Genomic DNA, 57671 nt, shown 5'->3' with positions numbered 1-57671 from the left:
TCTCTTGCACGTCTCACATCCTACCCAGTGGCCGCGGAAGTTGGTGCACCGGCTTCCCCACCGTGTCAGTCGCGGTCAGCGGTCCCGGCGGAATCGGAGACCTCGGCCGTCGGGCCGGACACGGAATCGGACGCCGCCTCCCCGGCACCGTCCCTCCTGGACTTCCAGAGGCTGGCGAGCACCGTGAACGCGAGCACACCGACGATGACGACCAGCGAGACCACGGTCTCGACCTCCGGCGCGTCATGCACCGGCTGACCGCCGTTGATGAAGGGCAGGCCGTTCTCGTGCAGGGCGTGCAGGACAAGCTTGACGCCGATGAACGCCAGGATGACCCCGAGACCGTAGGGCAGGTACACCAGCCGGTCGAGCAGGCCGTCGAGCAGGAAGTACATCTGCCGCAGACCCAGCAGCGCGAAGGCGTTGGTGGTGAAGACGATGTACGGCTCCTGGGTGATGCCGTAGATCGCGGGGATGGAGTCCAGGGCGAAGAGCAGGTCCGTCATGCCGATCGCGACGAGGCAGACCAGCAGGGGCGTGACCGTCAGCTTGCCGAGACGGCGCACCAGCAGCTTGTCGCCGCTGTAGTCGTCGGAGACCGGCACAGCCTTGTTCAGCACCTTGATCAGTTTCATGTCACTGGGGTCGCGCGCCGGCTCGTCGGACAGCTCGTCGCGGACCACGGTGTACGCCGTCCACAGCAGCCAGATGCCGAAGATGTAGAAGACATCGGACCATGCCTCGATGGCCGCGGCACCGAAGGCGATGAAGACACCACGGAAAACCAGGGCCAGCGCGATACCGATCAGCAGCACCTTCTGCTGGTACTCACGCGGCACCTTGAACGAGCCCATGATCAGGGCGAAGATGAACAGGTTGTCCACGCTCAGGGCCTTCTCGGTCACGTAGCCGGTGAAGAACTCCACCCCGTGACCGTGCGGGTCCCCCGGCTCACCCCAGGTGAACCACAGGAAGACACCGAAGGCACAGGCCAGGGCAACGTAGAAAAGGCTCCACCATGCCGACTCCTTGATGGAGGGGGCGTGGGGCGTACGCACGTGGGCGTAGAAATCGAAGATGAAGAATCCGGCGATCACCGCGACGGTGATGATCCAGGTGAGTGCGTTGACTTCCATGACGGGTCGAAACCTCCGGTCGGCTGGGTGGACCGGAGGTCTCCCCCACCACCGGGATCAGCTCCTGGTGGCCGGCACGACCGGGGACCGAAGGCGGTCGCCGTGTTGACGATCAGTGCCGCGGGCGGGGTACTCCCCTCCTGACATGTCAGGACTCTACCAGAATCCGGCTAGAATGCACCCGACGTCCGGGACGGGTCTGCGTGGACGATCCGCGGCTGCCCCTCGTCGACCCGCGGGATCTCCCCTGTCGACTCGCTGTCCTGGCCCGCGTAGCCGGCCGTGTCGGCGGGCGCCGGGGCGTCGTAGCCCGTGTCGTGGCCCGTGTCGTGGCCTTCGTCGTAGCCGGTGCCGTAGCCCCCGTCCTGCTCCGGCACCCCGGAGTCTCCCTGCAGCTCCTTGGGGGCCTCGGCGGGGTCCGCCCCCTTGAGCATCCAGAGGATGGTGTCCAGCTCCTCAGGCTTCACCAGCACGTCGCGGGCCTTCGATCCCTCGGACGGGCCGACGACGCCGTGTGTCTCCATGAGGTCCATCAACCGCCCCGCCTTGGCGAAGCCGATGCGCAGCTTACGCTGCAGCATCGATGTGGAGCCGAACTGGCTGGTCACCACGAGTTCCACAGCCTGCAGCAGGTCCTCGAGATCGTTTCCGATGTCCGGGTCGATGTCCTTCTTCGCCTCGGCTGCCTTGTCCTCGGTGACGCCGTCGGTGTAGTCGGGCTCGGCCTGGTCCTTGGCGGCGTCGACCACTGCCTGGACCTCTTCGTCGGTGACGAACGCACCCTGCATACGCAGCGGCTTACCGGCACCCTGCGGGATGAACAGGCCGTCGCCCATGCCGATCAGCTTCTCGGCACCACCCTGGTCGAGGATCACGCGCGAGTCGGTCAGCGAGGAGGTGGCGAACGCCAGGCGGGACGGGACGTTGGTCTTGATCAGGCCGGTGACCACGTCCACCGACGGGCGCTGGGTGGCCAGCACCAGATGGATACCCGCGGCCCGGGCCTTCTGGGTGATCCGCACGATCGCGTCCTCGATCTCCTTGGGCGCGGTCATCATCAGGTCGGCGAGCTCGTCGACCACGCACACGATGTACGGGTACGGACGGTACTCGCGCTCTGAACCTGCCGGTGTGGTGATCTCGCCGGACTTCACCTTGCGGTTGAAGTCCTTGATGTGGCGCACGCGGGTGGACTTCATGTCCATGTACCGCTGCTCCATCTCCTCGACCAGCCACGTCAGCGCCGCAGCGGCCTTCTTCGGCTGGGTGATGATCGGTGTGACCAGGTGCGGGATCCCCTCGTAGGGGGTCAGCTCGACCATCTTCGGGTCGATGAGGATCAGTCGCACGTCCTCCGGGGTGGCTCGGGTGAGCAGGGACACCAGGAGGGAGTTGACGAACGCGGACTTACCCGAGCCTGTGGAACCTGCCACCAGGAGGTGCGGCATCTTCTGGATCGAGTGTGCGACGAACGTGCCCTCGATGTCCTTGCCCAGACCGATGAGCATCGGGTCCGGGTCACCGTGGACGTTGGGCGCGTTGAGCACGTCACCCAGTCGCACCATCTCACGGTCGCTGTTGGGCACCTCGATACCCACTGCGGACTTGCCGGGGATCGGGGTGAGCAGGCGGACGTTGTCCGTCGCCGCGGCGTAGGCCAGGTTCGACTGGAGGTTGGTGATCTTCGAGACCTTCACGCCCGGGCCCAGCTCAATCTCGTAGCGGGTCACTGTCGGCCCGCGGGAGAAGCCGGTGACCTGTGCGTCGATCTTGAACTCCGCGAAGACGTCGGTGATCGCCTCGATCATGCGGTCGTTGGCCGCGCTGTGGGTCTTCGCGACCTCACCGGGGATGAGCAGCTCCGTGGACGGCAGGAGGTACTCGGCGGAGGTCACCGCGGCGTCCAGCTGCTCGGCCTGGCCGTCACCTTCCTGAAGGTCGTCCTGCCGGTCGGCCTCGCCGCTGGTCCGGGTTCCGCCCGCGACCGCCGCCGCGGTGTCTGCTCCGGACCGGGCGAGGATACGACGTCGCATCTCCTCACGCTCGTCTGCGGCGGTCCTGGCGGCAGGCTCCTCCGGCGCAGGGGCCGCTGCAGGGGCCGGCTCAGAGCGGATCGTGCGGGTCTCCTGCGCTGCCGGAGCAGCCGGAACAGCCGGGGCCGCCAGCAGGTCGTCGTCCAGGCCGGGGGTCTGCTCGTCCGAGTGACGGGACTTCCGCGTAGGGCGGGGGGCCGCAGCCGCCTGCGGCGCTACTGCGGCACCGTCGTCCACGGACGGGGCGTCAAGGTCGTCCTCGACAGGCGCGCCGGCGCCTCCGCCACGGAACACGAGTGTCGCCTGGTCGTCTGCCCCCGGGTCGACCGGGTAGTTGTCCATGGGACTGGTCGCACGTGACGGACGGGCAGCTCCCGCAGTCGGCCTGGACCTGACGCCCTGGGGTCCCCGGGTGTCTGCGGCGGAGCCGCGTCGGGCCCGCGTGGTCGGCCGGGGCGCACGGTCGTGGCGCACGGCGTCCTCGAGCTCGCGGTCCACTGAGGCGTACTCGTCCTCGTCATCGGCGTAGTCGTCGTAGCCGGCGTAGTCGTCGTAATCGTCGTGGATCCCGTCGCGGTGGCTGCGCGCGCGGTACCCCAGCCAGCCGGCCAGTGCGCCGACGAGCTGCTTGACCGTCATCCCGGTCAGTTGCAGGGCACCGTAGACGACGACCATCAGCAGCAGCGGAACAGCGACGTACTCACTGAAGCCCACGGCCATGGGGGTGCCTACGAACTGGCCGGCGATGCCGCCGGCCGAGGCACGTCCCTCGACGTCGGCGGGCTGCCCCGCCAGGATGTGCACGATGCCCAGCACGGCGAGGACGATGATCCCCACCCCGAGCCCGAGCCGTACCCGGGAGCGTTGGGTGGTCTCCACGCCGACCATCAGCACCCAGGCGGAGCCGGCCAGCAGCACCGGTACGAGCAGCGCGGCTGCCCCGATCAGATAGGTCAGCAGGAAGTCGATGCCCCCGCCCACTGTGCCGCCGACACCGAACCAGGAGGTTCCGGCGATGATCAGCGCGAGCGCGAGCGCGCCCAGGGCGGCACCGTCGGAATGGCCTCCCACACGTACCCTTCCCGCCTGTCCTGCATCGTCGAGATCCGCCGTCGAGTCGGCGTCCTCGGGCGTGGTCGGTTGATCCACGTCTGTGTCTGCTCCTTTCGAACGGCCGCGGGTCTTCTTCTTCGAGGCGCTGGCACGGTCCAGTACCGTGGTCGGCAGTTCGTCGGGGTCACCGTAGCCTGTCGCCGCCTCGGCGGGCGTGTCGGGGGCGTCGGGCACCTTCACCGACAGCTTGCGCACCAGTCCGCCGAGTCCGCGTGACATCCCGCCGACCATGGAGCCCACCGAGGAGCCGACGGCGCCGAATGCACCACCGGTGCGCTCGAAGTCCGTGGTGTCGTACGAGGGGGTCCTCCGGGTACGTGCCGTGGGCGCGGACGATTTCGCCGACGAACCCGCCGACGGACGGGAGGATCGCCCAGTGGAGCGCCGGGAGGAGTTCCCGGGAGAGGTACGCGTGCGACTGGTCGTTGACATGCGCGCCAGTTTAGCCCGAGAGCACCACCTTTAACAGTCGCAACACGCGTCACACCAGTGACACGTACAACACGTGCCGTCAGAGGCTGACCCGGCGGACGTCCTCCTCGTCACCTTCGACGGTCACGTCACAGTCCTTGATTCTTCCGTAGATCCACAGTAGAAGCTCCCCGGCCTCGCCGGTGACGGTCACGCCCGGGGTACTGTCGCCCACGGTCACCGACTCGCCCCGGCCGTCGGTCCGCACCAGGGTCACCGCGACGCCGGAACTGCGTATCAGGCCCCGGGAGATTTGCCGCACCGCGGCCCACAGGGTGTCCCTGGTGGGTTGCGGCAGGTCGCGTGGCGACCACTCCCCTCCCCCACGACGCGCGTCCTCGTGGTGCACGAAGTTCTCCCCCAGATTGATGAACCGGTCTCCGAGCCGCATCGGGTTCCACACCGGCGGACCGGCACGGTAGAGCTCCACCAGGTCCTTGTAGTCCTTCTCCCGGTACCGCCGGCTCAGGGTCTCGAGGTGCCCGCCCAGCAGAGGCAGGAACATTCCCGCCATCGCGTCCGGGCGGTACTCCCGCAGGACGAGGTGCACGGCCAGGTCGCGGGTCGTCCACCCTTCGCACAGGGTGGGCCGGTCAGGGCCCAGGGACAACAGAAGGTCCGCCAGTGCCAGGCGTTCATCGTGGGAGACTGTCATGTCTCCCGATGCTACGCGGGCAGCCGGCGGACCGTCACGGATCTCCCGGTGTCACCTACAGGGACGGCACGTGGTCCTCGGGGTCGAGTTCCTCGACGATCTCGCTCGTCATCGGGACCACGGTCGGAACGATGAACGGCTCGCGCTTCCACTTGTCCTTGACGAACTTGGCGACCTTGCGGCGCAGGGTCTGCGCCATCCGGTACGGGTCGTTCTCGCCCTGACCCGAGAGGTCGAGCATGACGTTGTCGACGAGCTCGGCGACCTGTCGCATCATGTCCTTCGAGGCGTCCGAGAAGCCTCGTGCCTGAACCTGCGGATCCTCGAGCGGCCGACCGGTGCGGTTGTCGATGACCACCGTCACGGAGATGAGACCGCCCTCGGACATCGCGGTGCGGTCCTCCAGCTCCTCGGCTCCCACATCACCCATGGTGACGCCGTCGACGTAGAGGTTGCCCACCGGGATCTGCCCGACCACGGACGCCTGGCCGTTGACGAGGTCGACGACCACGCCGTTCTGCGCCAGCACCGTGTGGTCGCGTGCCACACCGGTGGAGATGGCCAGTTCACGGTTGGCGCGCAGGTGGCGCCACTCTCCGTGCACGGGCATGGCGTTGCGCGGACGGGCCGCGTTGTAGAGGAACAGCAGCTCACCGGAGTAGCCGTGACCGGAGGTGTGCACCATGGCGTCCTTGCCGGTGATGACCTCGGCGCCGATCTGGGACAGCATGTTGATGACACCGAAGACGGCCTCCTCGTTGCCGGGCACCAGCGACGACGACAGGACGATCAGGTCGCCCGGGCGCACGGTGATCTGGCGGTGCTCGCGCCGGGCCATCCGTGACAGGGCGGCCATCGGCTCACCCTGCGTGCCGGTGGTGATCAGCACGACCTTGTGCGGTGCCATACGGCTGGCCTCGTCCATGGAGACGATGGTGCCGCGCGGGGCGGTCAGCAGACCGAGACGCTCGGCGATCTCCATGTTGCGGATCATCGACCGCCCGTTGAAGGCGACCTTGCGCCCCGCCGCCACGGCCGCGTCAACGGCCATCTGCACACGGGCGACGTTGGAGGCGAAGGAGGCGATGATCACGCGCTGCTTGGCTTCGGTGACGATACGGCGCAGGTTCGGGCCGATCGCCGCCTCAGAGGGCGAGACCCCCGGGGTGGTGGCGTTCGTGGAGTCGCAGAGGAACAGGTCGATGCCCTCGTCACCGAAGCGGGACAGTGCCGGCAGGTCGGTCGGGCGACCGTCCGCGGGTGTCTGGTCCAGCTTGACGTCACCGGTGTGCACGACCATGCCGGCGCCGGTCTTCAGCGCGACACCGAGGCACTCGGGGATGGAGTGGCCCACGTTGAAGAAGCGGATGTCGAAGGGGCCGCGGCTCTCGTGGGAGGTGTCGTCGACCTCGATGAGCTTCGGGCGCAGACGGTGCTCCTGGCACTTAGCGGCGATGAGCGCGCAGGTGAACCGGGAACCGATGATGGGGATGTCGGCCCGCTGCTTCAGCAGCCACGGGATGGCACCGATGTGGTCCTCGTGCCCGTGGGTGACCACCAGCGCCTCGACGCGGTCCCACTTGTCGTCGAGGTAGGAGAAGTCCGGCAGGATCAGGTCGACGCCCGGCTCACCCGACGAGGGGAAGAGCACGCCGCAGTCGATGATGATGATGCGGTTGTGGTACTCGAAGACGGTCATGTTGCGGCCGATCTCGGAGATACCGCCCAGGGCGATGACCCGCAGGCCGTCCTTCGGGGCCTTCGGCGGCTTCGGCAGCCGCTGGGTCAGGTCGGCACCCTGCATCGTCTGCACGGCGTTGCGACGGCGGTCGCCGCCGCCCTGGTTGTTGCCCTTGCCGCGGTTGCGGTTGCCGCCACCCTGGTTGCCCTGGTTGTTCTGGCCACCCTGGTTGCGGCCACCGCGGTTACGGCTGTTGCCGGAGTTACCGGAGTTACTGTTGTTGGTGGTGTTGCCGCCACCGTTGCCGCCGTTGCCCCGACCGCGGGAGCGGCGTGAGCGGGAACGGCTGTTTCCGGCACCGTTGCCGGAGTTCCTGTCGGAGGTGGACGACGCTGCGTCGTCGCCGGACGCTCCGCCGTCGACGGAGGTCTGCTGCGCTTCCACGGCGGAGGCGTTGACCTGGCCGCCGTCGTTGAAGGTGGCGGTCACGTCCGCGGCGCTGGTCTCAGCGCTCGGCGGAGCGGCCTTCCGGGTCACCTTGCGTGCCCGGGAACGGTTCTCAGTCATAGTGTCCTTATACCCCTGCGTCTCGCAGGTCTTCTGCCAGTCGGTCAATCTCTGCCGACGTGGGCTCGATGATGGGCAGGCGCGGTGCGCCCACCTCGATTCCTTGAAGTGTGAGTGCCGCCTTGGCGAATGCCACCCCTCCGAGCCGGGCCTGGGCACGGGTCAGCGGGGTCAGGCGGTTGGCGATCGACCGGGCGCCGGTGATGTCACCGACGTCGACGGCGTCGCGGAGTGCACGCAGCTGCGAGGCGGCGACATGTCCGATGACGGAGATCATGCCGGTCGCACCGACGGCGAGCCACGGCACGTTCAGTGGGTCGTCCCCGGAATACCACGCCAGTTCCGTCTCCTCCAGCAGCTGCATCGCTGCGGGGAGGTCGCCCTTGGCGTCCTTGACCGCCCGGATGTTCGGGTGGTCGGCGAGACGACGGATCGTGTCGCTCTCGATCGGGACCACGGACCTCGACGGAATGTCGTAGAGGCAGATCGGGGTGTCTACGGCGTCCGCCACAGCGGTGAAGTGCCGGTAGAGCCCTTCCTGACTCGGTCGCGAGTAGTACGGGGTGACCACGAGCAGGCCGTCCGCACCGGCGGCAGCCGATGCCTTCGACAGCTCCACGGAGTCCGCGGTGCTGTAGGTTCCGCTGCCGGCGACAAGTTTCACCCTGTCCCCGAGTTCAGCGCGGACCGCCTTGAGCAGGTCGATCTTTTCCGAGGGGCGCACCGTGGGTGACTCACCCGTGGTGCCGCTCAGAACAAGAGCGTCGCAACCCTGGTCCACCAGGTGTCCCGCCAGGGACACGCCGGCGTCCAGGTCGATGCTGCCGTCCTTCGCGAAGGGCGTCACCATCGCCACAGAGACCGTGCCGAAGAACTCGGCTCCTCTTGTCGCTGTCATACCTGTGCTCATGTCAGCATAGGTTACCGCCCGCGGGCCCCGATGTGTACCAGGACCCCCCGCCGACGCGCCGGTGACGTCAGATGTCCGCCACGTAAGGGCTGGTCGCCATCAGCGAGCCGTCCCGCAGTTCGGTGACCGTGAAGTCGTCGAAGATCTCCGGGCTGACCTCCCGCAGCAGCCCCAGACAGGTCACCGCCACGCGCCTGATCTCCGGGTCCGCGTGCTCGGCGGCACGCATGCCGATGAAGTGACGCCAGGAACGCATGTTCCCGGTCATGACGAACCGTGTCTCCGTCGCGTTCGGCAGGACCGCACGCGCCGCCTGGCGGGCCTGCTTCGCGCGCAGCACGGAGTTGGACTCGCCGGTGGAGCGGGCCTCGAGCGCCTCCAGGAGTTCCTCGTAGGCGTCCCGGGCGACGTCGGTGGCGTGAAGCAGCAGCTCGGCGATCTCCGGGTCGGCGGCCACGGCGTCCGGCACCACCACCTCGGACTGCTCAGGGGGTACGTAACGCTGGGACAGCTGGCTGAAGGAGAAGTGCCGGTGGCGCATGATCTCGTGCGCGCACGACCGCGACACCCCGCGCAGGTACACCCCTGCCGAGGCGTGTTCCAGGAGGCTGAGGTGGCCGACGTCGAGGATGTGCCGGACGTACGCGTCGTTCTGCGCGGTGTGCGGGTTCGGACGGTCCCACGTCTCGTAGCAGGCACGGCCGGCGAACTCCACGAGGTTCGAGGCGTCACCGCCCGCCGGTGACGGCTCCCAGGGGACGTCCTCGGGAGGGGTGAACGTCGTCTGGGAGATCAGCCGGGCGGAGAATTCGGAGGTGGTGGGCATCGCGTCGAACTACTCGGCGGGTACGCCGAGGGTGTCCAGCCCGAGGAACTTCTCCAGGCCCACGGTCAGCCCCGGGTTCGCGGCGATCTTCTCGACACCCAGCAGGACGCCGGGCACGAAGGACTCCCGGTCGTAGGAGTCCTGCTTGATGGTCAGTGTCTGACCAGCGGCACCGAGGATGACCTGCTCGTGTGCGACCATACCTGTCATCCGGACCGCGTGGACGGGCACGCCGTCGACGTCGGCGCCACGGGCGCCGTCCAACGACTGGTCGGTGGCGTCCGGCTGCTCCCCCAGCCCGGCCGCCCGACGTGCCCGTGCCACGCCTTCGGCGGTGTGCACGGCCGTGCCGGACGGCGCGTCCTTCTTGTTCGGGTGGTGCAGCTCGATGACCTCGGCGGAATCGAAGTACGGCGCGGCGATCTCCGCCAGCTTCATGGTGAGCACCGCGGAGATGGCGAAGTTCGGGGCCACCAGCACCCCGGTCGACGGCGACTCCTCCAGCCAACCGCGCACGGTGTCGTAACGCTCCGGGGTCCACCCGGTGGTGCCCACGACGGCGTGGATGCCGTTGGCCACGCAGAACTCCAGGTTGCCCATGACGGCGTCCGGGACGGTGAAGTCGACGACCACCTCGGTACCGCTGTCGACCAGGGCCGCGAGGTCGTCCCCGTGGTCCAGGGCCGCAGACAGTTCCAGACCGTCCGTCTTCTCCACCGCGGCGACGACGGCGGTGCCGACCCTGCCGTGTGCTCCGAGAACTCCGACCTTCGTCATGTGCATCTGCTCCTGAATCTTTCCTGTGGTGGGTGTGGCTGGTGGGCGGAGCCCCGCCGGGGCGGTCAGCTCGCGTCGACGAGGACCAGGGAGATCTTGCCCCGGTTGTCGATGTCGGCGATCTCGACCTCGAGCGCCTGGCCGACGGACACCTCGTCCTCGACCTTCTCGACCCGGCGGTCGCCGCCCAGGTTCGAGATGTGGATGAGACCGTCGCGGCCCGGCAGCAGGGAGATGAAGGCACCGAAGGCGGTGGTCTTCACCACCGTTCCCAGGTAGCGGTCGCCGACCTTCGGCAGCTGCGGGTTGGCGATCGAGTTGACCCGGTCCAGCGCCGCCTCGGAGGCCTTGCCGTCCGCGGCGGAGATGAAGACGGTGCCGTCGTCCTCGATGGAGATGTTCGCGCCGGTCTCCTCGGTGATCTGGTTGATCGTCTTGCCCTTCGGGCCGATGAGCTCACCGATCTTGTTCTGGGGGACGCTGACGGTGGTGATGCGCGGGGCGAACTCGCTCATCTCCTCCGGCCCGGAGACCGCCTCACCCATGGTGGACAGGATCTCCAGGCGGGCGCTGCGTGCCTGTGCCAGGGCAGAGACCAGGACATCGGTGGGGATGCCGTCGACCTTGGTGTCCAGCTGCAGGGCGGTGACGAAGTCGGCGGTGCCGGCGACCTTGAAGTCCATGTCTCCGAAGGCGTCCTCGGCACCGAGGATGTCGGTCAGGGTGACGTAGCTCTCCGAGCCGTCGACCTCACCGGTGACCAGGCCCATGGCGATACCCGCCACCGGTGCCTTCAGCGGCACACCGGCGTTGTACAGCGACAGGGTGGACGCACACACCGACCCCATCGACGTCGAACCGTTGGAGCTCAACGCCTCGGAGACCTGGCGGATGGCGTAGGGGAACTCCTCGCGGGACGGCAGCACCGGCACCAGGGCGCGCTCGGCGAGGGCGCCGTGGCCGATCTCACGCCGCTTCGGCGAGCCGACCCGGCCGGTCTCACCGGTGGAGTACGGCGGGAAGTTGTAGTGGTGGATGTAGCGCTTGGAGTCCACCGGGCTGAGGCTGTCGATGCTCTGCTCCATCTTGAGCATGTCCAGCGTGGTCACGCCCAGGATCTGGGTCTCGCCACGCTCGAAGAGCGCCGAACCGTGCGCACGCGGCACCAGGTCGATCATCACGCCGAGGTCGCGGATGGCCGTGGCGTCACGGCCGTCGATGCGGAAACCGTCGGTGAGGATGCGGTTACGCACCAGCTGACGGGTCACCTCGTTGTGGGCGTTGCGGATCTCGGAGGTGCGCCCCTCGAACTGCGCCTCCAGGGCCTCCACGGTGGCGGCCATGTCCTCGGAGAGCGCCTCGTCACGCTCGGCCTTGTCCGCGATGGACATGATGCCGGCCAGTTTGTCGGCGGACTCGGACTCGACGGCGGCGAAGACGTCCTCGCCGAAAGGCGGGAAGAGCTCGAAGGAGCGGGCCTGTGCGTCGACCGCGTCGGCCAGCGCAGCCTGGGCCCCGCAGAGCTCGGCGATGAACGGGCGGGCGGCGTCGATACCCTGGGCCACGACGGCCTCGGTCGGCGCCGGGGCGCCCTCGGCGACGCGCTCGACGACCGAGTCGGTCGCCCCGGCCTCGACCATCATGATGGCGACGTTCTCACCGGGGGCGGGCTTACGGCGGCTGCGGCCCTTACGGACCGGCTCGACGACGCGGCCGGCGACGACGAGCTCGAAGACGGCCCGGTCCTGCTGCTGACGGGTGGGGAAAGCGACCCACTGGCCCTCGGCGTGGTCCTCGTCGACCACCAGTGCCATGCGCACGCCACCGACGGGCCCGGAGACCGGCAGGCCGGAGAGCTGCGTGGAGGCCGAGGCGGCGTTGATGGCCACGACGTCGTACATGTCGTCCGGATCCATGGACATGACGGTGACGACGACCTGGACCTCGTTGCGGATCCCCTTGGCGAAGGTCGGTCGCAGCGGGCGGTCGATCAGGCGGCAGGCCAGGATCGCCTCGGTGCCGGGGCGGCCCTCACGACGGAAGAAGCTGCCGGGGATCCGACCCGCGGCGTACATGCGCTCCTCGACGTCGACGGTCAGCGGGAAGAAGTCGAGGTTCTCCTTCGGCTTCTTCGAGGCCGTGGTCGTGGACAGCATCATCGTGTCGTCGTCGAGGTAGGCGGTGACGGCGCCGTCCGCCTGGCGGGCCAGCAGCCCGGTCTCGAAGGAGACGGTGCGGGTACCGAAGTCACCGTTGTCGATGGTGGCGGTGGACTCCCAGATGCCCGACTCCGGGTCGATCAGCTCGGCCTTGTGGGTCGGCGCGACAGGAGTCTTGACGGCCGGCGCCTTCTTCTGCGGTGCCTTCTTCTGGGGCGCCTTCTTCTCTGCCGCGGCCTTCACGGGGGCCTTCGTGGCCTGGGTATTCTTCGCGGGTGCCTTCTTCGCCGCGGCCGTCTTCTTGGCGGGCGCCTTCTTCGCGGCGGTCTTCTTCGCCGGGGCCTTCTTCGTCGAGGCCTTCTTCGGCTGGGTGTCGTTCTCGTTCTGCGGGGTCACGTTGATGTGTATACCTTCTGCGTCTTTTTCTGTCCCTGTGCCGATCGTCGGTGCCGGCCTCGGGTTCGGTTTCTCATGCTCTGGACGATTACCGCAGATCATCCTACACCACTGCAGGCCGCGACCGCGCCCGGCAGTGCCGTGCACCCCCGGACACGACAAGACCCCGCGGGCCGTCGGTGACGGTCCACGGGGTCGGTGCCGGCGCTGTGCGGGCTCGTGCCTAGCGGCGCAGGCCCAGGCGCTCGATCAGGGAACGGTAGCGCTCGACGTTGTTCTCCTGGAGGTACTTCAGCAGCCTCTTGCGACGACCGACCAGCAGCAGCAGTCCGCGGCGGGAGTGGTGGTCGTGCTTGTGGAACTTGAGGTGCTCGGTCAGCTGACGGATACGCACCGTCATCAGCGCGACCTGCGCCTCCGGCGAGCCGGTGTCGGTCTCGTGGACGCCGAACTCCTTGAGGGTCTCGGCCTTCTGGTCCTTGGTCAGAGCCATGTGAATCTCCTGATGGTTGTTTCAGTCCGCGCGAATGAGGTGGACGCGCCACCCGGAGGCGACCGCCGTTGTGACTACCGCGAACCACAGTCACAGACCGGATGACATTATCATCCCCGCTCGCGGGGGACCAATCTGCGGGTCGCCTCCACGTCCCTGCCGATCGCCTCGACCAGCTCGTCGAGCCCGCTGTAGGTCTCCATCCCCCGGATACGGTCCACGAAACTCACGGTGACCTTGCGCCCGTACAGGTCCGCCTCGTGGTCCAGGACGAAGGCCTCGACGCTGCGGGTCTCGTCGCCGAAGGTGGGGTTGGTGCCCACCGATATCGCCGCGGGCAGGTGAACGTCCACCGGCATGTCACCGACGACGGCGCCGGCGGGGTCCTTGTGCGTCGGCAGGATCCTGAGGTCACCGGCGTACACGCCGTCCGCCGGCAGTGCCTGACTGTCCGGGAAGTACAGGTTGGCCGTAGGGAACCCCAGGGCCGCCCCACCCCGTCCTGCGCCGCGGGTGACGACCCCACGCACGGTGAAGTTTCGCCCGAGCGCACCGGCGGCCGCGGCGACGTCGCCGTGGGACAGTCGTTCACGGATCCAGGAGGAGCACACGGTGTGGCCGCCGTCCCCGTCGCCGTCACGCAGGAGACCGTGGACGACGACCTCGACGCCGTACCTCTCCCCCAGTTCCCTCATCGTCCCGGCGGTGCCGGAGGCCTGGCTTCCGAAGGTGAAGTTGTCCCCGATGACGACGACCTTCGCCTTGAACAGGTCGAGGATCACCCGCCGGAAGTACTCCTCCGGGCTCCACGAGATGATCTCGTCGTCGAAGGCGACGACCACCATGCCGTCGATGCCGTACCGTGCGGCACTGACCGCGCGCTGCTCCACGGTGGCCAGCAACGGAGGGACGCTCTTCGGCAGGAAGATCACCGTAGGGTGCGGATCGAAGGTCATCATCAGCGCCGGGACACCCAGGTCCCGCGCCCGGGTGACCGCGGTGTCGATCAGTGTCTGGTGTCCGCGGTGCACTCCGTCGAAGACACCGATCGTCACCACGCTTCCCTGGAGGTCCGAGGGAACCTCGTCCAGTCCGTTCCAGATATCCACGGACACCACACTACGACACTTCGCGGCGGCACCTAGACTGTGCTCCATGTCTGGAAGCAAAACGCCCGACGGGATCATCTCCCGCTCCGGTCTCGTGATCGTCGACAAGCCCGCCGGAATGACCAGTCACGACGTCGTCTCCCGGTGCCGTCGCATCTTCGGCACCCGACGGGTCGGCCACTCGGGCACGCTCGACCCGATGGCCACCGGCGTCCTGGTGGTGGGGGTCGAACGTGGCACGAAGTTCCTCGCGCACGTGGTGACCCACGACAAACGCTACGAGGCCACCGTCCGCTTCGGCTCCGCCACGTTGACCGACGACAGGGAGGGGGAGGTTCTCTCCCGTGCCTCCACCGCCGACATGGCGGCCCTCACCGACGAGCGGATCCGGGAGGCCTTCGACGCCCAGCGCGGCGAGATCATGCAGCGCCCCAGCAGTGTGAGCTCGATCAAGGTCAACGGACGCCGTGCCCACGAACTCGTCCGAGAAGGGGTGGACGTGGTGCTCCCGGAACGGCCGGTGACCGTACACGAGCTCACGGTCTCCGCGGTGCGGACCGTCACCGCGGACGACGGCGCAGATTCCGCCGCGGTGGTCGAGGCCGACATCAGTGTGCACTGCTCCTCCGGCACCTACATCCGTTCCATCGCACGGGACGTGGGCGGCGCACTGGGGGTCGGCGGGCACCTCACCGCGCTGCGCCGGACAAGCGCCGGGCCGTTCTCCGTGGACGCGGCACGGACCCTGGACGAGCTTTCCGCCGTGCGTGACGACACCGGCGCCGCCCCTTCCCTGACGATGTCCCTCGACGAGGCCATGTCCACCTGCTTCCCGGTCCGTGAGGTTTCCGGGGAGGACGGGGTGGCACTGTCACTCGGCAAGTGGCTCTCCCCCGCCGGAATCCCCGGGGTCCACGCCGCGGTGACCCCGGACGGTCGGGCGATCGCCCTGCTCGAGGAGAAGGGCCGCCGCGCGGCGAGTGTCTTCGTGGCCCGTCCGGCCGGGATGGACTGACCTCCGGGAGGCGCCGTGCACCCCCGTTCCGCAACCCCGGCCGGAGTGCACTACAATGCCAGAGTGTGAGACTGAGTCTCCCGACCAGTGAGACGCAGTGTGGCAGGGCGAGACCTGCCGGCCCGAATACCAGTAGGACTTCAAGAGAGGAACACATGGCAGAGAACGAGAACTCCCGCCAGATCCGGTGGAACGGTGGACTGCAGCAGGAAGCCGTCGACCTGCTCCGCACCCCGGGACACATCGTGGTCACCCCCACCAAGGTCGGCTACATCATCGCCACGAGTGACCGCGAGGGTCTCGAGCGCAAGTTCGCTGTCAAGCACCGCAAGCGCAACAAGCCCGGCGTGGTGCTGTGCGGCTCCATGGACCAGCTCCGCGAGCTCGCGCAGCTGACCCCGGAGATCGAGAAGTTCTACCAGACCTGCGTGGACCGCGACATCCTCATGGGCTGCATCCTGCCCTGGAAGGACGGCGCCCAGGAGAAGTACATGCCGGAGGGCGCCGGTGAGCTGGCCTCCGACACCCGCAACACCAGCTGCTTCGTGCTGAAGTTCGGCACCCCTGGCGAGAACATCGCCCGTGAGCTGTGGGAGAAGGACCGTCGCCTGGTGTTCGCCTCCTCGGCGAACCCGTCCGGCCAGGGCAACCGCGGTCTGATCGAGGGCATCGGCGACGAGATCGCCGGTGAAGCCGACCTGATCATCGAGGGCAACGACTACGTCGCCTCCATCCAGCCCGACAAGACCATCGACACCCGCTACGAGCAGGGTGTGATGGTCTCGATGGTCGACGACGAGGGCAACCTGGTCCCCGAGCAGAACGGCAAGCGCGGAATCACCCCGTGCCCCACCCTGATCCGCAAGGGCATCTACAACGACGAGATCGTCCTGATCCTCTCCGACCAGTTCAACTCCTGGGACTTCCGCCAGGGCGGGTACTACTGATCAGCCGGGGATCGCGCAGACGGTGACCACGAAGCCGTCGCGGATCACCCAGTGCCCCTCGATGGTGGCGACCGGACTCGGATGCGACAGCACCCGGGCATGCCAGCCTCCGCCGACCTCGTCGGCGGAGGTTCCGTCGTTCCGGGGGGTGACATCGAGGTGCAGTTCGACCTCGTCGAAGTCCAGGAACCTCCCCACCAGAGGGAACCAGGCCTTGTAGACCGCCTCCTTGGCACTGAACAGCACCGTACCCAGGGACCGTCCGGGCGCCCGCTGCGCGGCCCGCTGCAGTGACCGGCGCTCCACTGGGGAACTCACCGCGGACAACACGCCGTCGGGCAACGGTTGCGCGACCTCCACGTCCAGTCCGAGACTGCGCCACCGCTGCGTGCTGCCCACCAGGGCGACCCGCAGGCCCCGCGTGTGTGAGATGGTCCCGGTGACCGGCCCGGGGAACAGGGGCCGGCCCTTCTCCCCGCGCAGGATCGGCCCGTCCACCCCCAGCCCGCGCAGCGCCCGGTGGGCACACCAGCGGCCGTCCCCGAACTCCGCCTTGCGGGAGTCGACCGCCGAGTCGACGATCCTGCGTTCCTCGTCGTCGAGTTCCCGGTAGTGGGTCAGGTCGATGACACGGCCGGGGTGGTACTCCACCAGACCGGCGTCGGCGGGGATGAGGTCACGGGGAACCACCGGTTCCCGGTCGGTGTCCCCGAAGCCCACCGCGACATAGGGTGCTGAGATGATCATCCCGCTTCCTCTCCGGCTGGCTCGGTCAGCACCGGGTACGGCCAGAGGTTCCGTTCGCGGCGCTGGTCGAGGGTCCGCTCGCGCTCCCTCGGGTAGCCCAGCGAGACCTCGACGTGCCGGACACCGTCCACCTCGGTGACGACCGGGATGTGCAGGTGCCCGTAGATCACTGTCTCCGCACCGAAGCGCACCGGCCAGTCCTGCGTGTGCCGGCTCCCCGACCACAGCGCGACCTCCGGCAGCCGGAGCCGTGCGGTCACCTCCCGCACCAGCGGCCAGTGGTTGACCAGCACCGTCGGCCCCGACACCTTCGACAGTCGTCGCACAGTGTATCCCAGGCGGCGCTGGCACCAGAGGGGAACGTCGGTATAGGGGGCGATGGCGACCTGGTCGGTGAAGACCACCCCGTTGCCTTCAGCGTCCGCCAGGGCGCGCTCCACCGTGACGAGCGGGTCACGCCAGGAGTGGTCGTACAGCGTGAACATCGGCACGACGGTACGGCCGGCGAACCGCGGGTACGGGTCCTCCGGGGTGAGCACCCCCATCGACTGGCAGCCCTTGACCAGCTCCCCGTACTTGTCCTCGGCGTGGACGTCGTCGGAGTCGCGGGAGAACAGTTCGTGGTTGCCGGGAACCCAGATCACCTGGGCGAACCTCTCCGCCAGGGCGCGCAGCGTCTCCAGGATCGTGGAGGTGCGTTCCGCGACGTCGCCGGCCACGATAAGCCAGTCGCCGGGGTTCCCGGGACGGACGAGACGGTCGACGAGGTCACGGTTGCCCCGTGCCGCGACGTGGAGGTCGGAGACGGCCCACAACGTCCGCCGGCCCCCGGGCGTCGACGCGAACGCCGACTGCCCCGCGGTGGCGTCTGGTTTCTCCATACCCGTCATTTACGCCACTCTAGCCACATGGGCCACATCCGTCACGTCACGGCCTTTCCTCAGGCGCCGGTGCGTACCCACCGTCCACTCCGGTAGCGCCACACCACCGCACCCAGACGGATCACGATGAAGGCCAGCAGCCCGCACCACACACCAGTCAGACCCCAGCCGAAGACCCGGGACAACCAGACACCCGGCAGGAAACCGGCGAGAACCGAGACGATCGAGGCGGTGCGCAGGAAGGCCACGTCCCCCGCCCCCAGCAGCACCCCGTCGATGGCGAACACCACCCCGCCGAGACCGACCATCACCACCAGGATCCACCACGGACCCCACATCGTCGACAGCACCGCCTCATCGGAGGTGAACAGCCCCGGAATCACCACGGCACCGGCCGCCAGCACCGCGGACAGCAGCAGGCCGGCCCCCACCGAGAAACGCAGGACGCGACGTCCGACCTGCCAGGCCGCCCCGGCCGACGCCGAACCCAGCGCGGCGCCGACCAGTGTCTGGGCCGCCACCGCCACCGAGTCCAGTACCAGGGTGAGGAAGTTCCAGAGCTGCAGCATCACCTGGTGCGCGGCCAGTGAGGCGTCGCCCATCCGCCCGGCGACCGCCGCCGCGGACACGAAGGCGACCTGGAAACTCATCGAACGCAGGATGAGGTCACGTCCCATCGACAGTTGGGGCCGGATGACCGCCCAACTCGGCCGTACCGCGCGACCGTCGCCGACCCTGCGCCACGTCACCACGACCGCCACCACGAAACAGGACGCGATGATCGTCTCACCCAGCACATTGGCGTACGCCGAGCCGACGAGACCGTAGCGGTCCACCGCCCAGGGCACGGTGACGATCATCGGCACCACGCCGGCGAGGGTGAAGTAGAGCGGCGCACGGGTGTTGGCCACACCGCGCAACCAGCCGTTGCCCGCCATCGTCAACAGTGCCGGCACCACCGACAGAGACGTCACCCGCAGCCAGGTGGCGGCCTCCTCCGCGACCGCGGAACCGCCGTCACCCGAACCACCGGTCAACCAGCCGGTCACCGGAGTGGCGAAGACCGCCACCATCACCGCCAGGACACCGCCCACCGCGAGCGCCACCCACGACGCCTGGATCCCCTCGGCGACCGCACCCGGGGTGTCGCCGGCACCGTAACGCCGGGCCGCGCGGGCAGTCGTCCCGTAGGACAGGAAGGTCAGCTGCACGGTGACCTGCGCCAGCACGGTCGCCCCCGCAGCCAGTGCGGCCAGCTCGGTGGCGCCGAGTCTGCCGACCACCGCAGTGTCCCACAGCAGGTACACCGGGGTGGCCGCCAACACCGCGAGGGCGGGCCACGCCAGACCGAGGATGGTCCGGGTGTCCGCCCTCACTCCTGCGGGAGGGGCTGAACTCACTCCCCGGACTCGTCCGACGGCGCGCGGTACGGGTCCGCCTCACCGGCCGGGGTGGCGCCCTCGGCCTGCGCGCGGACGCGCGAGTCGATGTCCCGGGCCTTCGCCAGGAGCTCCTCCAGGTGCGCGGACGCCTCAGGCACGGTGTCCAGCTCGAAGCGCAGCGTCGGGGTGAAGCGCACCGAGAGCTGGTCTCCGACGATCTTGCGCAGCTGGCCACGGGCTCGGTGCAGGGCCTCCGCGGCGGCGTCGGTGTCCGGCTCCTCCTCCACGGTCCGGCCGCGGACGGTGTAGAACACCGTGGCGTCGTGCAGGTCGCCGGTGACCCGGCAGTCCGTCACGGTGACGAACTCCAGGCGCGGGTCCTTCACCTCGCGCTCGATCGCCGAGGCGACAATGGTCATGATGCGCTTGGCCATACGGGCGGCGCGGGCGTGGTCTGCCATCGGAGGCACCCCTTTTAGTGTCGGTGTCGGTCATGTGCCGGACTCGCCGGTCACCTTCTCGTCGCTGATTCTAGCCGCAGACATGACGGAACCCCGGTGCCGGGGGACGTCTCACTGCACGTCCCCCGCACACCGGGGTGTCCGGGCCGGTCAGGCCGGCCCTGCGGGCCGGGCCTGCCCCGCCGGTCTAGCTGTCCTTGCCGTCCTTCTTGACCTGGTCGCGCGGAACCTCGACCAGCTCGTAGGCCTGGATGATGTCCCCGACCTGGATGTCCGGGTAGGACAGGACCATGCCGCACTCGTAACCGTGGCTCACCTCGGTGACGTCGTCCTTCTCGCGACGCAGCGACTCGATGGTGGCCTTCTCCGCGACGACGTTGCCGTCGCGGACCAGGCGCACCTGCGCGTTGCGGCGCATCTTGCCGGTCTGCACCATCGTACCGGCGATGAGGCCGACTGCGGAGGCCTTGAACAGCTGGCGGATCTCGGCGGTACCGATCTCGCGCTCCTCGTACACCGGCTTGAGCATGCCCTTGAGTGCCTGCTCGACCTCGTCGATGGCGTCGTAGATGACCGAGTAGTAACGGATCTCGACACCCTCGGAGTTCGCGACCTCGGTGGCCTTGCCCTCCGCACGGACGTTGAAGCCGATGATGATCGCGTCGGAGGCGGCAGCCAGGTCGACGTTGGTCTGGGTGACTGCACCCACACCGCGGTCGATGATGTTCAGGCTGACCTCGTCGTCGACCTCGATCTGCAGCAGCGAATCCTCCAGCGCCTCGACCGTACCGGCGTTGTCGCCCTTGAGGATGAGGTTGAGCTGGCTGGTCTCCTTGAGCACCTTGTCCAGGTCCTCCAGGCTGATCCGCTTGCGGGACCGGGCCTGCATCGCGTTGCGGCGACGGGCGTTGCGCTGGTCGGCGATCTGCCGGGCGGTCCGGTCGTCGTCCACCGCGAGCAGGTTGTCACCCGCACCGGAGACACTGGTGAGGCCGAGGACCTGCACCGGCATGGACGGGCCGGCCTCCTTGACGTCGGCACCGTGCTCGTCGACCATGCGGCGCACACGACCGTGCGCGTCACCGACGACGATGGAGTCACCGACGCGCAGGGTACCGCGCTGGATGATGACGTTGGCCACCGGGCCACGACCGCGGTCCAGGTGGGCCTCGATGGCCACACCCTGTGCGGGCATGTCCGGGTTCGCGACGAGCTCCAGCGAGGCGTCGGCGGTGAGCACCACGGCCTCCAGGAGGCTCTCGATGTTCGTGCCCTGCTTCGCGGAGATGTCGACGAACATGGTGTCGCCGCCGTACTCCTCGGGGACCAGACCGTACTCGGTGAGCTGGCCACGGATCTTCTCCGGGGACGCGCCCTCCTTGTCGATCTTGTTCACCGCGACCACGACCGGCACATCGGCCGCCTTGGCGTGGTTGATGGCCTCCACGGTCTGTGGCATCACGCCGTCGTCCGCGGCAACCACCAGGATCGCGATGTCGGTGGCCTTGGCACCACGGGCACGCATGGCGGTGAACGCCTCGTGACCGGGGGTGTCGAGCAGCGTCAGCAGACGCTCCTCGTCGTGGACCTCCACCGGCACCTGGTACGCACCGATGTGCTGGGTGATGCCACCGGCCTCGCCACCTCCGACGTTGGTCTTGCGGATGGTGTCGAGCAGGCGGGTCTTGCCGTGGTCGACGTGACCCATGACCGTGACCACCGGCGGCCGGTGCTGCAGGTCCTCCTGGCTTCCGACGTCCTCGCCGAACTGCAGGTCGAAGGACTGCAGCAGTTCGCGGTCCTCGTCCTCCGGGGAGACGACCTCGACGTTGTAGGCCATCTCGTCGCCGAGCAGCTTCAGGGTGTCGTCCGGTACGGACGCGGTCGCGGTGACCATCTCACCGAGGTTGAACATCGCCTGGACCAGTGCGGCCGGATCGGCGTTGATCTTCTCGGCGAAGTCGGACAGCGACGCACCGCGGCGCAGGCGAATCTTGGCGCCCTTGCCGTTCGGCAGCTTCACGCCGCCGACGACACTCGGTGCCTGCATCGCCTCGTACTCGTTACGCTTCTGCCGCTTCGACTTACGTCCGCGACGCGGGGCGCCACCGGGACGACCGAAGGCACCCGCGGTACCGCCGCGACGACCGCCGCGACCACCGCGGGGTCCTCCCGGACCGCCGGCACCGGGACCGCCCTGGCCACCACGGCCGCGGCCGCCGCCGCCACCGGTGCTGGCCTTGGCCGGCATCTGCCCGGGGCTGGGGTGGCTGGGCATGGAAGCGGGGCTCGGACGACGTCCACCCGGCTTCGCCGCACCGGTGCCACCGGGGCGCGGGGCCGGACGGCCTGCGGAACCACCGGGGCGGGGCATGTCGGACTTGCCGCCCTGTCCGCCCTGTCCACCCTGCGGACGGGGCGTGGGACGCTCCGTGCCGGAGGAGAACGGGTTGTTGGCGACGCGGGGCGCGCGGCCACCGGGCTTGGGACCCGGCTTGGCACCCGGACGGGCCGCACCGGGCTTCGGGCCGGGCCGCGGGCCCGGCTTCGAGGACGGTGCGTCCTGCGGGGCGGGCTTGGCCGCCGGCTTAGCCGTACCCGGCTTCGGGCGGTCGCCCTGCGGCTTCGGGGACGCCGTGGGCGCGGTCGCGGACGACTTCCCCGCCTCCGGAGCCTCGTCCGCCGGGGTGGCGGGACGGGCGTCGGCGGGCGTGGCGGCGGACTTCGGGGCGGCACCTGGCTTCGCCGAGGTGGCGGGGCCGGGCTTGGTTGCACCGGGCTTCGCCGCACCCGGCTTGGCGCCACCGGGCTTCGGACCCGGCTTCGCTGCGCCGGGGGTGGCGGTGGAGGGCTCCGCCGACGCGGCGGCGGGGCGGGTCGCCTGGGCGGTCGGCTGACCGCTCAGGTCCGGGAGGGCGGCGTCGTCCTTCTTGGACTCCGTCGCCGCCCCGTAGTGGCTCTTCATCTTCTTGACGACCGGCGGTTCCACCGTCGAGGACGCCGACTTCACGAACTCACCCTGCTCCTTGAGCGTGGCGAGAAGTTCCTTGCTTGTCGTTCCGAGCTGTTTCGCCAGCTCATGGACACGTAGCTTTCCGGGCACTGCTCTCCTTCGTAATGGTGGAGTCGCAGGCCGGTCGCCCGTGGATCTCATTCCACGGCGACGCTACGTACGACTCCAGGTCAGTTGGACACTCATCGCTGATGCTGCTTCATCGTGCGCTCATCAGTAATCGGTTTCCTTTTCCTTCTCGGCCACCGGGCTGGTGGTCAGATGCGGTACCTCCCGCGACGTCGACGCCCCGCTCCCCCGGCTGTCACCGTGGTCACGGAGAAACTCCAGGACAGGAGTCGTGTCCGCCTCGAAAGGCACTTTCAGCGCCCGTGCAAAAGCACGACGCTGGACGGCGGTCTCGTACGCGCTGACCGTCGCGGTGATCCACGCACCACGGCCGGGCAGGCGCCGTCGGGGATCCGGGACGACACGAACCGACCCTGATCCCCCACCCGCGCCGGTCCTCTCGGCGACACAACGCAACAGCGCCGACGCCGGGTGGACCTGACGGGTGGCGATGCAGGTCCGCTGGGGACCCGCATCCGGCGAAGAGTCCGGAACACGGAAAGACATGCGTGTTCTCCTTCTCCTCGTCGTCAGACCGGTACACAGTCTAACGCGCCACGGGCCCGTGGGGCCAACCGCCCTGAACCCACGGCGTGGCGTCGGCGTCCGGCGCCCCTCTGACCAGCTGCACCACCCCTCATCCACCGGGGAACACCGGCACGCCGTGGCGGCACGGTGAATTACACCGGTGTCAGACCTGCGGCACCGCACCGTCGGAACCGGTGCTGTCAGCGGCGTCGGCAGTGTCGGCAGTGTCGGCGGAGTCGGCGGGGTGGTCGTCCGGGTCGGACTCCGGACGGATGTCGATCTTCCAGCCCGTCAGACGTGCGGCCAGGCGGGCGTTCTGCCCCTCCTTGCCGATCGCCAGGGACAGCTGGTGGTCCGGCACGATGGCCCGGGCGATCTGCAGGTCGTGGTCGGTGACGTCGACCCGCACGACCTTCGCCGGGGCGAGGGCGTTGCCCACGTACACCGCCGGGCTCTCGGAGTGGTCGACGATGTCGATCTTCTCCCCTGACAGCGCCTCCATGATGGCGGTCACGCGCTGGCCGCGCGGGCCGATGCAGGCACCCTTGGCGTTGAGCCCGTTGACCGTGGAAGTCACCGCGATCTTCGAACGGTGACCCGCCTCCCGGGCGATGGCGGTGATGTCCACCGACCCGTCGGCGACCTCAGGGACCTCCAGCGCGAAGAGTCCCCGCACCAGTTCAGGGTGGGTCCTCGACAGCAGGATCTGCACACCGCGCTGGCCACGGTTCACCGCGGTCACGAAGCATTTCACCCGGTCGCCGTGCTCCAGCTTCTCGCCGGGCATGTGCTCGGCGGCGAGGATCAGCCCGTCCTGCCCGTCCGCCTCGGTGCCGAGGTGTACCACGGTGATGCCGCGTTCATTGGCCCGCGCGTCACGGTTCACCACACCCGAGACCACCGTGCCCTCCAGGTCCGCGTACTTCGTGTACGAGGAGTCCGCCCTGGCGATGTTGATCTGCCCGCGGATCGCGTCACGCACGGCCTTGGCCGCCGCACGACCGAAGTCCTCGGGGGTGTCGTCGAACTCCCCGGTGGTGTTGCCGTCCTCGTCCTTCTCCAGTCGAAGGACGGTGACCGTGCCGTCGGTGCGGTCGATCTCCACACGGGCGGGCCCGTCCACCTTCGTCAGCTCCCGGTAGGAGTCCAGCAGGGCTGCGGAGATCGCGCCGAGCAGGGCGCTGCGGCGCACGTGCTCGATGTTCTCCAGGGCGGTCAGGGCACTCAGGTCAATTTTCACTTGTCGTCCTTCTGCGCGTACAGCGCACGGTACTTCTCGGGATCAAGGCCCACCAGGTCACGTTGATCGGCCGGGGGCTCGGAAAACTCAACTTCTACCAAAGCCCCCGCCACCGAAGCCAATCCGTGGGGCTCGACCTGCGGCGCGTCCTTCTTCCGCTCGCCCGGCCGGATCAGCCAGACCGCCGCCCCGTCGCCACTCCCGTCGACAGCGGCGATGCGGGCGGTCGTTCCCCCGACGGAGACCAGCCGGCCGGTGTTGCGGCGGAAGTGCCGGAGCTCGGTCAGCGGGGTGTCCAACCCGGGGGTGGTCACCTCGAAGGTGTATCCGGGGCCGAAATTCAATACCCCGGAGGACTCCCGGGCGTCGAACTCCGCGGAGACCGCCTTGCTGAGTTCCTCCAGCTGGTCGAGGTCCGGCCGGACGTCGGCGTCGACGGCGACCCGTACGGCCGACTTCGCCCCCGCCCTGGTCACGGTGATGGATTCGAGGTCGAGGCCGAGTGCCCCGGCCAGCGGGCCGACCACCTCGGCAAGGTCCTGTTCAGAAGGGAAAGCCATGCCGTGAACCCTATCACCGACCCGGGATGGCACTATGGGACCGTGCACGTCTCCTCAGCCACCCCCGCCACCGCCGCCGCACCTGTCCCCGACCGGCACCTGCCCCGGCAGACGCCGTCCCGACGTCTCCCGGGGCGGCGGGTCGTCGCCGTCGGTGCGGCGCTCGCCGTCGCCGCCGGGGCCCTCACCGCCTGTTCCTCCGAACCTCCACGGCCCGATGAGAGCCTGGAGTCGCTGGTCCAGCAGCTCGACGCCCTCGACGGCACACCCGTGGCAGGGGGAACCGGCATCTTCTCCGACCAGGCCGAGGCTCTCAACGAGGAGATCGTCCGGCAGTGCGGCACCGACCGGGACGGACAGCCACCCGAGGACTGTGCGGTCCGTCCGCTGGAGGCCCTCGCGGAGGCCCCTGCGGTCGACGACGTCCGTGCGATGATGCTGCAGCTCATCGCCGGCGACGACGCCGACAGCGACTCCGCCCCCGACGGCGACGCCGAACGCGACAGGGCCGTCCTGCTCACCGGCCTGCACGCCGCACTGGCCACACTCGACGACCGGGCCGCGGGCGGACCCGCGATCGACGACGAGATGATCGAGGCAGGCTACTCCGCCGGATCAGACGGAGATGACGGAAAGGACGGGGACAGCGGCGTCTCCGGGGAGACCGCCGACGCGCTGGCCCCGGTCACCGAACTGGTCAACCAGGCGGTGTACCTCTCCGGCGTGGTGATGCCCGTCGCCGGGGCGAACCGGGGCACCGTGACCACCGTCAGTACCCGGATGCGTACCATCCGCGACACCGTGACACCGGCCTCCGGCGTCGCCGCCGAGGCAGGCTACAGCACGCCGGACGGATTCACCCGCCCCACCGACGCCTCCTCGGCGGCGGCGACCCTGCTGGACGCCGTCCACGCGGTCACCGTCTCCCTGCGCCGGGCCGTGGACGAGGTCAGTGAGGGGGACAGGGCGTTGACGGCCATGCTCTGCGCGGTGTCCGCCCGGTCCGAGGCAGCCCTGGAGGACGCCCTCGGCGAGGACCCGTCGGAGGTCAGCGTCCGGGGCGAGTAGCCCGGGAACGGAGCCTCCCGTTCGAAGCGGAAGGGCCCGCCGGTTGTCCCGGCAGGCCCTTCTGTCGTTCTGCTTCTTCTTGTCCGGTATGCGCCGTGCCCTGGTGCGCAGCTTCAGGTGCTCCTGCAGCTGCTCCGGGGACATCCTCCAGCTCTGTGCACCGTGGGCGGTGGACCGAGCGTCACGGACCCGACGCTTCTTCGCGTGCCCCGAGTTTCTCACCTCCCGCGTCATGGCCACGGGCGGCCGCTGTTCTCCGGGACCGCCCTGCTTCCGCGAGGCAGACTAGCACAGACGCGGCCCGTCGGGTCAGCGTGAACGGCGTTCCAGGAACAGCTCCACGGCGGTGTTGTAGGCGATGTTGTCGACGTCACCGGTCAACCGGTTGCGCAGCTCGACGGTGCCGTCGGCGAAACCACGGCCGACGACGAACACCAGGGGGACGCCCAGAAGTTCGGCGTCCTTGAACTTCACTCCCGGGCTCACCTTCGGACGGTCGTCGTAGAGCACCTCCAGGCCGGCGTCGGACAGCCGGTGGGCGAGGTTCTCCGCGGCCTCACCGGCGGCGGCGTCCTTGTTCGCGATGACCACGTGGACGTCGTAGGGGGCGACCTCGCTGGGCCAGCGCAGGCCCTTCTCGTCGTGCATCTGCTCGGCGAGCACGGCGATGAGCCGGGAGACACCCAGGCCGTAGGACCCCATGGTCGGCACCGAGCGCTTGCCGTTGACGTCGAGGATCTGCATGTCGAAGGCTTCGGTGTACTTGCGGCCGAGCTGGAAGATGTGGCCGATCTCGATGCCCCGCTCGAGGGTGAGCGTGCCCATCCCGTCGGGGGCGGCGTCGCCCTCACGGACCGTGGCGGCCTCGATGTACCCGTCGGGGGTGAAGTCCCGGCCCGCCACCATGTTCACCACGTGGTGGTTCGCCTTGTCCGCCCCGGTGATCCAGGACGTGCCGGTGACCACGCGCGGGTCGGCCAGCACACGCACGCCGTTGTCCGCCAGCCCCTTCGGCCCGACGTACCCCTTGACCAGGAACGGATGCGCCTCGAAGTCCTTGTCCTCGGCGAGCTCCACCGTCGCCGGCTCCAGGGAGGCCTCGAGCCGCTTCATGTCGGCGTCGCGGTCACCGGGCAGCAGCACACCGGTGAGCTCCGGCTCGCCGCCGGGCTCGGTGACCTTGACCAGCAGGCACTTGAGCGTGTCGGTGAGCTCGACGGGTCGGCCGTCCACGGTGACGCCCTCGGACCGGGCCCACTCGACGAGGGTGTCCATCGTCGGTGCGTCGGGCGTCCGGTGGACCGTCGCCTCCGGGAGCCCCTCCACCGGACGGGGGTCCGGGTGCGGGGTGACGACGGCCTCGACGTTCGCGGCGTAGTCGCCGTCGGTGGCTCGCACGAAGGTGTCCTCGCCGTTCGGGGAGACCGCCAGGAACTCCTCGGAGGCCGAACCTCCCATCGCCCCGGAGGTGGCCGCGCAGATCGCGTACTCCACACCCAGCCGGTCGAAGATGGCCTGGTAAGCGCGCCGGTGCGCCTGGTATGCCTCCTCCAGACCTTCGTCGTCCATGGTGAAGGAGTAGGAGTCCTTCATGATGAATTCACGGCCGCGCAGGATGCCGGCACGCGGACGTTCCTCGTCACGGTACTTCGTCTGGATCTGGAAGAGGGTGACCGGGAAGTCCTTGTAGGAGTTGTACTCCCCCTTCACCAGGGAGGTGAACAGCTCCTCGTGGGTCGGGCCGAGGAGGTAGTCCTGCCCCTTGCGGTCCTTGAGACGGAAGAGTGCGTCGCCGTACTCGGTCCAGCGTCCCGTCGTCTCGTAGGGTTCGCGCGGCAGCAGCGCCGGCAGGCTGATCTCCTGGGCGCCGATCGCCCCCATCTCCTCCCGGACGACCTTCTCCACGTTGCGCAGGACGCGCAGACCCAGCGGCAGCCACGAGTACACGCCCGGAGCGGTACGTCGGACATATCCCGCACGGACGAGGAGCTTGTGGCTGGGGACCTCCGCGTCGGCGGGATCATCGCGCAGGGTACGCAGGAAAAGAGATGACATCCGGGTGATCATGACCGGTACTCTAGTTCAAAGCTCCCTGTGCGTATCGCTAGGGTGTAGCGCATGTTTATCCTGCTCCCCCCGTCGGAAACCAAGGCGTCGGGTGGCGACGGCCCCGCACTGGACATCGGGGCCCTCTCCTTCCCCTCACTGACCGAGATCCGCCGCCGGAACGTCCGGGACCTCAGTGCACTTCATCCCGGTGAAGCACTGCAGGTCCTCGGCATCTCCGAGAAACTGCGCGGAGACGCCGAGGCGAACACCCGCCTGCTGGAGGCACCGACCCTCCCGGCGGTGCAGCGCTACACCGGCGTGTTGTACGACGCCCTCGACGTGGCCACCCTGGCACCCTCGGCGCGGGCCCGACTGGGGGTGGGGTCGGCCCTGTTCGGCCTGCTGGCCGCCGACGACCCGGTCCCCCACTACCGGCTGTCCGCCGGCACGAAGCTCCCCTACGCCGGGGAGACCGGCGGTCGGGCACCCACGATGAAGGCCCGCTGGGGTTCGGCGGTGACCGAGGCTCTCAGGCAGGTCCCCGGCACGGTCGTGGACCTGCGCTCGGGTGGTTACCAGCAGCTCGGCCGGCTGCCCGGGGCGGTGACCGTGCGGGTCGAGTCGGTGCGGGAGGACGGTTCGCGCAAGGTCGTCAGCCACTTCAACAAGCACTACAAGGGCCTGCTGGCCCGTGAACTGGCCTCGTCCGACACCGACCTGTCGACCCCGGGGGACGTGGAGGGCGTCGCCGCGATCGCACGGCACGCCGGCATGACCGTGGAGGTCAACGACCCGGACGGGCCCGGGCGCCCGAAGGACTCCCTCACCCTGGTCGTCTGAGGGGCTCGCCGTAGACGTCGCACGGCCCCGAAATTCTCAATTTCTCAAACACCACCAGATTCTCAAATTCTCAAATGACGGGGTGGACGTCGCTAGACTGCAGGGCATGACCAACCCCTTCCGCCCCACCTTCGGCGCCTCGCCCCACTACTGGGCCGGCCGGCGGATCATCCTCGACGACTACGCCGAGGCACTGGCCTCCGGTCCGGGAGCCGCGGCACGCACCCTGGTGATCACCGGGTCCCGCGGGATCGGCAAGACCGTCCTGCTCAACGAGCTCGAGGACATCGCCGCCACCCGCGGGTGGGTCGTCCTGCGCGCCTCCGCCCGCGGCGACATCGTCACCGAACTCATCGACTCCACCGTCCCCGCGAAGATACGGGAACTCGACCCCGGCACCACCCGCCGGATCACCGGGGTGGGGATCACCGGCCTGGGGTCGGTGCACACCTCACTCACCGGCCCCGACGAGCACGACCGGCCACGGCCTACCCTGGAGTCTCGGCTGCGCGACCTGCTGGCACTGGTGCCCGGGACCGGAGTGCTCGTCACCGTCGACGAGATCCAGGACGCCGACCGCGAGGCCCTCAGCAGGCTCGCCGCGACGTACCAGAACCTCATCCGCGACGACCTCGAGGTCTCCCTGGCGATGGCGGGGCTCACCCACGGCGTGGAGACGCTGCTCAATCTGCCCGGGACGACGTTCATGCGCCGGGCGCACCGCTACGACCTGGGGCCTCTCACCGACGCCGACGCCGCCGACGTGCTGGCCACCTCCTCGGCCGACTCCGGCCTGGCCTTCGACTCCCCGGCCCTCGCAGCCGCGGTGGACCTCGCCGCAGGCTACCCCTATCTCGTCCAGCTCGTCGGGTCACTGGCCTGGAACGCCGCACGCAGGAAGGGGGCCGGGACCATCTCGACACCGTCGGTCGAGGCGGTCCGGCAGGAGGCGGTCGCCACGATGGGAACCCAGGTCCACCACCCGTCCCTCAAGGGGGTGCCCACGGTCCAGCGCGAGTACCTCGAGGCCATGGCCGTCCTGGCGGCGCAGACGGACGACGCCCGGGACGGTCCCGTGGCCACGGCGGCGATCGCCGAGCGCCTCGGCAAGACCCAGCGTGCCGCGAGCGACCCGCGGGCGAAACTGATCGACCGCGACCTGATCACGCCCGCGGGATGGGGCAAGGTCCGGTTCACCCTGCCCTACCTGGGTCACTGGCTGCGCGGCAGCGGGACGGTGCGGCGGGTCAACTGAGCGTGCCGGGCGCACCGGCACCGCCGGCGCCGTGTGTCCCCGCGATCCGCCGGGCGGCGGCGTCACCGACGACGATGATCGCCGGCGAGCCCAGCCCCTCACGCTCGATGGTCTCGCCGAGGGTGGCCAGTGTCGCCGCCGTGACCCGCTGCCGCGGGGTGGAGGCGTGTTCGACGACGACCGCCGGAGTCTCCCCGTCCCTGCCACGGCGGATGAGTTCGGCGGCGATGGCGCCGGCGTTGCGCATCGCCATGATGAGCACGAGGGTGCCTGTCAGCCCGGCGACGGCGGACCAGTTCACCAGTGACTTCCCGTGGTCCGGGGGGACGTGCCCGGACACCACGGTGACGTCGTGGTTCAGGCCACGGTGGGTCAGGGAGATCCCCGCCGCCGCCGGGGCGGAGGTCACCGAGGTCACCCCCGGGATCACCCGCACCGGGACGCCCGCGTCCACACAGGCCCGGACCTCCTCGTGGCCGCGGCCGAAAATGTAGGCGTCGCCGCCCTTGAGCCTGACCACGCGCCGACCCGCCTTCGCGTGGTCGATCATCAGCGCGTTGATCCGGTCCTGCGGCACCTGGGTGGAGTACGGGAGTTTGGCGACGTCGATGACCTCCGCGCCGCGTGCGGCCGCCTCCTCGGCGAGCGAGACCGCACCCAGGTGGTCGGTGAGGACGACGTCCGCCTCCTGCACCGCCCGGGTGCCGGCGACGGTGACGAGCCCGGCGTCACCCGGCCCGCCACCGACGAGGGTGACGCTGCCGGTGCCGGACGGGGCGGGGTCCTCGGATCCCGGTGTCCCGGATGTCCCGGGTGCCCCGGCCGTCCCGCGGCGGTCGTCGACGGGAAGCCCCCGCGCCCGGGCCCACTCGAGCGCCCGGTCGGCGTCCTCCGGGGCGGTGCCGGCGGGAACGCGCACCAGCGCGACCCGAGTCTCCGGGGGCACGGAACCGGTCACCGGCACCGCCCCACTGTCACGGAGCAGTTCGGCGGTGACGTCGGCGTGCGGGCCGTCCACGACGAACACCGGCACACCGGTCAACTGGAGACTCATCGGCGCTGCGGTCCGGTCCCTGCTACTGCCCGAGCTTCAGGGTCTTCTGGCTGCGCTCCCACTGCTCGTTGAACAGCGCGGTGTCCTTGGAGATGCGGGTGCCGTAGGAGGGGATCATCTCCTTGAGCTTCGGGGCCCAGTCCGCCATGCGGTTGCCGAAGCAGCGCTCCAGCACCTCGATCATCGCCGAGGGGGCGATGGACGCTCCCGGGGACGCACCCATGAGACCGGCGATGGTGCCGTCACCGGAGTTGACCAGTGCGGTACCGAACTCCAGCGAACCGAACTTCGGGGCACCGATCGGCTTGATCACCTGGACGCGCTGCCCGGCGGTGACCAGCTCCCAGTCGTCACCGTTGACGTCGGGCATGTACTCGCGCAGGGACTCCACACGGGCCGCCTGGTCCTTGAGGACCTCCTCGACCAGGTACTTGGTCAGGCCCATCTCCTGGACGGCCACACCGAGGTAGGACGGGATGTTGCCGGGGCGCAGCGACTTGAACAGGTCCAGGAAGGTGCCGTTCTTCAGGAACTTCGGGGTCCAGCCGGCGTACGGGCCGAACAGCAGGCCCTTCTTGCCGTCGATGATGCGGGTGTCCAGGTGCGGCACCGACATGGGCGGGGCACCCTTGGCCGCCTTGCCGTAGACCTTGGCGGAGTGCTTCTCGATGAGCTCCTCGTTGGTGCAGCGCAGCCACTCGCCGGAGATCGGGAAACCGGCGTAGCCGCGGATCTCCGGGATACCGGCCTTCTGCAGCAGCGGCAGTGCCATTCCGCCGGCGCCGACGAACACGAAGTTCGCGCGCACCGTGGAGGTGTCGCCGTTGTGCAGGTTCTTCACCGCCACCTTCCAGCCGGCACCGTCGCGGGTGATGTTGGTGACCTCGTTGCCGTAACGGACCTCGACTCCCTCGGCGGTGACGGCGTCCAGGTACTGACGGGTCAGCGCACCGTAGTTGATGTCGGTTCCCACGTCGGTCCAGGAGATCGCGACCGGCTCGGAGAAGTCACGGCCCTCAGCCATCAGCGGGAGCTTCTCGCTGAAGACGTCCTCGGAGTCGGTGTACTGCATGTCCGGGAACAGCGGGTTGTCCTTCAGCGCCTCGTAGCGGGCCTTGATGTAGTCGACCTGGGCGGTGCCGTGGCCGAAGGACATGTGCGGGGTGCGGTTGATCCACTCGCTGGGCTCGCCCAGGGTGCCGTTCTCCACGAGGTAGGACCAGAACTGGCGGGAGGCCTGGAACTTCTCGTTGATGCCGACAGCCTTGGAGATGTCGATCTTGCCGTTGACCTCGGGCGTGTAGTTGAGCTCGCACAGGGCCGAGTGGCCGGTGCCGGCGTTGTTCCACGGCGAGGAGGACTCCGCCCCGGGGACGTCCATACGCTCGATGATCAGCTGGCTCCAGTCGGGCTGGAGCTGGCGCAGCATCACGGACAGGGTGGTGGAGATGACACCGGCGCCGATGAGGGCGACGTCGACGTGATCATTCTGGGAAGGTGACACGTTAAGCTCAATCCTTTTCATCGCTGCTTGTTCGCCGCAGCCGGTGGCTGTCCGGGCACTGCCGTAGGCCACACGCGGCGTCCACAATGGTGCGATGATACGTGCCCCGGCACGGTCGGTCACAACCCGCCCCTGTGTCCGCGCCCACGTCCGGGCCGTCCGACGGCCTCCCCCACAGCCCGTCCCACCGCTGTCCCGGGGAACTAGACTGGCTCTCCGTGAACGCTCTCAGCCGCCAGAACCTCGCCACCGTCCTGTCCCGCCCTTTGGGACAAAGTGTCCATGAACTGGACTTTGAGCCGGATATCCTCGGCGAAGGCTACTCACGGCACACCGTCGAACTCGGCGTGGACCCGGACGGCGAGCCCGACGGCACTCCGGGCACGGTGTACTGCACTCTCGTCCGGTACCGCCCGGAGGACACACCGGAATGGGGGGAGCGCCCCGCCGTGCTCTTCGTCCACGGCATGACCGACTACTTCTTCCAGACACACGTCGCCGAACACTTCCACGGCCTCGGCTACGCCGTCTACGGCATCGACCTGCGCAAGTGCGGCCGGTCCCACCGCGAGGGCCAGACCTGGCACCACGTCAGCTCCCAGTCGATCTACGACGAGGACCTCGCCGTGGCACTCTCAGCACTCAGTGCAGGTCACGGCTCCACCACCCTGGTGGGACACTCCACCGGCGGGCTGGACGTGACCATGTTCGTCTCGCGCCTGCACGCCGCGGCCCGGCGTGGCGACACCGCCCGCGCCGCACTGCACGGCAGCATCGACGCGGTCATCCTCAACAGCCCGTGGCTGGACCTGCAGCTGGACCGGGCGACGAACCTGGTCATCCGGCACGTCTTCCCCCATGTGGCCCGGTTCTGGCCCACCTGGCACGTCCCCGGCGGCATCAGCCCGACCTACGGTCAGAGTCTGCACGTCTCCGAGTGCGGGGAATGGAACTACGACCTCGGACTCAAACCCCTGCACGCACGCCCGAAGCAGGTCAGCTGGCTGGTGGGCGTGAGCCGCGAGATCACCAAGCTGCACAGCGGGGGCTTCTCCACCGGTGTGCCCACGCTGCTGCTGTGCTCGGACGCCGACGGCGCCGGAGGGACGGTGAAGAACGGCTCCGGCACCCGGGTGCCGGAGCCGCAGGCGTTCGTCTCGGACACGGTGCTCAGGCCGTCACAGATGCGGGCCGCGGCCCACCTGGTGGACCCGCACTGCGAGGTGCGGGTTGTCCCCGGGGCGATGCACGACGTCTTCCTGTCGCGTCCCGACGTACGGGCGGCGGCCTTCGCCGCGGTCGACGAATGGGTGGACGTACCATCGGTGCCATGACTGACTCCCCCGAACACTTTGACCTCATCATCGTCGGCACCGGCTCGGGAAACTCCATCCCTGCCGAGCTGGACGACCGGAAGATCGCCGTCGTCGAGAAGGGTGTCTTCGGTGGCACCTGCATCAACGTGGGCTGCATCCCCACGAAGATGTACGTCTACGCCGCCGACGTCGCCCGTGAGCTGGCGGACGCCGGGCGGTACAACCTCTATCCCGTGGGCGGCGCCGCGGACGCACCGGTGCCGGTGGCCGGGTGGAAGGTGGACTGGGAGGACCTCAAGGAACGGGTGTTCGGCCGTCGCATCGACCCGATCTCCCGGGGCGGCGAGGAGTACCGCCGGGGCGACCAGACCCCGAACATCACCCTGTTCAGCGACATCGCCTCCTTCACCGCCGAGCGCACCCTGCGCATCGGCGAGGGCGAGGGGGCACGGACCATCACCGGCGACCAGGTCATCCTGGCCACGGGCACACGCACCTGGGTGCCGGACGTCATCAGGGACTCCGGGATCCCCTACCGCACCAACGCCGACGTCATGCGGATGGACGAGCTGCCGCGCACTCTGGTGATCCTGGGCGGCGGGATCATCGCCGTGGAGTTCGCCCACGTGTTCTCCGCACTGGGCGTCGAGGTCATCGTGATCAACCGGTCCGAGCGCCTGCTCCGCCGCTTCGACTCCACGGTGTCCTCCCGGTTCACCGACCTGGCGCAGGGCCAGTGGACCAACCTGCTCGGCCGCACCGTCACCGGCGCGCGTGCCGACGGCGGCCTGGTCACCCTGACGCTGGACGACGGCCGCGAGATCGACTGTGACGAAGTGCTGCTCGCCCAGGGCCGGGTGCCGAACGGGGACCTGTTGAACGCCGCGGCCGGCGGTGTGGACCTCGCCGAAGACGGCCGCATCCTGGTCGACGAGTACGGCCGCACCTCGGCCGAGGGCGTGTGGGCACTGGGCGACGCCGCCAATGAGCTCCAGCTCAAGCATGTGGCGAACCAGGAGGCACGTGCGGTCTTCCACAACGTCACCGTGGGCGGCGACGACAGGGCCGACGGTGACGGCGGACTGGTGCCCTTCAAGCACGACAACGTCCCCGGCGGGATCTTCACCCACCCGCAGATCGGCTATGTCGGCATGACCGAGGACGAGGCACGGGCGTGGGCCCGGGAGAACGGGCGGACGGTCACCGTGAAGGTCCAGGAGTACGCCGACGTCGCCTACGGGTGGGCCATGGAGGACACCACCGGCTTCTGCAAGCTCATCGCCGACGCTGACTCACACCGCCTGCTGGGCGCGCACATCATGGGTCCGCAGGCGGCGACGCTGATCCAGCTGCTGGTCACGGCCATCGAGTTCGACCTGGATCTCGCGGACTTCGCGACGAGGCAGTACTGGCCCCACCCGTCACTGAGCGAACTGGTGGAGAACGCGGTGCTGGGCCTCGATCTGCGCTAGGTTTGGAGACAAACCTAGTGCGGACCGGACCGTCCGGCCGCCGGAAGGGGACCGACGATGCGGTGTGTGGTGACGGGAGCGGCGTCCGGGATCGGACGCGAGGTGGCGCTGCTGCTGGCGCGCGAGGGTCATGAGCTCATGATCACCGACCGGGACAGTGACGGACTGGAGGCCACCGCCCGGGACGTGACGGGCATCCGCCCCGGGGCACTGCTGGACGACAGGGTGCTGGACATCACCGACATCGACGAGGTCCGCGACTGGGCGTCCCACGTCACCGCCACCTACGGTGCCCCCGACGAGGTGTACCACGTCGCCGGGATCGCGATCTGGGGTGACCCCCGCACACTGCCGCACGAGAAATGGGCGAAGGTCATCGACGTGAACCTGATGGGTACGGTGCACATCGTCGAGACCCTGGTTCCCGCGATGACCGCAGCCGGGAAGGTGGGGACCGGACGCCGGGCACGGCCACGACGGCTATGCTGCGTGTCCTCGGCGGCCGGGATCATCGGACTGCCGTGGCACGCCGCCTACTCCGCCTCCAAGGGGGGCGTGCTCGGCATGTGCGAGGTCCTGCGGTTCGACCTGGCCCCGCACGGGGTCAGCGTGCATGTCGCGGTCCCCGGGGCGGTGGACACTCCCCTGGTGCGCACCATCGACATCGACGGCGTGGACCAGAGCTCGGACCGGGTCCGGAAGGCCAGGAAGCTCTTCCAGGGGCATGCGGCGACGCCGGCGGAAGCGGCGCAGAAGATCGTCGAGGGCACCAGGAAGGGCCGCTACCTGCTGTACACCAGCGGAGACATCCGGCTGGGACGGTGGGCGCAGGTCAACCTGCCCTGGGCGTACCGCGGGGTCATGCGGCTGCTGAACCGGGGGCTGCGCTGGGCGGCCGCGGACGCGCGACAGGGGCGCACCCGGTAGAGTCCGGGTGCGCCCCAGAAGGCTGCCCATCACGGCAGTGCGCTGAACCTACTTCGACGAACCGGAGCTGGAACCGTCGCCCAGGGACCCGGTGCTCGAGCCACCGTCCTGGATGCTGCCGAGGGCGCTCTCGAGCCCCTCGAGGCTGCCGGCCACCGCGTCGAGCAGCTCCTTGAAGTTCTTCACCAGCTCCTGGAAGCCGGCGGAGAAGTTGTCGCCGAGAGAGCTCACAATACTGAGATCCATATGACATGTCCTTTCAGTCGAGTCGATTGAGACCTGTTCCTTGTCCAGTGCCTCGACTCAGATGGTATGGCGGATACTTCCCTCGCGCGTTCCTTCCGGAAACAACAGAAAGAGCAGGGGAATTAATAATTGCTATGCAGGTGAAGCCGCTTATTTACCTGCTGACCACATGCCACCAGCGGACTGTCCCCACGAAATCCCCAGAGGCTCCCCGATACGACTATTACTAAAGCTGCCGGATAATCGACGATTAATTAATGCCCCCGCAGGAAAGGGCGTCCGAGCGACACGAAAAGGGCGTACCCGGATTCACCGGGTACGCCCTTCCGGTCCGGCCGCTCGGGAACGGCCCGGCGGACGCCGCGCTAGCTGGAGGAGCCGGCACTGCCGATGACGTCGGCGATGGAACCGGAGATCTCCTGGTTGTGCTCGCCACTGCCGATTGCGCCCTCAATACCTGCGGCACTGCCGCCGACCGCGTCGATCAGCTGCTTGAGGCCCTGCCACACACCGTGGAGGACGGTGGAGATGCCGTCGCCGAGAGAGCCGAGAGAAGAGATGTCCATGAGAAGTTACCTTTCGGAGAGTCGGTGGGAGCTGATCCTTTCAGCGCCCAGACACAGATCTTAAACCGCTCCGCCCCCGTGCGCCTTTCGTCGGCGAAGCACAGCACCCCCGGGGGTCCGTCGCATCCCCGCGCAGGTGAAGGGCCGTTCGCCGCCGAAGTGCATCCGGTTCACCTCGGCGGCGCCCCGAACCGGTGTCCCCTCCCCCTTGTTCTCAGGTATCCCCCGGGCACTGACGGCGGTGACCTCACCACGCACTTGACTATATAAATAAGCGCCCTATAGTCACTGACGCCTTTGTACCCAGCCCGGCGGAAGGACGAGAGACCACAGCCCCACCCACGCGACAGACCACACCGGCCCCCGGAAGGACAGTGACCCCGACCATGTTCGGAACTCCCCCGAAGACACCGAAGACACCGAATCCACCGAAGACCCAGACTCCTGCCCGACGATGGACCCCCGATGACGTCACCGTCACCGAACCTGCCACCGTCCGACGCGCCATCAACGCCGCAGCCATCGGCAACGTCACCGAGTGGTACGACTTCGGTGTCTACGGCTACCTCGCACTGACCATCGAGGGGGTGTTTCTCCCCGAGGACTCCGGACCCGCAGGCAAGATCATCGTCGCCGGGCTCTTCGCAGTGTCCTTCCTCGTCCGACCACTCGGCGGCCTGGTGTTCGGCCCACTGTCGGACCGGATCGGACGCAACCGCGTGCTGGCGATGACGATGATCATGATGGCCACCAGCACCTTCCTCATCGGCGTCATCCCGCCCTACGCAGCCATCGGCATGCTCGCGCCGTTCCTCCTGCTCGCCTGCCGCCTGCTGCAGGGCTTCTCCACCGGTGGCGAGTACTCCAACGCCATGACCTTCATCTCCGAGTACGCGCCGGACCGCAGACGCGGCTACTTCGGCAGCCTGCTGGAGGTCGGCACCTTCGGCGGGTACATCCTCGGCGCCACGGTCGCCGTCGTACTGGAAGCGGTCCTCACCGACGGCCAGATGCAGGACTGGGGCTGGCGGCTGCCGTTCTTCGTCGCCCTGCCCCTCGGTTTCGTGGGCATCTACCTGCGCACCAAACTCAAGGACACCCCCGCCTTCGAACAGCAGGAGGCCGCGAAGAACGCCCCGGAGAGCCAGTCCCACGCGGCACGTGACTTCGAGGCCGACGAGGCGAAGAAGATCCTGTCCCTGTGGCCGTCGATCCTGGTCTGCTGCGGCCTGGTCGTCGCCTGGAACGTGACGAACTACATGCTGACCTCGTTCATGCCGTCCTACTTCGACGAGGTCGGCAACCGGCAGGACGGTTACGAGGTCGGCAACCTGACCGCCAACGTCCTGGAGATCGCCGTGATGGCGGTGTGCCTGGTGCTGATCCCGGTCGTCGGCCGACTGTCAGACCGCGTCGGCCGGCGCCCCGTCGTCCTGGCCGGGTGCCTGTCGTTGATCGTGCTGTCCGTGCCGTCGGTCCTGCTGATCCGGGTCGACAACCTGGCCTGCGTGTTCCTCGGCCTGCTGATCATGGGACTGTCGCTGATCTGCTTCAGCTCGATCATGCCGTCCACCCTGCCCTCCCTGTTCCCCACCGTGGTGCGGGCCGGGGCGCTGGCCATCGCCTTCAACGTGTCGATCTCCCTTTTCGGCGGGACGACCTCCACGGTGATGGAGGCACTGATCGCGGCGACCGGCAACCTGATGTGGCCCGGGTTCTACCTGATGATCGCCGGCGTGATCGGGCTGGTGGCACTGAGGTACCTCCCGGAGTCGAACGGCCGGCCCATGTGGGGATCGAACCCCGCCGCCGAGACCGAGCAGGACGCCGTGACCCACGCCGCGGAGCTCAACCGCCGGATCGACGAGTTGGAGCGAACCGCGAACACCGCAGCTCAGGCCTCGGTCGGGGCGACGTAGCGAGGTTGTCTCCGCAGGGTGCCGCCGGTAGCCGCCGGCTGCGGCCCAGGCAACCGGATCAGGCCAACTGGTAGCCGTCGCGGTCACGGCCGTAGCGGCCGGTGGTGGTGAGGATCATGATGAACTCCACCATGGTCCAGATCCAGAGACCTCCCATGGTCAGGTAGCCGAGGATGGCCATGATCCCGCCGGCGATGATCATCCCCGGGTCTTCGTCGACGTAGTAGCTCTGTCCCGAGTACCCGGTGACCGACTCGGTTCCGGCCCCTGCGATCACCAGACCGTACCCGGCGATGACAAGCACCCAGGTGACGACGAGGAGCACGAGCTGGGCGATGGCCCGGCCCTTGTTGCCGATGTAGAAGTTGTGGGCACCGGTTCCGCCGACGAAGAAGGCGAGCAGTGCCGCTACGACCTTCTTCTTCCGCGACAACGGCGGTGCGGGGTGACCCGGGTACGCCGCCGCCGCACCGTAGGCGCCCGGCTGGCCGTACTGGCTGTACTGGCCGTACTCGTTCGGCGGGGTGGACTGGCCGGGGTAACCCGGCAGAGGCTCCCCCTGCCCCGGGTTCACGCCGTAGACCTGGGTCTGCTCCGTGGACGCAGGACTGTCGTAGCTGCCCGGCGCGTACTCGCCGGACCACCGTCCCCCACCGTTCTCTGCGGAGGACCCGTTGCCGGAGTCCCGGGGTCCGCGATTGCCCTGCTGTTCCGGTTCAGTCACCGTTCATTCTCCCACCTGCTGCATGAAATATAAGAATGTGCACAGCCTACCGTGGCCCCGGTCGTCAGCGCGCGGCAATGCCCAGAAGCGCCGCGACGAACGTGTAGCTCGCCGCGTACGCCCCGTCCCACTCGCTGGCACGGGGTCCGGCGATGTTGACCTCGAAGCGGCCGCCGAGACGACCGCCGAGACAGCGCAGCCAGGGCAGAGCCTCCGTGACCGCGGCTGTCGCCGGCCCGTCCTGTCCCCAGGCTCCTGCGTCGAGGACCAGGTGGGGACGCCCCCAGCGCCGCGCGTACCCCGCCGTCAGCTCGGTGCCCGGCGAGGCGCCGTCCCCGGCGGTGAGGATGATCGTCACGTCGCTGTCGCGGACGTTCCATCCGGTGCGCTGTCCTGTCTCCGCGGACGGGGTCTCCGCCAGTTCCGGATAGTCCGGCAACAGGCCCGGTGGGGTCGGACGGTCCTCGGCCCATCCACCGGACGGGCACCACCCGGCGAGGGGCACTCCGGCCGCCCGGGCGGCGTCAAGGGCGCCACGGTCGACGCCTGTCTGGCCGCCGGAACGGATGGCGGTGATCATCGGTGGTTCTTCCTTTGCCCTCACGAACTGATGTCCTGTCCAACGGCCACACTAAGGGAAATCTGACCGCCGGGGTGTCCGCACTCCGTACACCTGCAGCACACCAGAAGAGAACCACATGCCTTCCACCTCCCTCTACAACCATGTCGAACTGCCTGTCGGAGGAGTCACCGTCACGGTGATCTACATGGCCGTCACGAACTACGCGCTGGCCAACAACCGTATTCCCGTGGTGCAGCACATCGTGGTCGACGCCCCAGAGGACCTCGCCGGCACCACACCGGTGGGTGAACTGTCGATCTTCGCCTCGGTGGACGACCAGCCGTTGTTCAGCAGCGGCAGTATCGCCTCGCCGTCCACGGAGGCCGGTACCTCGAAGTTCCTGGAGGCGTTCGTGCAGCCCAACTCCCCTACCGTGACCCCGTTGCTCAGCACCGTGGCATCGAGTAATCGGACGGCCTCCTCCGCCGGGACGCCGAGGGCCGTCGCCACACGGATGATGTCGTCGCGTCCCTCCCCCGTGACGACTCCGTCGGCACAGGCGAGCACCACGAGCTGGCGAATGAAACCGGCGTGCAGCTCGAGAGCTTCATCGCGTCCGATCCCCAGGTCGTTGGCACAGTCGGTGAGCTGCCGGACCTCATGGACCGACAGTTCCCTGTCCAGCATCGCCACGCCCAGCATGTCCAGGTACTCGTCGACGTTCTCCCTGCCTGCCAACGGCACCCCGGAGGCCAACTGGTTCAGCCACATGCCGTCCCCGGTGGGGGCGGAGCCGGACATGTTCCCGGCCCGGGGGCACAGGACGGCTCCACGGCGTGCGCCGAGTTCGGCGACCGGCAGCTCGACCGGGCGGATTTCGCGGAGGAAGGTGTCCACGGTCCCACGGTCCAGGCGTAGGTAGTGGCGCAGGAGTTCGGCGGTGGCTTCGGCGTCGCCGAGGGCCGCATGGGCGTGGGGGTTGGTGATCCCGGCGGCCGCCAACACGGTGGACAAGCTGCGTCCGGACGCCGGGAGCAGCACCCCGGTGAGCGACTGCGTACACAGGAAGGCGTCGGTGAACGGTGCGGCGGCGAGGCCGAGCCTGGAGAACTCAGCGCCGAGCAGGCGGGTGTCGAAGGCCGCGTTGTGGGTGACGAAGACCCGGCCGCTGAGTTGCTCGGCGAGGTCACCGGCGATGTCGGCGAAGGTCGGGGCGTGGACGAGGTCGCTGCCGGATGCAGGGGACGGCGAAGGGGCTGTGGCGCGTCTGAGTGGTCATCAAGAGGAAACTGTATCTTGTGGGCCGTCCACGAACAGGAATCGTCGGCGCGCGATCTGGGCGATGCGTCCTTCGCCGTCCCCTGCATCCGGTAGAGTCTTGCAGGAAAGAGCGACCCCGACAGGCTTCCACAGGGACATGCCTCCACGTCGCACGAGATCTCGTGCTGCCTGGAGAACGCTTTGCCCCTGCTTCGGACCACAGGTTCCGACATCCTGACCGCCTTCGCCGGCCCCACCGCTCTCGTTGACGAGATGAAGAGGAACGCCTGGTTCGACGGCCTCGGCGGGGTGTCGCCGGCGGAGGAACGGTCATGGGCCGAGAGCATCCCCGCACTGGCGTCGGTGCTCCGGCACGCCGGCCTCGGTGCCGTTCCTGTCCTGCTGGAGCACCAGCTGCCGCTGACCTCGAAACGGGTCGACGCGATCATCGCAGGCACGCACCCGAGTACCGGCGAACCGTCCTACGTGGTCGTCGAGCTCAAGCAGTGGTCCCGTGCGACGCTCTACGAGGACAGTCCCGAACTCGTCGAGGTGCCGGGCCTCCCCGGCCCGCCCCGCTCACACCCGGTCCTGCAGGTCGACGACTACCGCTCGTACCTCACAGGATTCGCCACCGTCCTCGCCGACCGGCCCGGGCGGGTCCACGGTGCCGCCTTCCTCCACAACGCCTCGTCACGAAGGGACATCGGGGGCCTCGTCGACGGGCTGGCGAGTCTGCGTCCCGGCGCTGCACCGGAGTCGGCGACCAGGTTGTTCACCGGCGCCGACATCGGCGCGTTCAGCGACTTCCTCACCTCGCGCATCGCACCCTCGGACGACCCCCGCCCCGCAGACGACCTGATGAACACCACGTTCGCGCCCTCCCGGCAGTTGCTCACCCATGCGGCCGCGGAGATCCGCGAGCGCGAGGAGTTCGTCCTGCTCGACCGGCAGCACGACGCCGTTCGCCTGGTGCTACACCAGGTCAACGCGGTGCACCGGGCGGACAACAAGCGGGTGATCGTGGTGTCCGGCGGTCCGGGCTCCGGCAAGTCCGTGGTGGCGATGTCACTGCTGGGAGAGCTCTGGCGGGTCGGCCGACGGGTGCTGCACGCCACCGGTTCCAATGCGTTCACTCAGACTCTCCGCAAGGTCGCCGGACACCGCAGCAGAGAGACCCAGCAGCTGTTCAAGTACTTCAACTCCTTCCAGGACGCGGAGAAGCACATGCTTGACGTGCTCGTCGCCGACGAGTCGCACCGTATCCGTGAAACCTCCACCAACCGCTACACGCCCGCTCACCTCCGGGCGAGGCACCGGCCGCAACTTGACGAGCTCATCGACGTCGCCCGTGTTCCGGTGTTCCTGCTGGACGAGAAGCAGGTGGTCCGGCCCGGCGAACTGGGTTCGCTCCACGAGATAAGCCGCTTCGCCGAGGAGAAGGGACTGGAGGTGATGCACATCGAACTGGGTGAACAGTTCCGTTGCGGCGGCAGTCTCGCCTACACGAACTGGGTCGAAGACCTGTTGCAGCTCACCGACCGGGCGAGGACCTCTGCCGGTGACGACGGCGCCGACGGTGGCGACGGTGGCGACGGTGCCGGCTCCGACCTGTTCAGGACAGACGTCGACGTCGCGCACGTCCACGACGTCATCCACAGCACCGACGACAGGGACACACCACCGGTACTGCCGCCCGACCCGCACGTGTCGGTCACGGTGGCTGACTCGCCCCAGGAAATGGAGTCGTTCCTGCGGGCGAAGCTGGCCGACGGGTTCACCGCGCGGATGTCGGCGGGATTCTGCTGGCGGTGGTCGAAGCCGAAGAAGGGACAGCACGAGCTGGTCGACGACGTGCAGCTCGGTGACTGGTCGCGTCCCTGGAACAACCCGGAGGACCGCAGGGTCGGTGGCGCCCCGCCGCGGTTCCGATGGGCCACCGCTGACGGCGGTTTCGACCAGGTCGGTTGCATCTACACCGCCCAGGGGTTCGAGTACGACTGGTCCGGGGTGATCATCGGCCCCGACCTGGTGTGGCGGGACGGCGGCTTCGTCACCGTCCGTGCAGAAAACGCGGACCCGGGGCTGGCGAAGAAGGACCTCACCGACGAGGAGTTCGACGTACTTGTCAGGCACGTCTACAAGGTGCTCCTCACCCGTGGCATGCAGGGAACGGTGATCTACTCCCCTGACCGGCCGACCCGTGACGCGCTGAAACGGCTGGTCGAACGGCAGGACGGGGAGGTCGACTGATGGGACTCCCTGCTCCGTCGTCGTCGACGGCATCACCGTTGACCTCGCACTCCTACGAGATCAGGACCTTCGAGTTCTCCCCGACCGGCCACGGCGAACTGCACCGCGACGCCACGATGCGCGACTGGCCGGTGGTGTACGTGCTGCACCGCCCCGCGACCTCGTCGAGAAGCAAGGGCGAGGTCTACATCGGCGAGTCGCTGAACATGGACAAGAGGTTCGGCGACCACCTGAAGAATGACGCGAAGTCCCGTCTCGAGGTTGCCGAGGTGATCGTGGACGACACCTTCAACAAGTCCGCCTGCCTGGACCTGGAGTCCTACCTCATCAACCTCAGCGCCGGCGATGATGCGAACCGGACGTTGAACAGCAACGCCGGTCAGCAGGAGAAGAACTACTACAACCGCTCCTACTACCAGCTGCGCTTCCGTGAAATCTTCGAGGAACTCCGGGCGAAGGGTGTGTTCTCGAAGTCGATCCGGGAGATCGAGAACTCCGAGATGTTCAAGTACTCACCGTTCAAGTCGCTCAATGAGGACCAGCTGTCGGTGGTCAGCGACATCTTGGACGGCCTGGTGGAGGATTTCGCCGCCGCACCGGGCGGCAACCAGGTAGCTGTCGTGCAGGGTGACCCGGGCACTGGAAAGACCATCGTCGCCACCTTCCTGATGAAACTCCTGACGGACCTCGGTTCCTTTCTCGACGACACCGACGAGAAGCGTGAGTCGGTGTTCGAGGACTTCTACCTCGACGATGTCCGTGCGCTGTTCCGCGGCCGCAGGATCGCACTGGTGGTTCCCATGCAGGACCTTCGAAAGACGTTGTCCCGGGTCTTCGCGTCCACTCCCGGACTGTCCGCGGACATGGTGCGCAGCCCCCGCGAAATTGCACTCAATGATGAACGCTACGACCTGCTTGTCGTCGACGAGGCCCACCGCCTCAGCCAGTTCGGCGCCCAGTCGATCGGGGCCCTGACCAAGGAGTTCCGGGAGATCAACGAGTCACTCTTCCACGGGGAACGACCAGAGGCGTCCCAACTGGACTGGATCCGGGCACGCTCGGACAACACCGTCCTGATGCTCGACACCTCCCAGACGGTCAAGCCGATCGACCTGTCGACCTCGGAGTTGCGCGCCCTCATCGACGCCAGGGACGCCGACCACCGCCGCGAGTACGTGCTGCATTCGCAAATGCGGTCAATCGGAGGGAACGACTACATCGACTACGTCAAGCAGGTGCTTTCCCCGTACCCGCCGGAAGCGCGGTCGGGCTTCGGCCCCTACGAGGTGGGGCTGGTCGACGATCCCCGCGCGCTCGTGGAACTCATCAGCAGGAAGAACGAGGCGCACGGTCTGTCCCGCGTGGTGGCCGGCTACGCCTGGGACTGGGTGAGCAAGAAGTCACCGGAGAAGTTCGACATCGATCTGGGAAACGGTGTGCAGCTGAGGTGGAACTCGACTGTCACGGACTGGATCAACTCCCCGAAGTCTCCAGACGAGGCTGGCTCGATCCACACCGTCCAGGGCCACGACCTGAACTTCGCGGGTGTGATCTTCGGCCGGGACCTGCAGTATGACCTGGACAGGGAGGAACTGGTCGTCAGCCGTGAGGACTACCGCGACAAGACCGGCAAGCGGAACAACAGGCTCGCCGGCCGCGACACCACCGACGAGATGCTGCTGGAGTTCATCACGAACATCTACTACGTGCTCATGACCCGCGGGGTCCACGGGACGTTCATCCATGCGGTGGATCCTGGCCTCCGCGTGTACCTGGGCAGGTACTTCCCGAATCTCGCGTCCGTCGCAATCAGTGAGTCGAACACTTAGTACGGTGCTTCGCCGGCACGTTTCCGTCGTACAAGGGGTACCCGCGAACTGTGCAGCTAACTTTACTTCACCCCCGTAACATTAGTTAATCATGAGTTATTCTCACACTTTTCCATGAGTTACTCATGAAAACATTCCCGCACCCCCATAGACGCCGGCATCTTCTCCTTGCCGCCGGCGCTTCAGTTGTCCTGACTCTCGCCGCCTGTGGCAGTGATGAACCGAGCGAACAGAGCGGCGCCACGACGTCAACGACATCAACGACGTCACAGGGGTCGGTGGCACCTCTCGTGGATTCCGAGGTCGGCGACGAGATCGTCGAAGGTGCCACAACCTGGACCATTCACAGCATCAGCCGCAACGCCGAATGCGACTACGGGACAACCGGCGCCCCGGACGACGGCTCCGACCTCATCCAGTTCCGCGCCGGTGTGGACAACGAGCAGGCCAGCGACCCCTTCCGGCTCGATCCCACCGAGATCGTCGTAGGGGACGGCACCTCGGCCGACTGGCCCCGTGACATGCGGGACGGTGACGGTCGTTGTGCACCCGTTTCCCGCGACGACGGTTACCTCGGGTGGGGCGACGAGGTGGCCCCAGGCACCCGGGCCTTCGTCTACGGTGCGTTCGCGGTCCCCGAGGGGACCGATTTCATGACCATCCGCGGGCACAGGTTCGAGATTCCCGACGACCGCGTCGACGATGTCCCGGAACCCGACGCCGAGGAAGTGGAGCTGGACGCCGGGACCGACGCGCCCGCGGAGCAACCCGGATCGATGTGGGGTCCTGTCGGAGAGGGGTACCGGTGCCCGCGCACCGACGCATTCGTCTGGGACCCCGCCGACTGCACGCCGGAGACCCTTGGCACGGTCGCGGCTCCCGACCCCGACCCGTCCACGGTGCCAATTACCGACGGCGGCACCTGCCCTGCCGCCGTCTGCGGCTACGGCCATGACGAACACGGCAATCCGAATCCCAGTTCCGGTGAGCTTCAGACCCGGGACGGCTGCGAACGGGGGGTACATCACTGACCCTGCGTTGTGCGCCGCGGTCGGTCGACCTCTGGAATAGGAACCTCTGCCCACCGGCGTCACGGCCACCCGACGGTCACACCTCGAAGCTCCCGAACAGCACCGAGGCAAGCACGAGCCCCAGCACCAGGTTGAACACTGTCGCCAGTCCGAAGACCGCCACCGGCCTGCCACCTGCCTCCCGCAGGGAACGTGCCTCGAACTCCAACCCGATGGACACGAACGCAAGAATCAGGAAGTAGTCGCGGAACCCCTTCACGGTGGTGTCCAGGCTGTCCAGAGCATCCGCGCCGAGGAACTCCGCCGCCACGGTCACGGTCACCGAGGCGGCGATGAACCCCAGCACGAACTTCGGGAAGCGCCGCCAGAAGTCCACCGCCCGCAGCCGCGGAGCGTCGGCGTCACGTTCCACCTTCACCGCGAACCAGGCGGTGAGTGCGACGGCGACGAACCCGATGAGTGCATTCTGGGTCAGCTTGACGATCGAGGCGATCTGCAGGGCGTCCTCCCCCGCGAGGGCACCGGCCGCGCTGACCGCCGCGGTGGTGTCGATGTTGCCTCCGATCCACGCCCCGGCGACGGCGTCCGACAGTCCCAGCAGGTTCGCCAGCCACGGCAGCAGGAAGATGGACGGTAGAGCGAAGACGATCACCAGCGTGGCGGTGTACGCCAGATGCTCCTTCTTCGCCTTCACGGCACCGGCTGCCGCGATCGCCGCACTGACCCCGCAGATCGACACCGCAGAGGACAACAGTGCGCGCGGATGGTCGTCGACGCCGAGTTTGCCTGCGACCCACCAGGTGAAGAAGAACACCCCGGTGATCAGGAGGGCCGCCTGGACGATCGCGGGCCCGGCCGCGCGCACGATCACCGACAGCACAACCGTCCCGCCGAGCAGGACCAGCCCGGTCTTGATGAAGAACTCGGTACGGAACCCTGCGGCGAGTCGGCCACGAATGCGGAGGGCGGACAGCACGGCATTGAGGACCAGGCCGATGACAATGGCGTAGACGGGGAACTCCACCGCGCCGCCGAGCTTCTCCAGAGGTGTGCCCCTCGACCAGACGGGAACGCTCTCGGTGAGGAAGCGGGTCAGGGCACCGCCGGCGACGACCACGGCGAGACCTGCGACGCCCCACCGCAGGTCCACGTCCGAACCGTCCTGCAGGCTGCCCTGGCCGAGACTGCTGTCCCTGGTGTCGGCCGCGCCGTGTGTCGTGGTCACAGGACCAGCCACTCTTCGGTGATCACGCCGGCGAGCGCGAGGACGAGGATCGTCAGACCGACGATGACCGCCGCCCAGTCCTCCGAGAGGGTGAACCTGCTGATGCGGGTGATGCCGTCGCTGTTGCGTTCGGTGCCGGCTGCGCCGGACTGCTCCTGAGATGTCATGCGGAAGAGACTAGACAAAGCAGTCTATTGTGGGGGACATTTCAACTCAGGATGAAAACGCCCCACCGTGACCGCCGCGTCGGAGTACCGCCTACTCCAGTCCCCAGTTCCAGTCCTTCGTCGCGGTGCGCAGATGGGCGTAGGAGCGCACCGTCCTGCCGTTGAAGGGTGCGGACGCCGGGGAGGTGCCCGCCACAGTCCACTCCGGCGGCCGCTCCGCCCCGGACAGCGCCCACGCCGCCTGGCGGGCCGCCCCCAGGGCGACGTACTCCGCCGGGTCCGGCACCAGGACGTCGACGCCGAAGATGGACGGTGCGACCGCCCGGACCGCTGCCGAGCGTGCACCTCCGCCGATGAGCAGGACCCGGGTGGCGGCGACCCCGGTGGCGCCGACAAGCGCCTCCACCGCGTCCTTCATGGAGCACAGCAGCCCCTCCACCGTGGCCCGGGCGAAGTCCTCTCGGGTGGTCGCGGTGGTGATGCCCTGCAGGATGCCGGTCGCGTCGGGACGGTTCGGTGTGCGTTCCCCGTCCAGGTAGGGCTGCAGCACCAGCCCACCGGCCCCCGGTGTGGACGCCAGGGCGAGCCGTTCGAACTCCTCCCAGTCCACGCCCAGCAGGCGGCGTCCCATGTCGAGCACCCGGGCGGCGTTCAGCGTGGCCACCAGCGGCAGGTAGCGTCCGGTGGCGTCGGCGAAGCCGGTGACCATGCCCGCCGAGTCGTGCACGCTGTCGGACACCACCGCCGAGGCCACCCCGGACGTGCCGATGGAGACGCACACGTCGCCGGGCTGCAACGCGAGTCCCAGGGCGGCGCCTTGGTTGTCGCCGGTTCCCGGCGCGATGACCGTCCCCCGTGCCGCGGCCGCGGGGTTCACCTGGGCCGCCACCGTGCCTACCTTCTCGTTCGGCCCTGCCAGGCGGGGCAGGTCGACCGGGTGGCCGAGTGCGCGTTCCGCCAGGTCGGGGCGCCAGCTGCGTTCCCTGGTGCTGTAGTAGCCGGTGCCGGAGGCCTCGCCGTGGTCGGTGACCTTCTCGCCGTGTCCGGAGAGGTGCCAGGTGAGGTAGTCGTGCGGGAGCAGGACGCTGGCGGTGCGGGCGGCGTTGGCCGGTTCGTGGTCGCGCATCCAGCGCAGTTTCGTGGCGGTGATGGAGGCGACGTAGCGGCTGCCGGTGGCCTCGACGCAGGCGCGTTCGCCGCCGAGCTCGGCGATGAGGTCCTCGGCGGCGCGGGCGGAGCGGGTGTCGTTCCACAGCAGGGCGTCACGGACGACCTCGCCTTCGGCGTCGAGGGCGACCATGCCGTGCTGCTGGCCGGCGACGGAGACCGCGTCGGCACGGTCCAGCAGTCCGTCGGTCGCCTCGGTCATGGTGTCCACCCAGGCGCGCGGGTCCACCTCGGTGCCGTCGGGGTGGTTCGCGCGTCCCTGGTCGACGACCTCACCGGTGTCTGCGTCGACGAGCAGGGCCTTGCAGGACTGTGTGGAACTGTCGATCCCCAGCACCAGCGCCATCTCAGTTGTCTCCTTCGGTTGTTCCGGTCAGGTGGAGTGTCACTCCGGTGTCCTCGAGTGCGGTGCGGTCGGTGTCGCTGAGCCCGTCGTCGACGATGACGTGGTCGAACTCCTCGACGTCGGCGACCTTGAACACCCCGGGGGCGCCGAACTTGGTGGAGTCGACGACCAGGACTTTCACCGGGGCGATGTCGAGCAGGGCGCGTTTGGTCTCCGCGGCTTCGGTGTCCGGGTGGAACAGGGCAACGCCCCCGGGGGTCCGGCGCAGGGAGGTCGTCGAGACGAAGGTGACGTCCGCCGACAGCCGTCGCAGCTGGTCGCAGGTCATCGCGCCGAGGAAGGAGTCCGTCTCCGGGATGTACTGGCCCCCGCAGCCGATGAGGCGGATGTTCGCGGCGCCGGTGCGCTGGCGGTGCAGGCTCATCGCCGCCAGTGAGTGGGTGACCAGGGCCGAGGGGTTGCGTTGCGGCAGGACGGTGACCAGTGGTTCCAGGGTGGTGGAGTCGTCGACGGCGACGACGGCGCCGTCCTCGACGAGTTCGGCGGCGCGGGCGCACAGGGCCGTCTTGACGTCGCGGTGCAGTTGGCGGCGTTGGCCGACCGCGAGTTCGCTCATGGACGGGGTGACCGACCGGGCTCCGCCGCGGATGCGTTCGAGCAGGTGGTCGGCGGCGAGGCTGTCGAGGTCACGGTGCACGGTCATCTGGCTGACGTCGAAGTGGCGGGCGAGTTCCTCGACCCGGGCCGTGCCGTGACGGGTGACATAGGCCACGATGTTCTCGCGGCGTTTGTCGGGGCGCTTCTCCGCTCCCGTCGCAGGTGTTGGCTGTGACATAGGGGCCACAGTAGCACGGGGGGAGTGTGAACAAACCCCCGTTTTCAACATTCTTCTGTTGCAAGTGGTGACTTTCTAACATGACAGCGGTAGGTTGACCGCAGTGGCCACACCCTTGTGACCCACCTCCCTGCCTCCCCCACACCAGGAGCTCAGATGACCACCCACTCCCCCGGCACCCGGCCCGACCGGCTGCTCGACCGCCTCGGCGTCCCGAGGGCCCTGCTCTGGGGCTTCATCGGACTCACCGTCTTCATGATCGGCGACGGTGTCGAGACCAACATCCTCGAACCCTTCCTCCGCGACGAACACGGGTTCTCCACCTCACGGGTCGGCACACTCGTCACCGTCTACGGCATCGCCGTGGCCGTCGCCGCCTTCTTCGCCGCCGCCCTGTCGGACCTGTGGGGTCCGCGCCGGGTGATGATGCTCGGCGTCGGGGTGTGGGTCACCCTCGAGCTCGCCTTCCTGTGCCTGGCGCTGACCACCTCGAACCCCTGGCTGATCTTCATCACCTACGGTCTGCGCGGCTTCGGATACCCCCTCTTCGCCTACGGCTTCCTCGTCTGGATCACCGCGGTCGCCCCTGCCAAGGACCGTGCCACCGGTGTCGGCTGGTTCTACGTCGGCTTCTCCGCCGGCCTGCCCACCCTCGGCGCCCTGACCGCCACGGTGTCCCTGTCCGTGCTGGACCTGGACTTCTACCAGACACTCTGGCTGTCACTGTCCCTCGTCGTCATCGGCGCCGCAGTCGCCCTGGTCGGTGTGCGGGAACCGGTGGGACGCCGTCCGCTGGTCGACAACCCCGAAGAGGTCAGCGCCACACTCTCCCGCGGGTTCAAGCTGCTGGCCACCGACCGCCGGGCACGACGGGTGACCTACATCCGCACCATCAACTCCGTTCCCACCTACGCCATGGCGGTCTACTTCCCGTCCTACTTCACCGACGAACTCGGCTGGAAGCTCGGCTGGTTCCTCATCCTCACCACCGTGATCTACGCGGTGAACCTGCCCTTCAACCCCCTCTACGGCCGCATCGGCGACCGCTTCGGCTGGGCCACCACGATGTTCTGGGCCGGCGCGGTCGCCTGTGCGGTCACCCTTGCCGCGGTGTACTTCACCCCGCTCATCGGACGGTCCCTGGGACTGTCGGACCCCCTGGTCTACGGCGTCACCCTCTTCTTCGGCGCCCTGTTCGGGGTGTCCCTGGCAGGCTACGTCCCGCTGTCCGCCATCGCGGTGGCCGTCGACCCGGAGCACCCCGGTGCGGCGATGTCGACCTACAACCTGGGCGTCGGCGCCGCCGTGGCCGTGGGCCCGCTGCTGGTCGCGGTCTTCCTGCCGCTCGTCGGCGCCACCGGCCTGACCCTGATCATGATCGGCCTGTACCTCGTCGCCGCCTACCTCTCACTGACCCTGCGCGGCAACCAGCCCGGGTTCGACGGCGTCCCCGCCAACTCCCCTGAACCGCTGCCCGGGCACCGGGCAGACACCGTCCCCGCCGACCAGAAGTAACCGTGACCACCCAGGAGAACACAGCCATGTCAGACATCCGCACCCTCTCGACCGCACTGCTGCCGTCCCTCGCCGACCTCACCGACGGCCGCACCGCCGTCCCGTCCTACGACCGTTCCCGGGTGACCCCCGGCATCGTGCACATCGGCGTCGGCGGGTTCCACCGCGCCCACCAGGCCATGCACCTCGACCGGCTGATGAACCGGGGCGAGGCGATGGACTGGGGCATCGTCGGACTGGGTGTGATGCCCTCGGACGTGCGCATGCGCGACGCCCTCGCCGGACAGGACCACCTCTACACCCTCACCACCAAGGCACCGGACGGCACCGAGGACGCCCGGGTCATCGGCAGCATCATCGACTACGTCTTCGCCCCCGACGACCCGGCGGCTGCGGTGGCACTGCTCAGCGACCCGCAGATCCGCATCGTCAGCCTCACCGTCACCGAAGGCGGCTACAACATCGACCACGTCAGCGGCGACTTCGTCGACGACGCCGAACACGTCGCCCACGACCGCGCCGCACTGCAGGCCGGCGAGCACCACTCCCTGCGCACCTTCTTCGGACTGGTCACCGCGGCCCTCGCCGAGCGACGGCGCGCAGGCACCGCTCCGTTCACGATCATGAGCTGCGACAACATCCAGGGCAACGGGGACGTCGCCCGCGCCACCTTCCTCGCCTTCGCCAACTCCGTGGACGCCGGGCTGGGCGCGTGGGTCACCGACAACGTCACCTTCCCCAACTCCATGGTCGACCGCATCACCCCGGAGACCACCGACGACGACCGGGCAGACGTCGCCGCCCACGGCTACCGCGACGCCTGGCCCGTGGTCGCCGAGGACTTCACCCAGTGGGTGCTCGAGGACGACTTCGCCTCCGGCCGCCCGCCCTACGAGGACGCAGGGGTGCAGCTCGTCGACGACGTCGTGCCCTACGAGCTGATGAAGCTGCGGCTGCTCAACGCCTCCCACCAGGGACTGTGCTACTTCGGGTACCTCGCAGGACACCGCATGGTGCACGACGTGATGGCCGACGAGCGCTTCGGCGACTTCCTGCTGGCCTACATGACCGAGGAGGCCACCCCCACCCTGCGCCCGCTGCCGGGGGTGGACCTGGACGACTACCGCCGCACCCTCATCCGCCGCTTCGGCAACGCCGCGGTCAAGGACACCGTGGCCCGGCTCTGCGCCGAGAGTTCCGACCGGATCCCCAAGTGGCTGCTCCCGGTGGTCCGGGAGAACCTCGCCGCGGGCCGCCCGGTGCAGCTGTCCGCCGCCGTGGTGGCCTCCTGGGCCCGCTACGCCGAAGGGGTCGACGAGGCCGGGCTGCCCATCACCGTCGTCGACCGCATGGCTGACCGCATCACCGCCAACGCGGCCCGGAACAGCGAGGACCCCCTGGCGTTCCTGCGCGACCGTGAGGTGTTCGGTGACCTGGTGGACTCCGCGGACTTCACCGCCGAGTACACCGCGGCGCTGGAGTCGTTGCACAGTGTGGGCGCGGAGGCGACGCTCGACAGGCTGCTCGCACAGACCCGGGGGTAAGGCATACCTGGGTAGGTTCTTGTCCGGGAAGTTCTGTCTGTAGTACGTTCGGTACGGCCTACGACAAGTAAACGTAGCCTACCGTTAGCGACGTTTCACCGAGACAACAGCCCGGTCGCCCACCGGGCAGGACAGGAACACCCCGCCATGCTGCACACCGCCCGCCGACTCCCCTCACGCTCCCTCCGCCGGACGCTCGCCGCCACCGCCCTGGTCGGCGGTCTGGTCCTCACCGGGTGCACCTCCGAGGACTCCGGATCCGAGTCCGACTCCGGCAACGGCACCTCCGGCAGCGCCGGTGCCGAGCAGTCCGAAGTCACCATCAAGAACATGTACGGTGAGGCCACCTACCACACCAACCCGGAGACCGTCGTGGCCATCGGCACCGCCGTCGACAACCTCCTGGCACTGGGCATCACCCCGGACGTCATCGTCGAACGAGGCGACGACGCCGACGCCGACTGGAAGAACCCCCAGTTGGACGGCGTCGAGCGCATCCCGATGTCCGAGGACTTCCCCCTCGAGGAGGTCGTCTCCCACGATCCTGACCTCGTGGTCGGCGACACCTACCGGATCAAGGAGGACGCCTACGACGAGCTGTCGAAGGTCACCGACGTGCTGCCCGGCATGGACGAGGACGCCAACTGGGAGCCGCAGCTGAAGGCCCTGGCCGAGATCTACGGTATGGAGGACAAGGCACAGGAGGTCATCGACGCCGATGAAGAGGCCTTCGCCAAGGTGCGCGAGGAACTGCCGGGCCTGGAGGGCAAGACCGCACTGACCGTGCAGGACCGCGGCGGACAGTTCGGCGTGATCGCCGCACCGGACAACATCGCCAACAAGTTCTACTCGCGTCTGGGCATGACGCTGCCGGCGTCGTTCACCGACGGCTCACTGAAGGTCGAGGCCGGCCGCGCGCAGGTCTCCTACGAGCGGGTCTCCGACCTGGCGGCGAACTTCATGGGCATGTACGCCACCGAGGGCATGGACAAGATTCGCGCCATCCCCGGCTACAAGGAGCTGCCGCAGATCGAGTCCGGCGCCGTGGTGGAGGACAACAAGGCCGTGATGGCCGCGCTGAACATCCCGTCCTCCCTGTCGAACGCCTGGCTGCTGGAGCAGCTGCGCGACCAGCTGGAGATCGTCGACGGCGAGGAGGCGGTCGACCCCCAGTAGCTCCACGCCGGCGCCCGTAGCCCGGGGGCATGTTGGTTTTGTTCGGGACAAACCAACATGCCCCTGGGCTTTCGCCGTGGGCCCCACGGGCTACCGGATGACCTTCTTCACGGTGGTGGCCTTCTCGCCGAGGAACTGACGGCGGAAGTAGGTGTCCAGCAGGGCGCCGCCGATGCCCGCTCCGCGCCTGCCCTGTCTGCCCTTCTTGCCCTGCCGCCCGCCGAACAGTGAGCCAGCCGACGCCTGCATCCTGTTACCCGCACCGGCACCTGCACCTGCTTTACCGGCACCACCCACGGGTGCGGCACCTGCACCGCCGGGCCCGCCGGGAGCGCCGGGCGCGCCGGTACGCTGACCCTGGTTGGTGTTGCCGTGACCGGTCGGCGCCATCCCGTTGCCGGTTCCGGGGGCTGCACCGCGGGATCCCGCCCCGTTCTGTGAGGCACCTGGCCCCACACCTGTGTATGAGCCGGCGTGTGAGCCGGTTCCTGCGAGCGGTCGGGCCGTGGGTGAGCCGGGACCTGTGGCGCCCACCCCGCGTGGGAGCAGCGGTTGGGTCACTCGCCCGGGGGCGTTCCGGGGGCCTCCTTGCGGTGGGATGGTCGCTTGTCCGGGGCGGGCATTGGCGGGCACGGGACCCGGTGTACCGGCGGCGGTCGTCGGCCGCCCCACACCAGCGGAGGCTGGTGCCTTGGCGTGGGCACCACCGGGTAAAGCTGGTGTACCTCCTGCTGGGCCCGTCGCCGTCTGACCTACCGGAGCTGCCTGGGCCCCTCCTGCAGGTGTCGTGCCGACGTGCCCGGTCTGCGGTGTGGCGGCGGTCGGCTGTGCCGCCGCCTGAGTCGCACCGGGTGCGGATGCCCCTCCAGCGACTTGGCTGATGACTTCCTGCGCTGCCATGGTCGACGCCCCACCTGAGTGGAGGGCACCGCCACCGGTGTGGGCTGTCACGGGGACGGCGAGATTGGTGACCATGGGCTTGGCTGTGTCGAGCGCGGGCTGCAGGTAGCCGGAGACGAACGCGGCAACTTGGGCCTGGGATTTCGCTGCGACCGCGGCCGCTCCGGCGCCTCCGGTGGCTGCACCTGAGGCCGCTGCTTCGGCCGCGATCTCCGCTTCCATGGCGATGAGTTGGGCGTGCGCCGTCGCTCTGATGGGCGGGAGCTGGAGCATGGAGCTCGCCATGGCGGTGGAGTTCGCGGCAACTGTCGCGCACTGCGTGGATATTGTGGTGATGGCCCGTTCCGCCATGAAGAAGGCGGTTCCTTCGGTGGTGCCGGAGAGCACCGCTGCCGCGCTCTGTAGTGACTCTGAGGCCTGCAGCATCCGTCGACTTGCCGCGGCCCAGGATTCCGACGCTGCGATGATGCCACTGTCGTCGCCGGCGAACATCGCCGTCAGCGCGTTCAGTGGAGTGGCGGCCTCTATCGCGGCAACTGGTGGCACATAGGCCAGGTCGAGGACGGGCACGTCGGGCCGTGGCGGCATCCCGAATCGGACTTCCTCCTCCGGGGATTCGGTAAAGCTCAGCATGCCGGTGAAGGCGTCCACGGAGAGGTACTCCTGCTCTGTCAGTGCACTGATCAGGGGTACGAGCGAATCGTGCAGCCACTGCACGTTTGTTGTGGCAGCCTGAGTCGCCACCACCAGGGACCCCGGATGGCCACCGAGGTACGCGGCGTATTGCGTGGCAACTGCCCCTAGGGACGGCGAGGTGGTGAATGCTGCTGCGCTTGCCCTCAAATGCCTCCCGACGCGGAGTACTACGTTAGCTTCAGCCGCCCGTTCCACGACACTAGGCAACTGTTCCACTTCAAATTTAATGCTCATGCGACCCCCCTAAACTGTTTATTCCCAACTGAAGAGAATATTCCGAAACCAGACAATCACTTTCCTTACCACCATAAATACTAGTAGCCACTAAAGATCCGCGAGGATGTAGCCCCTCAGCGACAGCCACACATCCAAAACCAAGACTCTCTTCATTCGGAACAATATGCCTAAATCCAAATGAACCAATTTCGTCGACATTTGCCCGATCGGAATAGACATCTAGGTTTTCTACTACAGCGAATTCGAAACCAAGTATCGCCCAGACCGGACCCATTTCGGCCGTAAATCCGCAAATGGCTATTCCAGTCCCAATAGCACCCGAGTCAATCACCTCCACCCCAAGCTCCTCCATCCTCCGGAGTACTTCGGGGTGGCAGGGGTCGGGCATGTCCTCCCACTGCGGGAGCAGTGCCCTGTCCCCGAGTGGCTCCAGCGTCACCGGCTGCCCCACGAAGCGTTGCGACCGGTACACCAGCTTCTCCAGAGGATCCGAAGGTTCCGACTCGAACCACAGGCCGGTATGCCCTTCCGGCTGGAGCATCCGACCGTCCTCCGTCACCACCGGTTCCGCGGGACCACCCTCCACAGTGCCCGCCGCCCCGCTCTCTTCCGCACTCTTTTTCGGCAGGACAGCCCTCTCTCCACTGTCCCCGTCTACGCCGCTCCCCCCGTCTACGCTGCTCCCGGCACCTGCGTCGCCGTCACCTGCCGCACACGCCGTCACCATCAACACCAGCACAAGCACGACCAGCGCACACGGCAGCACCAGCAGCCGGTGCG

47 protein-coding genes and 3 pseudogenes (1 of these 50 running past the window's edge) are annotated in these 57671 nt (G+C 68.3%); 16 read left to right on the top strand and 34 right to left on the bottom strand.

Features of this window, described 5'->3' with window-relative positions:
* The 11 genes from pgsA to Q0A34_RS13035 form a co-directional block, all read right to left on the bottom strand.
* Positions 1–10, bottom strand: partial view of a CDP-diacylglycerol--glycerol-3-phosphate 3-phosphatidyltransferase gene (gene pgsA, locus Q0A34_RS13085; protein ID WP_291480434.1) — the start only. The gene continues 656 nt to the left of window position 1, outside the view; the window shows 10 of its 666 coding nt (coding positions 1–10); its start codon is at positions 8–10; its stop codon lies off the left edge, out of view.
* Between the two features lie 55 nt (positions 11–65).
* Positions 66–1136: a TerC family protein gene (locus tag Q0A34_RS13080; protein WP_291480433.1), complete on the bottom strand. Its 1071-nt coding sequence runs from the start codon at positions 1134–1136 to the stop codon at positions 66–68.
* Between the two features lie 170 nt (positions 1137–1306).
* The gene (locus Q0A34_RS13075; RefSeq protein ID WP_291480432.1) at positions 1307–4714 is read right to left on the bottom strand and encodes a DNA translocase FtsK; all 3408 of its coding nucleotides are present in this window, start codon (positions 4712–4714) and stop codon (positions 1307–1309) included.
* A 79-nt stretch (positions 4715–4793) separates the two neighbouring features.
* Positions 4794–5408: a TIGR03085 family metal-binding protein gene (locus Q0A34_RS13070; protein ID WP_291480431.1), complete on the bottom strand. Its 615-nt coding sequence runs from the start codon at positions 5406–5408 to the stop codon at positions 4794–4796.
* A 55-nt stretch (positions 5409–5463) separates the two neighbouring features.
* Positions 5464–7656, bottom strand: coding sequence for a ribonuclease J (locus Q0A34_RS13065; RefSeq protein ID WP_291480430.1), 2193 nt, complete (start codon positions 7654–7656; stop codon positions 5464–5466).
* Positions 7657–7663: 7 nt separating this feature from the next.
* Entirely contained in the window at positions 7664–8566 is a 903-nt protein-coding gene (dapA, locus tag Q0A34_RS13060) for a 4-hydroxy-tetrahydrodipicolinate synthase (RefSeq protein WP_291480429.1), read from the bottom strand.
* Positions 8567–8633: 67 nt separating this feature from the next.
* Positions 8634–9392 carry an FAD-dependent thymidylate synthase gene (thyX, locus tag Q0A34_RS13055; protein WP_291480428.1) on the bottom strand — a complete coding sequence of 253 codons (759 nt, stop codon included), beginning with the start codon at positions 9390–9392 and terminating at the stop codon, positions 8634–8636.
* 9 nt (positions 9393–9401) lie between these two features.
* On the bottom strand, positions 9402–10169 hold the full coding sequence (gene dapB / locus Q0A34_RS13050) for a 4-hydroxy-tetrahydrodipicolinate reductase (RefSeq protein ID WP_291480427.1): 768 nt from the start codon (positions 10167–10169) through the stop codon (positions 9402–9404).
* A 65-nt stretch (positions 10170–10234) separates the two neighbouring features.
* Positions 10235–12472, bottom strand: a complete 2238-nt coding sequence (locus tag Q0A34_RS13045) for a polyribonucleotide nucleotidyltransferase (protein WP_291480439.1) — start codon at positions 12470–12472, stop codon at positions 10235–10237.
* Between the two features lie 475 nt (positions 12473–12947).
* Positions 12948–13217: a 30S ribosomal protein S15 gene (rpsO, locus tag Q0A34_RS13040; protein WP_038548233.1), complete on the bottom strand. Its 270-nt coding sequence runs from the start codon at positions 13215–13217 to the stop codon at positions 12948–12950.
* A gap of 110 nt (positions 13218–13327) precedes the next feature.
* Entirely contained in the window at positions 13328–14374 is a 1047-nt protein-coding gene (locus Q0A34_RS13035; RefSeq protein WP_291480426.1) for a bifunctional riboflavin kinase/FAD synthetase, read from the bottom strand.
* On the opposite strand from Q0A34_RS13035, the gene truB reads away from it, so the two are divergent.
* Both truB and Q0A34_RS13025 read left to right on the top strand, forming a co-directional pair.
* Positions 14373–15341 (top strand): tRNA pseudouridine(55) synthase TruB, encoded by a 969-nt coding sequence (gene truB, locus Q0A34_RS13030; protein WP_291480425.1) that lies wholly within the window; start codon positions 14373–14375, stop codon positions 15339–15341. The genes Q0A34_RS13035 and truB overlap by 2 nt on opposite strands.
* A 155-nt stretch (positions 15342–15496) precedes the next feature.
* Complete coding sequence (locus Q0A34_RS13025) at positions 15497–16288, top strand: Sua5/YciO/YrdC/YwlC family protein (protein WP_291480424.1); 792 nt, start codon at positions 15497–15499, stop codon at positions 16286–16288.
* Here Q0A34_RS13025 and Q0A34_RS13020 read toward each other — a convergent pair whose 3' ends face one another.
* The 8 genes from Q0A34_RS13020 to rimP form a co-directional block, all read right to left on the bottom strand.
* Entirely contained in the window at positions 16289–17035 is a 747-nt protein-coding gene (locus Q0A34_RS13020) for a 4'-phosphopantetheinyl transferase superfamily protein (RefSeq protein ID WP_291480423.1), read from the bottom strand.
* On the bottom strand, positions 17032–17916 hold the full coding sequence (locus Q0A34_RS13015) for a metallophosphoesterase (RefSeq protein WP_291480438.1): 885 nt from the start codon (positions 17914–17916) through the stop codon (positions 17032–17034). Before Q0A34_RS13015 ends, Q0A34_RS13020 begins: the two co-directional genes overlap by 4 nt.
* Positions 17917–17975: 59 nt before the next feature.
* Positions 17976–19316, bottom strand: coding sequence for an MATE family efflux transporter (locus Q0A34_RS13010; protein WP_291480422.1), 1341 nt, complete (start codon positions 19314–19316; stop codon positions 17976–17978).
* Positions 19313–19759: a 30S ribosome-binding factor RbfA gene (rbfA, locus tag Q0A34_RS13005; RefSeq protein ID WP_291480421.1), complete on the bottom strand. Its 447-nt coding sequence runs from the start codon at positions 19757–19759 to the stop codon at positions 19313–19315. Before rbfA ends, Q0A34_RS13010 begins: the two co-directional genes overlap by 4 nt.
* A gap of 187 nt (positions 19760–19946) precedes the next feature.
* Positions 19947–22862: a translation initiation factor IF-2 gene (infB, locus tag Q0A34_RS13000; RefSeq protein ID WP_291480420.1), complete on the bottom strand. Its 2916-nt coding sequence runs from the start codon at positions 22860–22862 to the stop codon at positions 19947–19949.
* Between the two features lie 123 nt (positions 22863–22985).
* Positions 22986–23387 carry a YlxR family protein gene (locus tag Q0A34_RS12995; RefSeq protein ID WP_291480419.1) on the bottom strand — a complete coding sequence of 134 codons (402 nt, stop codon included), beginning with the start codon at positions 23385–23387 and terminating at the stop codon, positions 22986–22988.
* A 184-nt stretch (positions 23388–23571) separates the two neighbouring features.
* Positions 23572–24648 (bottom strand): transcription termination factor NusA, encoded by a 1077-nt coding sequence (gene nusA, locus Q0A34_RS12990; RefSeq protein ID WP_291480418.1) that lies wholly within the window; start codon positions 24646–24648, stop codon positions 23572–23574.
* Positions 24645–25208 (bottom strand): ribosome maturation factor RimP, encoded by a 564-nt coding sequence (gene rimP, locus Q0A34_RS12985; RefSeq protein ID WP_291480417.1) that lies wholly within the window; start codon positions 25206–25208, stop codon positions 24645–24647. The genes nusA and rimP overlap by 4 nt, the downstream gene beginning before the upstream one ends.
* A gap of 42 nt (positions 25209–25250) precedes the next feature.
* Between rimP and Q0A34_RS12980 the strand changes: the two genes are divergently transcribed.
* Positions 25251–26276, top strand: a complete 1026-nt coding sequence (locus Q0A34_RS12980) for a hypothetical protein (protein WP_291480416.1) — start codon at positions 25251–25253, stop codon at positions 26274–26276.
* A 33-nt stretch (positions 26277–26309) separates the two neighbouring features.
* Here Q0A34_RS12980 and Q0A34_RS12975 read toward each other — a convergent pair.
* Positions 26310–26420, bottom strand: a pseudogene (locus Q0A34_RS12975) (DEAD/DEAH box helicase); the annotation flags it as partial.
* Between the two features lie 165 nt (positions 26421–26585).
* Positions 26586–28343: a proline--tRNA ligase gene (locus tag Q0A34_RS12970; protein ID WP_291480415.1), complete on the bottom strand. Its 1758-nt coding sequence runs from the start codon at positions 28341–28343 to the stop codon at positions 26586–26588.
* A gap of 51 nt (positions 28344–28394) precedes the next feature.
* Between Q0A34_RS12970 and yaaA the strand changes: the two genes are divergently transcribed.
* Together yaaA and Q0A34_RS12960 are read left to right on the top strand one after the other, a co-directional pair.
* Entirely contained in the window at positions 28395–29165 is a 771-nt protein-coding gene (yaaA, locus tag Q0A34_RS12965; protein ID WP_291480414.1) for a peroxide stress protein YaaA, read from the top strand.
* A gap of 106 nt (positions 29166–29271) precedes the next feature.
* Entirely contained in the window at positions 29272–30420 is a 1149-nt protein-coding gene (locus tag Q0A34_RS12960) for an ATP-binding protein (protein ID WP_291480413.1), read from the top strand.
* Here the strand turns inward: Q0A34_RS12960 and cobA are convergent.
* Both cobA and mqo read right to left on the bottom strand, forming a co-directional pair.
* The gene (cobA, locus tag Q0A34_RS12955) at positions 30413–31474 is read right to left on the bottom strand and encodes a uroporphyrinogen-III C-methyltransferase (RefSeq protein WP_291480412.1); all 1062 of its coding nucleotides are present in this window, start codon (positions 31472–31474) and stop codon (positions 30413–30415) included. The two genes, Q0A34_RS12960 and cobA, sit on opposite strands and share 8 nt — an antisense overlap.
* 22 nt (positions 31475–31496) lie before the next feature.
* A complete protein-coding gene (gene mqo / locus Q0A34_RS12950) occupies positions 31497–32999 on the bottom strand; it encodes a malate dehydrogenase (quinone) (RefSeq protein WP_291480411.1) in 1503 nt (500 codons plus the stop codon).
* A 197-nt stretch (positions 33000–33196) separates the two neighbouring features.
* Here mqo and Q0A34_RS12945 point away from each other — a divergent pair, with 197 nt between their 5' ends.
* Genes Q0A34_RS12945 through Q0A34_RS12935 form a run of 3 tightly spaced genes read left to right on the top strand, consistent with a single transcriptional unit; the run spans position 33197 to position 36693 of the window.
* Complete coding sequence (locus Q0A34_RS12945) at positions 33197–34312, top strand: alpha/beta hydrolase (protein ID WP_291480410.1); 1116 nt, start codon at positions 33197–33199, stop codon at positions 34310–34312.
* A complete protein-coding gene (gene mtr / locus Q0A34_RS12940) occupies positions 34309–35766 on the top strand; it encodes a mycothione reductase (RefSeq protein WP_291480409.1) in 1458 nt (485 codons plus the stop codon). Before Q0A34_RS12945 ends, mtr begins: the two co-directional genes overlap by 4 nt.
* A gap of 57 nt (positions 35767–35823) precedes the next feature.
* The gene (locus Q0A34_RS12935) at positions 35824–36693 is read left to right on the top strand and encodes an SDR family oxidoreductase (protein WP_291480408.1); all 870 of its coding nucleotides are present in this window, start codon (positions 35824–35826) and stop codon (positions 36691–36693) included.
* A gap of 48 nt (positions 36694–36741) precedes the next feature.
* Here Q0A34_RS12935 and Q0A34_RS12930 read toward each other — a convergent pair whose 3' ends face one another.
* Together Q0A34_RS12930 and Q0A34_RS12925 are read right to left on the bottom strand one after the other, a co-directional pair.
* Complete coding sequence (locus tag Q0A34_RS12930) at positions 36742–36939, bottom strand: hypothetical protein (RefSeq protein WP_291480407.1); 198 nt, start codon at positions 36937–36939, stop codon at positions 36742–36744.
* Positions 36940–37304: 365 nt separating this feature from the next.
* Complete coding sequence (locus Q0A34_RS12925; RefSeq protein ID WP_291480406.1) at positions 37305–37505, bottom strand: hypothetical protein; 201 nt, start codon at positions 37503–37505, stop codon at positions 37305–37307.
* A gap of 386 nt (positions 37506–37891) precedes the next feature.
* Here Q0A34_RS12925 and Q0A34_RS12920 point away from each other — a divergent pair, with 386 nt between their 5' ends.
* On the top strand, positions 37892–39424 hold the full coding sequence (locus tag Q0A34_RS12920) for an MFS transporter (RefSeq protein WP_291480405.1): 1533 nt from the start codon (positions 37892–37894) through the stop codon (positions 39422–39424).
* Between the two features lie 58 nt (positions 39425–39482).
* Here the strand turns inward: Q0A34_RS12920 and Q0A34_RS12915 are convergent, their stop codons facing one another.
* The 3 genes and pseudogenes from Q0A34_RS12915 to Q0A34_RS12905 all read right to left on the bottom strand — a co-directional run.
* Positions 39483–40148, bottom strand: a complete 666-nt coding sequence (locus tag Q0A34_RS12915) for a TM2 domain-containing protein (protein WP_291480404.1) — start codon at positions 40146–40148, stop codon at positions 39483–39485.
* Between the two features lie 64 nt (positions 40149–40212).
* On the bottom strand, positions 40213–40728 hold the full coding sequence (locus tag Q0A34_RS12910) for a putative molybdenum carrier protein (protein ID WP_291480403.1): 516 nt from the start codon (positions 40726–40728) through the stop codon (positions 40213–40215).
* 201 nt (positions 40729–40929) lie between these two features.
* Positions 40930–41937: pseudogene (locus Q0A34_RS12905) on the bottom strand (3'-5' exonuclease); the annotation flags it as partial.
* Positions 41938–42171: 234 nt separating this feature from the next.
* Here Q0A34_RS12905 and Q0A34_RS12900 point away from each other — a divergent pair.
* The 3 genes from Q0A34_RS12900 to Q0A34_RS12890 all read left to right on the top strand — a co-directional run bounded on the left by Q0A34_RS12900 (position 42172) and on the right by Q0A34_RS12890 (position 47083).
* Positions 42172–44223 carry a DUF2075 domain-containing protein gene (locus Q0A34_RS12900; RefSeq protein ID WP_291480402.1) on the top strand — a complete coding sequence of 684 codons (2052 nt, stop codon included), beginning with the start codon at positions 42172–42174 and terminating at the stop codon, positions 44221–44223.
* A complete protein-coding gene (locus Q0A34_RS12895; protein WP_291480401.1) occupies positions 44223–46052 on the top strand; it encodes a DNA/RNA helicase domain-containing protein in 1830 nt (609 codons plus the stop codon). The genes Q0A34_RS12900 and Q0A34_RS12895 overlap by 1 nt, the downstream gene beginning before the upstream one ends.
* 278 nt (positions 46053–46330) lie before the next feature.
* Complete coding sequence (locus Q0A34_RS12890; RefSeq protein WP_291480400.1) at positions 46331–47083, top strand: hypothetical protein; 753 nt, start codon at positions 46331–46333, stop codon at positions 47081–47083.
* 76 nt (positions 47084–47159) lie between these two features.
* Here the strand turns inward: Q0A34_RS12890 and Q0A34_RS12885 are convergent, their stop codons facing one another.
* The 4 genes from Q0A34_RS12885 to Q0A34_RS12870 all read right to left on the bottom strand — a co-directional run bounded on the left by Q0A34_RS12885 (position 47160) and on the right by Q0A34_RS12870 (position 50823).
* On the bottom strand, positions 47160–48251 hold the full coding sequence (locus tag Q0A34_RS12885) for a putative sulfate exporter family transporter (RefSeq protein ID WP_291480437.1): 1092 nt from the start codon (positions 48249–48251) through the stop codon (positions 47160–47162).
* Positions 48252–48304: 53 nt separating this feature from the next.
* The gene (locus Q0A34_RS12880) at positions 48305–48475 is read right to left on the bottom strand and encodes a hypothetical protein (protein ID WP_291480399.1); all 171 of its coding nucleotides are present in this window, start codon (positions 48473–48475) and stop codon (positions 48305–48307) included.
* Positions 48476–48566: 91 nt separating this feature from the next.
* Positions 48567–49988 (bottom strand): xylulokinase, encoded by a 1422-nt coding sequence (xylB, locus tag Q0A34_RS12875; RefSeq protein WP_291480398.1) that lies wholly within the window; start codon positions 49986–49988, stop codon positions 48567–48569.
* Position 49989: 1 nt separating this feature from the next.
* Positions 49990–50823 carry a DeoR/GlpR family DNA-binding transcription regulator gene (locus Q0A34_RS12870; protein ID WP_291480397.1) on the bottom strand — a complete coding sequence of 278 codons (834 nt, stop codon included), beginning with the start codon at positions 50821–50823 and terminating at the stop codon, positions 49990–49992.
* Between the two features lie 156 nt (positions 50824–50979).
* Between Q0A34_RS12870 and Q0A34_RS12865 the strand changes: the two genes are divergently transcribed.
* The 3 genes from Q0A34_RS12865 (at position 50980) to Q0A34_RS12855 (ending at position 55058) form a co-directional block, all read left to right on the top strand.
* The gene (locus Q0A34_RS12865) at positions 50980–52338 is read left to right on the top strand and encodes an RbtT/DalT/CsbX family MFS transporter (RefSeq protein ID WP_291480396.1); all 1359 of its coding nucleotides are present in this window, start codon (positions 50980–50982) and stop codon (positions 52336–52338) included.
* A 26-nt stretch (positions 52339–52364) separates the two neighbouring features.
* A complete protein-coding gene (locus Q0A34_RS12860) occupies positions 52365–53882 on the top strand; it encodes a mannitol dehydrogenase family protein (protein ID WP_291480395.1) in 1518 nt (505 codons plus the stop codon).
* Between the two features lie 147 nt (positions 53883–54029).
* On the top strand, positions 54030–55058 hold the full coding sequence (locus Q0A34_RS12855) for an ABC transporter substrate-binding protein (RefSeq protein ID WP_291480394.1): 1029 nt from the start codon (positions 54030–54032) through the stop codon (positions 55056–55058).
* Between the two features lie 90 nt (positions 55059–55148).
* On the opposite strand, the gene Q0A34_RS12850 is transcribed toward Q0A34_RS12855, so the two are convergent.
* Complete coding sequence (locus Q0A34_RS12850) at positions 55149–55448, bottom strand: hypothetical protein (protein WP_291480393.1); 300 nt, start codon at positions 55446–55448, stop codon at positions 55149–55151.
* A 781-nt stretch (positions 55449–56229) separates the two neighbouring features.
* Here Q0A34_RS12850 and Q0A34_RS12845 point away from each other — a divergent pair.
* Complete coding sequence (locus tag Q0A34_RS12845; RefSeq protein WP_291480392.1) at positions 56230–56508, top strand: hypothetical protein; 279 nt, start codon at positions 56230–56232, stop codon at positions 56506–56508.
* Between the two features lie 369 nt (positions 56509–56877).
* Here the strand turns inward: Q0A34_RS12845 and Q0A34_RS12840 are convergent.
* Positions 56878–57671: pseudogene (locus tag Q0A34_RS12840) on the bottom strand (hypothetical protein); the annotation flags it as partial.

Source organism: Corynebacterium sp., assembly GCF_022712195.1.
In the GTDB taxonomy this organism is placed as follows: Bacteria; Actinomycetota; Actinomycetes; order Mycobacteriales; family Mycobacteriaceae; genus Corynebacterium.
This window is presented reverse-complemented; position numbering and strand designations above follow the sequence as displayed.

Coding starts and splice junctions, on each gene's coding strand:
- Q0A34_RS13080 (WP_291480433.1), bottom strand. CDS start 1,136: ATGGAAGTCAACGCACTCACCTGGATCATCACCGTCGCGGTGATCGCC.
- Q0A34_RS13075 (WP_291480432.1), bottom strand. CDS start 4,714: ATGTCAACGACCAGTCGCACGCGTACCTCTCCCGGGAACTCCTCCCGG.
- Q0A34_RS13070 (WP_291480431.1), bottom strand. CDS start 5,408: ATGACAGTCTCCCACGATGAACGCCTGGCACTGGCGGACCTTCTGTTG.
- Q0A34_RS13065 (WP_291480430.1), bottom strand. CDS start 7,656: ATGACTGAGAACCGTTCCCGGGCACGCAAGGTGACCCGGAAGGCCGCT.
- dapA (WP_291480429.1), bottom strand. CDS start 8,566: ATGAGCACAGGTATGACAGCGACAAGAGGAGCCGAGTTCTTCGGCACG.
- thyX (WP_291480428.1), bottom strand. CDS start 9,392: ATGCCCACCACCTCCGAATTCTCCGCCCGGCTGATCTCCCAGACGACG.
- dapB (WP_291480427.1), bottom strand. CDS start 10,169: ATGACGAAGGTCGGAGTTCTCGGAGCACACGGCAGGGTCGGCACCGCC.
- rpsO (WP_038548233.1), bottom strand. CDS start 13,217: ATGGCTCTGACCAAGGACCAGAAGGCCGAGACCCTCAAGGAGTTCGGC.
- truB (WP_291480425.1), top strand. CDS start 14,373: ATGTCTGGAAGCAAAACGCCCGACGGGATCATCTCCCGCTCCGGTCTC.
- Q0A34_RS13035 (WP_291480426.1), bottom strand. CDS start 14,374: ATGGAGCACAGTCTAGGTGCCGCCGCGAAGTGTCGTAGTGTGGTGTCC.
- Q0A34_RS13025 (WP_291480424.1), top strand. CDS start 15,497: ATGGCAGAGAACGAGAACTCCCGCCAGATCCGGTGGAACGGTGGACTG.
- Q0A34_RS13020 (WP_291480423.1), bottom strand. CDS start 17,035: ATGATCATCTCAGCACCCTATGTCGCGGTGGGCTTCGGGGACACCGAC.
- Q0A34_RS13015 (WP_291480438.1), bottom strand. CDS start 17,916: ATGGAGAAACCAGACGCCACCGCGGGGCAGTCGGCGTTCGCGTCGACG.
- rbfA (WP_291480421.1), bottom strand. CDS start 19,759: ATGGCAGACCACGCCCGCGCCGCCCGTATGGCCAAGCGCATCATGACC.
- Q0A34_RS12995 (WP_291480419.1), bottom strand. CDS start 23,387: ATGTCTTTCCGTGTTCCGGACTCTTCGCCGGATGCGGGTCCCCAGCGG.
- rimP (WP_291480417.1), bottom strand. CDS start 25,208: ATGGCTTTCCCTTCTGAACAGGACCTTGCCGAGGTGGTCGGCCCGCTG.
- Q0A34_RS12970 (WP_291480415.1), bottom strand. CDS start 28,343: ATGATCACCCGGATGTCATCTCTTTTCCTGCGTACCCTGCGCGATGAT.
- yaaA (WP_291480414.1), top strand. CDS start 28,395: ATGTTTATCCTGCTCCCCCCGTCGGAAACCAAGGCGTCGGGTGGCGAC.
- Q0A34_RS12960 (WP_291480413.1), top strand. CDS start 29,272: ATGACCAACCCCTTCCGCCCCACCTTCGGCGCCTCGCCCCACTACTGG.
- cobA (WP_291480412.1), bottom strand. CDS start 31,474: ATGAGTCTCCAGTTGACCGGTGTGCCGGTGTTCGTCGTGGACGGCCCG.
- mqo (WP_291480411.1), bottom strand. CDS start 32,999: ATGAAAAGGATTGAGCTTAACGTGTCACCTTCCCAGAATGATCACGTC.
- mtr (WP_291480409.1), top strand. CDS start 34,309: ATGACTGACTCCCCCGAACACTTTGACCTCATCATCGTCGGCACCGGC.
- Q0A34_RS12935 (WP_291480408.1), top strand. CDS start 35,824: ATGCGGTGTGTGGTGACGGGAGCGGCGTCCGGGATCGGACGCGAGGTG.
- Q0A34_RS12930 (WP_291480407.1), bottom strand. CDS start 36,939: ATGGATCTCAGTATTGTGAGCTCTCTCGGCGACAACTTCTCCGCCGGC.
- Q0A34_RS12925 (WP_291480406.1), bottom strand. CDS start 37,505: ATGGACATCTCTTCTCTCGGCTCTCTCGGCGACGGCATCTCCACCGTC.
- Q0A34_RS12920 (WP_291480405.1), top strand. CDS start 37,892: ATGTTCGGAACTCCCCCGAAGACACCGAAGACACCGAATCCACCGAAG.
- Q0A34_RS12910 (WP_291480403.1), bottom strand. CDS start 40,728: ATGATCACCGCCATCCGTTCCGGCGGCCAGACAGGCGTCGACCGTGGC.
- Q0A34_RS12895 (WP_291480401.1), top strand. CDS start 44,223: ATGGGACTCCCTGCTCCGTCGTCGTCGACGGCATCACCGTTGACCTCG.
- Q0A34_RS12880 (WP_291480399.1), bottom strand. CDS start 48,475: ATGACATCTCAGGAGCAGTCCGGCGCAGCCGGCACCGAACGCAACAGC.
- xylB (WP_291480398.1), bottom strand. CDS start 49,988: ATGGCGCTGGTGCTGGGGATCGACAGTTCCACACAGTCCTGCAAGGCC.
- Q0A34_RS12870 (WP_291480397.1), bottom strand. CDS start 50,823: ATGTCACAGCCAACACCTGCGACGGGAGCGGAGAAGCGCCCCGACAAA.
- Q0A34_RS12865 (WP_291480396.1), top strand. CDS start 50,980: ATGACCACCCACTCCCCCGGCACCCGGCCCGACCGGCTGCTCGACCGC.
- Q0A34_RS12860 (WP_291480395.1), top strand. CDS start 52,365: ATGTCAGACATCCGCACCCTCTCGACCGCACTGCTGCCGTCCCTCGCC.
- Q0A34_RS12855 (WP_291480394.1), top strand. CDS start 54,030: ATGCTGCACACCGCCCGCCGACTCCCCTCACGCTCCCTCCGCCGGACG.
- Q0A34_RS12850 (WP_291480393.1), bottom strand. CDS start 55,448: ATGGCGCCGACCGGTCACGGCAACACCAACCAGGGTCAGCGTACCGGC.
- Q0A34_RS12845 (WP_291480392.1), top strand. CDS start 56,230: ATGGAGCTCGCCATGGCGGTGGAGTTCGCGGCAACTGTCGCGCACTGC.